This is a genomic window from Actinophytocola sp., assembly GCF_050699935.1.
Taxonomy (GTDB): Bacteria; Actinomycetota; Actinomycetes; order Mycobacteriales; family Pseudonocardiaceae; genus Actinophytocola.
Genome location: NZ_JBOHGB010000002.1, coordinates 114,737 through 163,164 on the forward strand (window position 1 = coordinate 114,737; position 48,428 = coordinate 163,164).

The 48,428-nt window shown below is 68.6% G+C and carries 45 protein-coding genes and 4 pseudogenes (1 of these 49 cut by a window edge); 33 read left to right on the forward strand and 16 right to left on the reverse strand.

All coding sequences use genetic code 11. The features are described 5' to 3' along the window. A protein-coding gene (locus tag ACRDTB_RS01600; RefSeq protein WP_431428022.1) for an ABC transporter substrate-binding protein crosses the window boundary here: on the reverse strand, positions 1–102 show its 5' end (the start). Its footprint begins 1,440 nt before the window's first position; the window shows 102 of its 1,542 coding nt (coding positions 1–102); it begins with the start codon at positions 100–102; its stop codon lies beyond the left edge, outside the window. Between the two features lie 179 nt (positions 103–281). On the opposite strand from ACRDTB_RS01600, the gene ACRDTB_RS01605 reads away from it, so the two are divergent. The 23 genes from ACRDTB_RS01605 (at position 282) to ACRDTB_RS01715 (ending at position 27,844) form a co-directional block, all read left to right on the forward strand. Further along, positions 282–1,055 (forward strand): IclR family transcriptional regulator, encoded by a 774-nt coding sequence (locus ACRDTB_RS01605; protein ID WP_431428023.1) that lies wholly within the window; start codon positions 282–284, stop codon positions 1,053–1,055. A 21-nt stretch (positions 1,056–1,076) separates the two neighbouring features. Beyond that, complete coding sequence (locus ACRDTB_RS01610; RefSeq protein ID WP_431428024.1) at positions 1,077–1,859, forward strand: hypothetical protein; 783 nt, start codon at positions 1,077–1,079, stop codon at positions 1,857–1,859. Between the two features lie 13 nt (positions 1,860–1,872). Continuing rightward, positions 1,873–3,771 carry a TRAP transporter large permease subunit gene (locus ACRDTB_RS01615; RefSeq protein ID WP_431428025.1) on the forward strand — a complete coding sequence of 633 codons (1,899 nt, stop codon included), beginning with the start codon at positions 1,873–1,875 and terminating at the stop codon, positions 3,769–3,771. A gap of 26 nt (positions 3,772–3,797) precedes the next feature. Then, entirely contained in the window at positions 3,798–4,850 is a 1,053-nt protein-coding gene (locus tag ACRDTB_RS01620) for a TRAP transporter substrate-binding protein (RefSeq protein ID WP_431428026.1), read from the forward strand. Between the two features lie 17 nt (positions 4,851–4,867). Beyond that, positions 4,868–6,268, forward strand: a complete 1,401-nt coding sequence (locus ACRDTB_RS01625) for a dihydroorotase (RefSeq protein ID WP_431428027.1) — start codon at positions 4,868–4,870, stop codon at positions 6,266–6,268. Continuing rightward, on the forward strand, positions 6,265–6,942 hold the full coding sequence (locus ACRDTB_RS01630; RefSeq protein WP_431428028.1) for an isochorismatase family protein: 678 nt from the start codon (positions 6,265–6,267) through the stop codon (positions 6,940–6,942). The genes ACRDTB_RS01625 and ACRDTB_RS01630 overlap by 4 nt, the downstream gene beginning before the upstream one ends. Positions 6,943–8,070: 1,128 nt before the next feature. Next, positions 8,071–8,346, forward strand: a complete 276-nt coding sequence (locus ACRDTB_RS01635) for a hypothetical protein (RefSeq protein ID WP_431428029.1) — start codon at positions 8,071–8,073, stop codon at positions 8,344–8,346. 315 nt (positions 8,347–8,661) lie between these two features. Next, positions 8,662–9,669: a TAXI family TRAP transporter solute-binding subunit gene (locus ACRDTB_RS01640; protein WP_431428030.1), complete on the forward strand. Its 1,008-nt coding sequence runs from the start codon at positions 8,662–8,664 to the stop codon at positions 9,667–9,669. Between the two features lie 37 nt (positions 9,670–9,706). Then, positions 9,707–11,683 (forward strand): TRAP transporter permease, encoded by a 1,977-nt coding sequence (locus ACRDTB_RS01645; protein ID WP_431428031.1) that lies wholly within the window; start codon positions 9,707–9,709, stop codon positions 11,681–11,683. After that, positions 11,684–13,039 carry an acyclic terpene utilization AtuA family protein gene (locus ACRDTB_RS01650; protein WP_431428032.1) on the forward strand — a complete coding sequence of 452 codons (1,356 nt, stop codon included), beginning with the start codon at positions 11,684–11,686 and terminating at the stop codon, positions 13,037–13,039. It begins immediately after the preceding gene. A gap of 13 nt (positions 13,040–13,052) precedes the next feature. Beyond that, complete coding sequence (locus ACRDTB_RS01655) at positions 13,053–14,729, forward strand: hydantoinase B/oxoprolinase family protein (RefSeq protein ID WP_431428033.1); 1,677 nt, start codon at positions 13,053–13,055, stop codon at positions 14,727–14,729. Further along, complete coding sequence (locus ACRDTB_RS01660) at positions 14,726–16,825, forward strand: hydantoinase/oxoprolinase family protein (protein ID WP_431428034.1); 2,100 nt, start codon at positions 14,726–14,728, stop codon at positions 16,823–16,825. The genes ACRDTB_RS01655 and ACRDTB_RS01660 overlap by 4 nt, the downstream gene beginning before the upstream one ends. 5 nt (positions 16,826–16,830) lie before the next feature. Next, entirely contained in the window at positions 16,831–17,265 is a 435-nt protein-coding gene (gene glmS / locus ACRDTB_RS01665) for a methylaspartate mutase subunit S (protein ID WP_431428035.1), read from the forward strand. Continuing rightward, positions 17,262–18,707, forward strand: coding sequence for a methylaspartate mutase subunit E (locus tag ACRDTB_RS01670; protein WP_431428036.1), 1,446 nt, complete (start codon positions 17,262–17,264; stop codon positions 18,705–18,707). The genes glmS and ACRDTB_RS01670 overlap by 4 nt, the downstream gene beginning before the upstream one ends. An 11-nt stretch (positions 18,708–18,718) precedes the next feature. Next, the gene (locus tag ACRDTB_RS01675; protein ID WP_431428037.1) at positions 18,719–19,051 is read left to right on the forward strand and encodes a DUF4387 domain-containing protein; all 333 of its coding nucleotides are present in this window, start codon (positions 18,719–18,721) and stop codon (positions 19,049–19,051) included. Then, positions 19,038–20,432, forward strand: coding sequence for a glutamate mutase L (locus tag ACRDTB_RS01680; protein WP_431428038.1), 1,395 nt, complete (start codon positions 19,038–19,040; stop codon positions 20,430–20,432). The genes ACRDTB_RS01675 and ACRDTB_RS01680 overlap by 14 nt, the downstream gene beginning before the upstream one ends. 56 nt (positions 20,433–20,488) lie before the next feature. Beyond that, the gene (locus tag ACRDTB_RS01685; protein WP_431428039.1) at positions 20,489–20,971 is read left to right on the forward strand and encodes a MaoC/PaaZ C-terminal domain-containing protein; all 483 of its coding nucleotides are present in this window, start codon (positions 20,489–20,491) and stop codon (positions 20,969–20,971) included. Then, on the forward strand, positions 20,961–22,103 hold the full coding sequence (locus ACRDTB_RS01690) for an acyl-CoA dehydrogenase family protein (protein WP_431428040.1): 1,143 nt from the start codon (positions 20,961–20,963) through the stop codon (positions 22,101–22,103). Before ACRDTB_RS01685 ends, ACRDTB_RS01690 begins: the two co-directional genes overlap by 11 nt. After that, complete coding sequence (locus tag ACRDTB_RS01695) at positions 22,103–23,101, forward strand: acyl-CoA dehydrogenase family protein (RefSeq protein ID WP_431428041.1); 999 nt, start codon at positions 22,103–22,105, stop codon at positions 23,099–23,101. Before ACRDTB_RS01690 ends, ACRDTB_RS01695 begins: the two co-directional genes overlap by 1 nt. Continuing rightward, on the forward strand, positions 23,098–25,212 hold the full coding sequence (locus ACRDTB_RS01700; RefSeq protein WP_431428042.1) for an acetate--CoA ligase family protein: 2,115 nt from the start codon (positions 23,098–23,100) through the stop codon (positions 25,210–25,212). Before ACRDTB_RS01695 ends, ACRDTB_RS01700 begins: the two co-directional genes overlap by 4 nt. 26 nt (positions 25,213–25,238) lie before the next feature. Further along, a complete protein-coding gene (locus ACRDTB_RS01705) occupies positions 25,239–25,841 on the forward strand; it encodes a TetR/AcrR family transcriptional regulator (RefSeq protein ID WP_431428043.1) in 603 nt (200 codons plus the stop codon). After that, positions 25,838–26,575, forward strand: a complete 738-nt coding sequence (gene fabG / locus ACRDTB_RS01710) for a 3-oxoacyl-ACP reductase FabG (protein ID WP_431428044.1) — start codon at positions 25,838–25,840, stop codon at positions 26,573–26,575. The genes ACRDTB_RS01705 and fabG overlap by 4 nt, the downstream gene beginning before the upstream one ends. 57 nt (positions 26,576–26,632) lie before the next feature. Then, on the forward strand, positions 26,633–27,844 hold the full coding sequence (locus ACRDTB_RS01715) for an acetyl-CoA C-acetyltransferase (protein WP_431428045.1): 1,212 nt from the start codon (positions 26,633–26,635) through the stop codon (positions 27,842–27,844). Between the two features lie 182 nt (positions 27,845–28,026). Here the strand turns inward: ACRDTB_RS01715 and ACRDTB_RS01720 are convergent, their stop codons facing one another. The 7 genes and pseudogenes from ACRDTB_RS01720 to ACRDTB_RS01750 all read right to left on the reverse strand — a co-directional run bounded on the left by ACRDTB_RS01720 (position 28,027) and on the right by ACRDTB_RS01750 (position 36,035). After that, a complete protein-coding gene (locus tag ACRDTB_RS01720; protein WP_431428046.1) occupies positions 28,027–29,094 on the reverse strand; it encodes a saccharopine dehydrogenase family protein in 1,068 nt (355 codons plus the stop codon). Next, a complete protein-coding gene (locus ACRDTB_RS01725) occupies positions 29,091–29,549 on the reverse strand; it encodes an SRPBCC domain-containing protein (protein ID WP_431428047.1) in 459 nt (152 codons plus the stop codon). The genes ACRDTB_RS01720 and ACRDTB_RS01725 overlap by 4 nt, the downstream gene beginning before the upstream one ends. A 92-nt stretch (positions 29,550–29,641) precedes the next feature. Next, positions 29,642–30,592, reverse strand: a complete 951-nt coding sequence (locus tag ACRDTB_RS01730; RefSeq protein WP_431428048.1) for an FAD binding domain-containing protein — start codon at positions 30,590–30,592, stop codon at positions 29,642–29,644. Next, on the reverse strand, positions 30,589–33,306 hold the full coding sequence (locus ACRDTB_RS01735) for a molybdopterin-dependent oxidoreductase (RefSeq protein WP_431428049.1): 2,718 nt from the start codon (positions 33,304–33,306) through the stop codon (positions 30,589–30,591). The genes ACRDTB_RS01730 and ACRDTB_RS01735 overlap by 4 nt, the downstream gene beginning before the upstream one ends. 268 nt (positions 33,307–33,574) lie before the next feature. Further along, positions 33,575–34,060 (reverse strand): annotated as a pseudogene (locus tag ACRDTB_RS01740) (carotenoid oxygenase family protein); the annotation flags it as partial. 15 nt (positions 34,061–34,075) lie between these two features. Next, a complete protein-coding gene (locus ACRDTB_RS01745) occupies positions 34,076–34,681 on the reverse strand; it encodes a hypothetical protein (RefSeq protein WP_431428050.1) in 606 nt (201 codons plus the stop codon). Positions 34,682–35,903: 1,222 nt separating this feature from the next. Beyond that, the gene (locus tag ACRDTB_RS01750) at positions 35,904–36,035 is read right to left on the reverse strand and encodes a hypothetical protein (protein ID WP_431428051.1); all 132 of its coding nucleotides are present in this window, start codon (positions 36,033–36,035) and stop codon (positions 35,904–35,906) included. 333 nt (positions 36,036–36,368) lie between these two features. Between ACRDTB_RS01750 and ACRDTB_RS01755 the strand changes: the two genes are divergently transcribed. Together ACRDTB_RS01755 and ACRDTB_RS01760 are read left to right on the forward strand one after the other, a co-directional pair. Beyond that, positions 36,369–36,680, forward strand: a complete 312-nt coding sequence (locus ACRDTB_RS01755; protein WP_431428052.1) for a hypothetical protein — start codon at positions 36,369–36,371, stop codon at positions 36,678–36,680. A gap of 139 nt (positions 36,681–36,819) precedes the next feature. Then, positions 36,820–36,963, forward strand: a complete 144-nt coding sequence (locus ACRDTB_RS01760) for a hypothetical protein (protein ID WP_431428053.1) — start codon at positions 36,820–36,822, stop codon at positions 36,961–36,963. 282 nt (positions 36,964–37,245) lie between these two features. On the opposite strand, the gene ACRDTB_RS01765 is transcribed toward ACRDTB_RS01760, so the two are convergent. Further along, complete coding sequence (locus ACRDTB_RS01765; protein WP_431428054.1) at positions 37,246–37,812, reverse strand: TetR/AcrR family transcriptional regulator; 567 nt, start codon at positions 37,810–37,812, stop codon at positions 37,246–37,248. 83 nt (positions 37,813–37,895) lie between these two features. Between ACRDTB_RS01765 and ACRDTB_RS01770 the strand changes: the two genes are divergently transcribed. Both ACRDTB_RS01770 and ACRDTB_RS01775 read left to right on the forward strand, forming a co-directional pair. Beyond that, the gene (locus ACRDTB_RS01770) at positions 37,896–38,999 is read left to right on the forward strand and encodes a cytochrome P450 (protein WP_431428055.1); all 1,104 of its coding nucleotides are present in this window, start codon (positions 37,896–37,898) and stop codon (positions 38,997–38,999) included. A 327-nt stretch (positions 39,000–39,326) separates the two neighbouring features. Next, the gene (locus tag ACRDTB_RS01775) at positions 39,327–39,728 is read left to right on the forward strand and encodes a hypothetical protein (RefSeq protein ID WP_431428056.1); all 402 of its coding nucleotides are present in this window, start codon (positions 39,327–39,329) and stop codon (positions 39,726–39,728) included. A gap of 10 nt (positions 39,729–39,738) precedes the next feature. Here ACRDTB_RS01775 and ACRDTB_RS01780 read toward each other — a convergent pair whose 3' ends face one another. Then, positions 39,739–40,092: a hypothetical protein gene (locus ACRDTB_RS01780; RefSeq protein ID WP_431428057.1), complete on the reverse strand. Its 354-nt coding sequence runs from the start codon at positions 40,090–40,092 to the stop codon at positions 39,739–39,741. A 171-nt stretch (positions 40,093–40,263) separates the two neighbouring features. On the opposite strand from ACRDTB_RS01780, the gene ACRDTB_RS01785 reads away from it, so the two are divergent. Further along, positions 40,264–41,043, forward strand: coding sequence for a hypothetical protein (locus ACRDTB_RS01785; protein WP_431428058.1), 780 nt, complete (start codon positions 40,264–40,266; stop codon positions 41,041–41,043). Positions 41,044–41,103: 60 nt separating this feature from the next. Then, positions 41,104–41,559 (forward strand): hypothetical protein, encoded by a 456-nt coding sequence (locus tag ACRDTB_RS01790; RefSeq protein ID WP_431428059.1) that lies wholly within the window; start codon positions 41,104–41,106, stop codon positions 41,557–41,559. Between the two features lie 147 nt (positions 41,560–41,706). Here the strand turns inward: ACRDTB_RS01790 and ACRDTB_RS01795 are convergent. Further along, positions 41,707–42,030, reverse strand: a pseudogene (locus ACRDTB_RS01795) (C40 family peptidase); the annotation flags it as partial. Positions 42,031–42,188: 158 nt separating this feature from the next. Between ACRDTB_RS01795 and ACRDTB_RS01800 the strand changes: the two are divergent. Together ACRDTB_RS01800 and ACRDTB_RS01805 are read left to right on the forward strand one after the other, a co-directional pair. Beyond that, the gene (locus ACRDTB_RS01800) at positions 42,189–42,878 is read left to right on the forward strand and encodes a sensor histidine kinase (protein ID WP_431428070.1); all 690 of its coding nucleotides are present in this window, start codon (positions 42,189–42,191) and stop codon (positions 42,876–42,878) included. A 13-nt stretch (positions 42,879–42,891) separates the two neighbouring features. Then, entirely contained in the window at positions 42,892–43,521 is a 630-nt protein-coding gene (locus ACRDTB_RS01805; protein ID WP_431428071.1) for a response regulator, read from the forward strand. A gap of 469 nt (positions 43,522–43,990) precedes the next feature. Here ACRDTB_RS01805 and ACRDTB_RS01810 read toward each other — a convergent pair. From ACRDTB_RS01810 to ACRDTB_RS01820, 3 genes and pseudogenes are all read right to left on the reverse strand, one after another. Next, positions 43,991–44,248, reverse strand: a pseudogene (locus tag ACRDTB_RS01810) (hypothetical protein); the annotation flags it as partial. 23 nt (positions 44,249–44,271) lie between these two features. Then, positions 44,272–44,479, reverse strand: a pseudogene (locus ACRDTB_RS01815) (heavy-metal-associated domain-containing protein). A 28-nt stretch (positions 44,480–44,507) separates the two neighbouring features. Continuing rightward, on the reverse strand, positions 44,508–44,789 hold the full coding sequence (locus ACRDTB_RS01820; protein WP_431428060.1) for a metal-sensitive transcriptional regulator: 282 nt from the start codon (positions 44,787–44,789) through the stop codon (positions 44,508–44,510). Positions 44,790–44,986: 197 nt separating this feature from the next. On the opposite strand from ACRDTB_RS01820, the gene ACRDTB_RS01825 reads away from it, so the two are divergent. Next, the gene (locus tag ACRDTB_RS01825; protein ID WP_431428061.1) at positions 44,987–46,198 is read left to right on the forward strand and encodes a L,D-transpeptidase; all 1,212 of its coding nucleotides are present in this window, start codon (positions 44,987–44,989) and stop codon (positions 46,196–46,198) included. A gap of 215 nt (positions 46,199–46,413) precedes the next feature. On the opposite strand, the gene ACRDTB_RS01830 is transcribed toward ACRDTB_RS01825, so the two are convergent. After that, a complete protein-coding gene (locus tag ACRDTB_RS01830; RefSeq protein WP_431428062.1) occupies positions 46,414–47,049 on the reverse strand; it encodes a hypothetical protein in 636 nt (211 codons plus the stop codon). Positions 47,050–47,223: 174 nt separating this feature from the next. After that, positions 47,224–47,853 carry a TetR/AcrR family transcriptional regulator gene (locus ACRDTB_RS01835; protein WP_431428063.1) on the reverse strand — a complete coding sequence of 210 codons (630 nt, stop codon included), beginning with the start codon at positions 47,851–47,853 and terminating at the stop codon, positions 47,224–47,226. 14 nt (positions 47,854–47,867) lie between these two features. On the opposite strand from ACRDTB_RS01835, the gene ACRDTB_RS01840 reads away from it, so the two are divergent. Further along, positions 47,868–48,299, forward strand: a complete 432-nt coding sequence (locus ACRDTB_RS01840; protein WP_431428064.1) for a nuclear transport factor 2 family protein — start codon at positions 47,868–47,870, stop codon at positions 48,297–48,299. Positions 48,300–48,428 lie beyond the last annotated feature (129 nt).

Consider the following 48,428-nt stretch of genomic DNA (forward strand, 5'->3'; position numbering starts at 1 on the left):
GGCGAAGCGGCTGGTCGCGGTCCAGCACGCTCGGCAGCACGGAGCATCCGATTCGCAGCACCGCCATCCGAATCTCCCTACTTGACCTTCACTATCTGACACAAGTTGTCATACCTGAACTACAGGCACCATAAGTCGCCATCCGGGGGCAGTCAACGTCCGACCTGCGCAGTCCAGAGTGGAGTAGACAGCTCAGCCGGGATACCGACAGTGAGCCTGTTGACGATTGTTTAACGCTCCCCTACGGTTCGTTCATGAATAGTGACGAACACCGTCACATAGTGGCAGGAAAGCCAGGCGCGCAAACCGCCCGCCGAGCACTTGACCTGTTGGTCTCCCTGGTCGATGCGGCAGAACCGCAAAGCCTCGACGAGCTCGCTCAGCACACCGGCATCCAGTACTCCGCCGCCTACCGGCTGCTGAAGATGCTGGAGGAACAGGAGTTCGTGCTTCGTGACTCGGACAAGCGCTACAGCGCGGGCAGCGCATTGATCACGCTGGCGGCCAAGATCCTGCGCCAGCTCGACGTGCGCAACGCGGCGACCGACACGCTCGCGACGATCGCCGAGCAGACCAATGAGACCGTCACCCTGCACGTCCGGCGCCACCAGCGCCGGATCTGCGTTGACGGGGTGGAGAGCCGCCAGGCCGTGCGCCGCGTGGTCCAACTCGGGGAGAACCTGGCGCTCTACGCCGGACCAACCGGAAAGGTGATCCTCGCGTTCGTGTCCGAGGCCGAGCGCCGGGCGATCCTGCACCAGGCCGGCGAGGTGGGCGAGGACCTCGAGTTCATCGGCACCCAGCTCGACGAGGTCCGCCAGAAGGGCTACCTCGCGACCCTCAGCGACCGGACCGCCGGCGTCGGGGGATTGTCGGTGCCGATCTTCCATCCGACCGGGGTCGTGGGCGCGATCACGGTGTCGGGCCCGGAGTCCCGCTGGCACCGCAAGCACATGGAGGCCTACGGGTCAACGCTGGTCGAGCACGCGGCGGCCGTGTCCACGGCCCTGGCCGGGCAGATGCCCGCGTTTGGCGCCGCCCAGCTGGCGACCTGACAGACCGATCGGAGCAGGCGAATGTGGAAACGCGGCGAGGTCGACTTCGTCCAAACGCGACAGCTCGCGTGGGAGCGGGTCCCGGACGGACTGTTCTGTGCCGGAGAGACCCGCAAGGTGCTCAGCGCCGATCCTGAGCACGGCGCGTGCACCTGGCTGGTACAGCTGCGCAACCGCCACGAGGGCACGCTGCCCGCGGGCGCCGACGTGTACGTGCTGGAGGGCGCGGGCACGCTCAACGGGATCACACTCGAGCCGGACGGTTACGTGTTCCTGCCGCGGGGAGCTCGGTTCTCGCTCGCGCCGGACATCGGGCCGCTGATCCTCTACATCGCCTTCTTCGGTGAGCCGGAGGTCTCGGCGGAGGCCGGGACGGACAACGCGGTCGCCGTCGGCACCGCGGACGGCACGTGGGTCTCGCCCACCTGGACCGAGGGCGACACGCTGCAGTTCGGCGCGTTCGTGAAGGTGCTGCGCAGCGACTCGCTAGGCGAGGCCTACGTGACGTTCATGCGGCCCGGCTGGTCGAGCCCGCTGGAGGAGAGGCACCCCAACTACGAGGAGTCCTTCCGCATCTACGGCGACCTGATGCAGGGTGCGCGCGGCCTGATGCACGCGGGCGCGTACTCCTTCCGCGGCCCGGGAATCTGGCACGCGCCGCTCTACACCCGCACCGGGACCATGTCGTTCATCCGGACCAGTGGGCCGACCGTCACCGACTACCACGAGCCCACCGGAGACCGCAGCTGTGCCGCGCTGGTGGCCCGCACCTACCGCCAGTTCCCCGCCCCGAGCGTGTCCTGAGAGTGGGTGCGGCGTGAAATCGACAGTCAAGGCACCGGACCACCAGCCGTCCGAGCGCGACGCGTCACCCGCCGAGAGCGCCGACGGGCCGCACAGCCCGCTGCGCTGGCTCGACCAGGTGGCCGAGGCGATCCTCGGCGTGGCGATCCTCGCCGAGCTGGTGCTGCTGTTCGGCAACACGATCGCCCGCTGGATCGGTGGCCGGGAGTATGCGTGGACCTACGAGGTCGCGCAGCTGGCGCTCACCATCATGATGTTCGTCGGCGGGCCGGTCGCCTACCGGCACGGGCTGCATATCGCGGTACGGGTGCTGCTCGACCGGCTGCCCGAGCGCGTGCGCCTGGTCTGCGAGAGTGTGTCGAACTGGCTGCTGGTCGCGATCGGCGTCGTCGGCACGGTCATCTCGATTCCGGTGCTCGTCGACGAGTGGACGGTGCAGACCCAGTTGCTCGGCTGGCCGCAGGCGGTGTTCATCGTGCCGGCCACGGTCGGCATGGCGATGATTGCGGTGTTCGGCCTCGAGCGCGCGTGGCAGGGCCTCGCCTCACTACGGGTCGGTGTGCCGGTGGCCGTCGTGGTCGTGCTGGTCGCCAACACGCGCGAGCTGTGGGTCTACAACATCACGCTGACGGCGCTGCTGGTGGCCTCGCTCGTCGTGTTCGTCGCCCTGCTGCTCATCGGCACGCCGATCGCGTTCGTGCTGGCGGCCGTGCCGATCACCTACCTGTTCCTCACCGGGGCAGCGCCGACGTCCACCGTCATCCTGCGCATGGAGGACAGCACCCAGGACATCGTGCTGCTCGCGATCCCGTTCTTCATCCTCGCCGGGTCCCTCATGTCGACCGGCGGCCTCGCCAGCCGCCTGTCCCGGCTCGTCCACTCGCTCGTCGGGCACTTCCGGGGCGGCCTGTACTACGTGGTCGTCATATTCATGTTCCTGTTCTCCGGGCTGTCCGGCTCGAAGGCCGCGGACATGGCCGCGGTCGGCCGGACGCTCAGCGACCCGCTCGACCGCGCGGGTTACGACCGGCGGGAGGCGACCGCGTGCCTCGCGGCGTCCGGCGCCATGTACGAAACGATCCCGCCGAGTATCGCGCTGCTGGTGCTGGGCTCGGTGACGGGGCTGTCGATCTCCTCGCTCTTCCTCGCCGGCATCGTCCCGGCCGCCGTACTCGCCATCGTCATGATGACCGTGATCTTCCTGCGGGTGCGCCACTCCGGCATGCCGAAGCTGGCCCGGCCGTCCTGGCGAGAGCGCGGTGGCGCGGTGTGGACGGGCATCCCCGCGCTGCTGCTGCCGGTGATCCTCATCGGCGGCATCCTCGGCGGGATCGGCTCCCCCACCGAGGTGTCGTCGTTCGGCGTGATCTACGGGCTGCTCGCCGGCCTGGTCCTGGAACGGAAGGCGACGCTGCGTGGGTTTTGGTCCTCGGTCAAGGAAACCGCCGCACTGACAGGCATGATCCTGTTCGTCGTCAGCGCGGCCAGCTCGTTCGCCTGGATCCTGACGATCTCCGGCGTGCCCCAGGCACTCGGCTCCGTCGTATCCAGCCTTGACGGCCACCCGACGATCTTCGTCCTGTTGTCCGTGGTGCTGCTGGTGATCATGGGGGCCGTCCTCGAAGGACTGCCCGCGATCATCATCTTCGCTCCCCTGCTGATCCCGGTCGCCACCGCCATGGGGATCGACCCGCTGCACTACGGGATCGTCCTCGTGCTCGCGATGGGACTCGGGTTCTTCATGCCCGGCGTCGGCGTCGGCTCCTACATCGCCTGCGGCATCATGCGCACCGATATCGAGTCGGTGTCCAAGCCGCTGCTTCGTTACGAGGTGGCCCTGTTCGTCGGCCTCCTTCTCCTCGCTCTCGTCCCGGTGATCACGCTCGCCCTGCCGCGGCTGGTGCTGGGCTGAACCGCCCACATTTCGGAGGTATGGACATGACAACACAACTCGCGCGGCGCCGGATCGCCGGCCTACTCGCCTGTGTCTCGATCACCGCGATGGTGGCGACCGCGTGTAGCGGGGCGACGCCTACCCGCGACTCGAGCGGCTCAGGAGGCGACGGTCAGGCGGTAACGCTGCGCCTCGCGAGCGCGTTGCCGGACACGGACTCCACGACGGTCGCGTTGAAGGAGGCCGCGAAGACCATCCACGACGAGACCCAGGGCCGGGTCACGCTGCAGATCTTCCCCAACGGCCAGCTCGGCACCGTGAGCGGCACGTTCGACCAGCTCCGCAGTGGCAGCGTCGACATGATCATCCAGAACCCGTCGAACACCGCGGCACTGCTGCCCGAGGTCGGCGTGTTCGCCGCGCCGTACCTGTTCAGCTCCAACGAAGGCGCGTACCAGGCCTGGCAGAGCGACGCGGGCCAGCAGATCGTCGCGGACTTCAAGAACAAGCTCGGCCTGGTGGCGTTCCCGCCGTGGAACTTCGGCACGTGGCAGATCTACACGGCGAGGAAGGCGGTCAACTCCTGCGCCGACATGAAGGGCCTGAAGATGCGGGTGCCGCCGTCGCCGATCCTCAGCAAGTTCTTGTCCGGGTGCGGCGCCAACCCGGTGCAGATGGACGTCTCGCAGGCGTTCCTCGGGCTGCAGACCGGTTCGGTCAGTGGGCTGCCGCTGCCGCTGAACACCATCACCGGGTTCAACTTCCAGCAGCTCGTGACTGATGCGTCGATGGTGAACTTCCTGCATGACGTGATCAACCCGATCATCAGCCAGAAGTCTTGGGACAAGGTGTCCGAGGAGGACCAGAAGGTGTTCACCGACGCGATGGAGCAGGCGCGCAACGCCAACAACGATCTGCTGGCCGAGGCGGAGACCACGGCGCGGCAGAAGCTCCTCGACGCCGGGGTCGAGATCCAGGAGCACCCGGACATCACGCAGTTCAAGCAGGCGGCGGAGCGCACCATCGAGAGCTTCGTCGACCAGTGGGGCGGCCAGGAGCGCATCGACGCGCTCCGCGAGGCCGGCAACGCGTCCTGAGCAGGAGGAGACCACGAATGGCCGAGGTCGATCTGAGAATCGCCGGGGGCAAGGTTTTCCTGCCCAGCAGCGGGTTGTCTGATGTGGACATACTGGTGCGGGGCGAGGTGATCACCGGTCTGGTGGGCCGGGACTTCGCCACACCCGGGGCCGAGGTGCTGGACGCGGGCGGCGCGTGGGTGCTGCCCGGCGCCATCGACGCGCACGTCCACCTGGGTAAGGACATCACGGTGCCGCAGGACACCGAGGACGCGAGCCTCGAGTCGCACGCCGCCGCGCTCGGCGGGGTCACCTCGCAGCTCGGCTACCTGATGATGCCGGTGCCCTACACCGAGGTGTTCGAGCAGGCCAGGTCGGTGATGACCAACTCGATCATCGACTACGGCTTTCACTTCTGCCTGGTCACACCGGAACAGGTGGCCCAGATTCCGGTCTACATCAAGGAGTTCGGCGTCTCGTCGTTCAAGTTCTTCATGAACTTCCGCGGCAACGAAGGCGCCTATCTCAGCCTGCCCGGCAACGACGACGGGTTCCTCTACGACCTGCTGCGGACGGTCGCCGAGAACGGCGCGATGGCCAACCCGCACGCGGAGAACATCGAGATCGTGTGGCGGCTGCGCGAGCAGGGCTTCGCTCCCGACCTGCCGCCGCTGCGCCTGTGGTACGAGACGCGGCCGCCGTTCGTCGAGGCCGAGGCCGAGCAGCGGGTCGCCTACCTGTCCCGTGTCCTCGGCGCGTCGATGTACGCCGTTCACGTGACGTGCGGCGAGGCGCTCGACGTCCTGCTGCGCGAGAAGCAGCGCTACGACAACATCTTCGTCGAGACCTGCCCGCACTACCTGACCCACGACGTCGACTCACCGGTCGGACTGTTCGGCAAGGTCAACCCGCCGCTTCGCGAGCGCACGGACTCCGACGCGCTGTGGGCGGCGCTGCGCGACGGGTGGATCGACGTCGTCGGTTCGGACCACGTACCGAGGCACTTCTCCAAGAAGGCGCCGGACATCTGGAAGGCCACCGCCGGGTTCCCGGGCCTGCAGACGCTGCTGCCGGTGACCATCGACGGGGCCACCCGGCGCAACATCCCACTCGCGTCCGTCGTGCGGGCCACCGCGGAGCGGCCGGCGCAACTGTTCGGCATGTACCCGCGCAAGGGCGTGATCGCGGTGGGCTCCGACGCCGACCTCGCGATCGTCGACCCGACCGCCGCAATGACTGTCGCGCGCGAGGACCAGGCGAGCGGGGGCGGCTACTCGATCTGGGAGGGCCACGAGCTGAGCTGCTCGGTGCGGCACACGGTCAATCGCGGCACGGTGCTGGTCCGGGACGGCAAGCTCACCGGCTCCGGCGCCGGGCAGTACCTGTCCCGCCCGGTCAGCGGCGCGGCCGCGCTCGAGTCGGCGAGGGTGGACCGATGAACGCACCCTGGACACCCGCGGTCGACGCGGAGGTCGAGCGCCGGTACGCCGCCGCCGGGTTCGGCAGGCCGATCGGGCTGGGCGAGCGGCCAGCCCTGCTAGTGATCGATGTCCAGTACCGCACCGTCGGGAACACACCGAAGCCGTTCGACGAGGCGCTCGGGGACTACACCACGGCATGCGGCAAGGTCGGCTGGGACGCGGTCGCAAACATCACGCCGGTCGTAGCGCTCTTCCGCGAGCGCGGCTGGCCGGTGATCTACCCGCACGTGGCGCCGAAAGGCGCCCACGACGCGGGCAGGCTGGGTGCGAAGGTGCCGGCGATCATGGACATCCCCGCGAAGGGCTACGAATTCGTAGCGGACATCGCGCCCACCGAGTCCGACCTGCTGATCCCGAAGAAGCACCCGAGCGCCTTCTTCGCCACTCCCCTGGTCAGCCACCTCGTCGACCTGGGCGTCGACACCCTGGTGATCACCGGTTGCACGACGAGCGGGTGCATCCGGTCCTCGACCGTGGACGCGTTCGCGTACAACTTCCGGGTCCTGGTGCCGCACGACGCCTGCTACGACCGCGCCGAGGTGATCCACCAAGTCAACCTGTTCGACATCGGCCAGAAGTACGCCGACGTGATGAGCACCGCGGAGGCCATCGAGACGCTGCGCTCCACCTAAGCATGTGAGTCCGAGTCGACATCAAGCGCGACCGGGTGTCGACCCGCACGGCCACAAAAGCCAAGCGAACCATGTAATGCGGGCCAGCGCCGAGGCCACGACACAGACCCGGCAGCGAATCCTGCGTGCCGCGTTCGATCTGTCCATGGAGAAGATGCCAGACAACCTCGATGGCGCCGTGCCTTCGCTCTCCCTGACGATCTTCCCAACTCGGGCCACGCCCGCCTAGATCCCGGTCTCCAGGGACTCCTCCACACAACGGGGCTTGGCACCGTTCGACCCCGTCGATAGGGGTCAGTTCTCAGGCGTCGCCAACAACGTCAAAACTCCCAGGTGGTAGCCCTGGCCGTCCAACCTTGACACGGTAGTGGTCAGTGGGCCCCGAACTGAGACTGGACGTGCACGGCCATCACGTCCAGTCCGTAGCACTCGGTGCGGCTGTCGGTGCGGTTCAGCGAGTGAATGCGGCTGATCGGGGACCGGTCACCCACCACACGGCCCCACCGTCGACCCGCGCACAACATGCCCACGAGCACCCAACGACCGGCCTGGGGACATCGCCGCATCCCGACCGTGCAGACTAACGACTTCGACCTGGGTCCTCGCCGCCGGAGTGGCGAGGAACTCGCTGATCGGGCCGATGTCGTTGGAACATCACCGCGGCGGAGTACGTGGCGCAATCGGTGCGGCGATGGCGCGGGTCGCGCTTCGCCGAACTCCGGGACGACCATGCAATCCCGACAGCGGCGCGGCGGGCTCGGGAACCGCAGATACACCACCTCACCCACCATTGCGGGCACGGCGTTGCCCCTCACTCCACGGTCACCGTGACGTGGTACCGCACGGAGCCGTCATCCGACCTCGGGCTCGAACGATTCGACCATGCAGACGAGTCTCCGAACCGACCGGCACCGGTGAGGTGAGGTGCAGTCGTTCCAAGCCGTAGTTGACGCCGAATCTCGCGTCGGCTACCACCATGAGCTGTGTCGGACAGACGGACGTGCACGAGATACCGCTCCGCGTGGCCGGCGCAGGAACACCGGCGCTTCGTGCCGTTCACGACGTAGTGGTCACCGTCGAGGCGGGCGGACGTGCGGAGATCGGTCGCCGCGGAGCCGGCCCTCGGAGATGGACACGGCCATCGGCGCTTCGCCGGCGACGATTGGCCGCAGGAACCGCTCCTGCTGTTCCCGGGTGCCGAGCAGCCCGACCACCCGTGCCGGGCCGGTGTTGGCCTCGAAGACCTGGAATGCCGCGATCTGGGTGTGCGGGGGCGCTTCGGTCGTCCGGAGGGCAGTGGCGCAGGCCGTGGTCTGGCTGTGCTCGGACGCCGCAACCTACGTGAACGGCACCTGCCTCGTCATCGACGGAACATGGACAGCGGCAGGCGGCCCGCGCCTCTGACGAACCCTCGTTACTTACTGCGAGCCAGCGGCAAATCGAGCCGGCGGTCGCCCGCGCCGGAGACTCCGTGAGCTACTGCGGCATTCGCGCCGGCCCCATAGGACTAGCCCAAACATCTTAGCCGGTCGGCTCAACGGTCGGGACGTGGCCAGCATCACAGCTTCCCGAGCAGTCTCCACATAGGACCCACGACGGTCCAATTGCTACTTGACGGCGTCGAGGACAGCGGTCACTATACTGACCGGACAGTTCAGTTTGGGCCCACTCGCTCCGTTCCACCTCAGTGCCTCCCCGGCGTATATCAAGGGTGATGTCATGATCAAAACTGCGAACCGTCGCCGCAGGCTGGCTCTCGCTGCTGGTGCGATGTGCCTGGCCCTGGTGGCCTCGTGCGGCTCCCCCAGCGACTCCGGGGCCAGCTCGACCGACTGGGTGATGGGCACCGCGCCGCCCGGCGGGACCTACTACGAACTCGGGTCGGCAACCGCTGAGGTGGTGGCCGACTACGTGAAGGATCTCAACATCAACGTTCGCGTCTCGGCCGGGTCGAACGCCGAGAACGCAGAGCTCCTGCTGGCAGGCGATATCGAACTCGGCTGGATGAGCGCTCCCACCTTCCGTGAATTGCAGGCCTCTGGCAAGGACACCGGCAAACTACAGGTGGTGTTCAACGCGTATCCGAGCGTCATGCACTGGCTGGTCCGAGCGGACTCCGGAATCAGCAGCCCCGCCGACTGGCGCGGAAAGCCGGTGGCCGTGGGCAATCCGGAAACGGGCATGGAGGTCACCAACAAGGAGCTGCTCGATGCTGGCTGGGGCATCTCCTTCGACGACATCGAGGCGAAGAACCTGCACGTTGAACCGGGCCTGCAGGCCATCAAGGACGGGAACGTGCAGGCGATCGGCATCCCCACCGGGGTTCCGCTCGCGACCTTGCTGGAGACCAGCAGGCTGGTGGACCTGGAGTTGCTCTCGTTGAGCGAGGACGATATCGCCAAGATCCGCGAGACTTATCCCGAGTGGGCCGAGTACACGATCCCCGCGTCGGCGTACCCGGAGATCAAGATGGAGAGCCGAACGGTCGCCAAGGGTTCTTACCTGGTCACCCACGACGGCGTCGACCAGGAAATGATCTACCAGTACACGAAGGCGCTCTACGAGCACCTGGAAGAACTGGCCGAGTTGCACAGCACCGGCAAGCAGTTCAGCGCTGAGTACGCGGTGAGCGCGCTCGACTACCTCGATGAGGTCGGCGTCGAATTCGCGCCGGGAGCCGCCCGCTACTTCAAGGAAATCGGGGCCATGCCACGCGGCGCGGAATAGATCCGGTCGCCGGCACGTGGGGAGGAGGGTTCCTTTCTTGAAGCGCGCGACGCTGAGCGACGACGACACCAGCGCGTTCGTCGACGACGGTTTGGGAAAGACCGAGGGCTGGCAGCGACACCTCGTTCGTGGCGTGGCCATCGCGATGTCGTTGTTCCAGCTGGTGACCGTCGATTACCGGTTCATGACCCAGCATGGCAAGTACATCGTGCACGTCGCGTTCGTCATGGTCCTGCTGCTGCTCAGCAGGGGCATCTGGTGGAAGCAGCACGGGAAGCGCGCCGGGAGCAAGCTGGACCTCGCGCTGGCCGTGGTGGTCACCGGGATCAGCGTCTACGCGTTCGTCAACTTCTACTCGGTGTTCGCCAGCGCGGGCGCGGAGCAGCCGACGTACCTGCTGGTCATGTCCGCGGTGATGCTCGTCCTGGCGCTGGCGCTGAGTGTTCGGGTGGTCGGTTGGGCGATGGCGATCGTGGTGATCGTCGCGATCCTCTACGCCCGGTTCTCCGACTACGCGCCCGGCTTCCTGCAGCAGCGCGGCATCTCGTGGGATCGGCTGCTGGAACGGTTGTTCCTCACCTCGGAAGGCTTCTACGGAAGCATCACGGGAGTCTCCGCGACCTTCGTCTTCATGTTCGTGCTGTTCGGAGCGTTCCTGATCGAGTCGGGTGCGACCGGGTACTACTCGCGACTGGCGATGGCGTTCTTCGGCGCGCTGCGTGGCGGCGCGGCGAAGGTCGCCATCGCATCCAGCGCCTTGTTCGCGATGATCTCCGGAAGTGCGATCGCCAACGCCGCGTCGACCGGGCAGTTCACCATCCCGATGATGCGCAAGGCCGGCTACCGCCGGGAGTTCTCCGCCGGCGTGGAGAGCGTCTCCTCGATGGGCGGGGAGGTCACACCACCGGTCATGGCCGGCAGCGTGTTCATCATGGTGGCGCTGACGGGTATCGGGTACAGCGACATCGCGCTGGCCGCGGTCCTGGTGTCGATCGCGTTGTACGCCACCATGTTCCTCTCGGTCGATGTCGAGGCCAAGCGGCGCAAGCTGGTCGGAATGCCACGCGAGGAGCTTCCCAGACGGAGGGAGTCCTTCGGGGACGGTTGGTACTACTTCGTGCCGCTGGTGCTGCTGCTCGTCCTGGTCCTCTCCGACTACCCACCGGAGCGTGCCGCCCTGTTCGGCGTGCTGTCCGTCCCGATCTCCGTCGCGCTGACCAAGAACCGGATGAGCGTGCGGTCCATGCTCCGCGCACTGGAGAAGGGCGCCTACATGGGCGCGGCGATCGGCAGCATGGTCATCCTGGCCTCGGTGGTCACGGCGGTGATCAACTACACCGGCATCGGGCTGATCTTCGCCAACAACCTGCTGGACCTGGCCGGCGACTCGTTGACCCTGCTGCTGATCCTGTCGTTCCTGGCCTGCGTCCTGCTCGGGCTGGGGCTGCCGGCCACGACGTGCTACGTCATCGGCGCGGTCATGGTCGCTCCGGCGATGATCCAAATGGGATCGTCGGTCCTGGCGGCGCACCTGTTCGTGTTGTACGGGGCGATGTTCTCGCAGATCTCGCCACCGGTGGCGACCACCGTCGTGGTCACCTCGGAGATCGCGGGAGCCGGGCTCTGGCGATCGTGCTGGGAGGCCATCCGGCTGGCGATCAGCAAGATCGTGCTGCCGTTCATGCTGGTGTACCACCCGGCGCTGACACTGTACGGCGACTTCACGTTCGACGAGGTCGCTCTCGCCGTGGCCCGGTCGGGCATCGTCGTGATCGCCGCGGTGTTCGCGCTGCAGGGGTTCGGCAACGAGACCAGGCTCGAGTGGGTGAACCGGATCCTGATCGGCGCCGGTGCGGTGGCGCTCATGGGCCCGGGGGACGACATCCGGGACCTCGCCGGCCTGATCCTCGTCGCGGTGCCGACGGTGATCGAGGTCGTCGCGAGCCGCCGGCAGGCGCGCACCCGCCGGCTCAGCCCGGCAACCGCCGCGACCACCACGACCGAAGGAAGCTGAGTGGAGATCAAGTGCCTGTCGGCCTCGGGTCAGCTCGGATATGGGATACCCGAGAAGGCCCTGCGTGCCGGCGTGCGCCGGAGTCCGGACGTGCTCGCGGCCGACATGGGGTCGATCGATCCCGGCCCGTTCTATCTTGGCTCCGGCCAGATGGGTGTCGGCGGCGCGGCGCTGCGCCGTGACGTGGGGCTGGTCCTGTCGGCGGCACGAGAACTGAACGTGCCGCTGCTGATCGGCTCGGCGGGCACTGCCGGTGCGAGCGCGCACCTCGACGCGGTACTCGAGGTGGTGCGCGAGGTCGCCAAGGCCGAGAGGCACTCGTTCCGGATGGCCACGATCCGCTCGGATGTCGACCGGGAACTGGCCGCGCAACGGCTGTCCGAGGGCCGGGTGCGCCCGTGCGGGCAGGCCGGCGAGCTGACCACCTCGAACCTCGAGCAGTGCACGAACTTGGTGGCGCAAATGGGAGTCGAGCCGTTCCAGCGGGCGCTGGACGAGGGCGCCGAGGTCGTGATCGCCGGACGTGCCTGTGACACCAGCATGTTCGCCGCGCTGCCCCGCATGCGCGGCGCCGATCCCGGGTTGGCCATGCATCTGGCCAAGCTGATCGAGTGCACCTCGCTGTGCGCGGAACCGGGCGGGCGGGACGCCGCGCTCGGCACGATCCGGGACGTCGAGTTCCTGGTCGAGTCGATGAATCCGGACCGGCGGTGCACACCGGTTTCGGTTGCCGCGCACAGCATGTACGAGCAGTCGAACCCGTTCACCATGGGCGAGCCGGGTGGCGTGATCGACGTGTCCGATTCAGAGTACGAGCAGGTCGAGCCGGGAGTGGTCAAGGTGACCGGCTCACGATGGGTGCCATCGAACGAGTACGAGGTGAAGCTGGAGGGCGCTCGGCGGGCAGGCTTCCGGTGCATCACGATCGGCGGGATCCGGGATCCGCGGATGATCGCGCAGGCCGAGGCGGTGGCCGAGCGGGTACGCCGCATCGTCGGCGACGTGTTCCGGGAGCAGATTCCCGAGTCCAGCTACCAGGTTCGGTTCCGCCGGTACGGGCAGGGCGCGACGATGTTCCACGAGGTGGACGCGCTGGACGAGACGCCGGTCGAGATGCTGGTGGTCATCGACGTCATCGGCGACACCAGGGAGATCGCCTATTCGGTCGGTGCCGTGGCCAAGCAGTACTACCTGCACGAGGCCTACCCCGGAATGCTGTGCACCAGCGGAAACATCGCGCTGCCGTTCGGCCCGGACGTGATCCCGGTCGGGGATGCGTACGAGTTCTGCGTCTACCACCTGATGGGTCTCGACGGGCCCGGCGAGGTCTTTCCCATCGCGTACGAGACCGTCTGAAATGGAGGAGCCAATGGGAAGTGCCGGTCCTGCGGGAGGCGCCAGTGAGCCGGACCCGGTGCAGCTGGAGATCTCCTGGGCCCGCCTCATGTCCATTGTGGACGAGTCGGCGATCGTCCTGCGGCGGACCTCGTTCTCCACGGTGGTGCGTGAATCCAACGACTTCGCCTGCGCGTTGGTGGCTCCGGACGGGACCACGCTGGCCGAGAACAGCACCGGAGTGCCGTCGTTCGCCGGGGTCATGGGCCGGGTGATGCGCACCGCGCTCACCCGCATCCCACTGGAGAACTGGCGGGACGGCGACCTGATCATCCACAACGACCCGTGGACCAACACCGGGCACACCCCGGACACCACGCTGATCTCCCCCATCTTCATGGACGGGCGGCTGATGGCATTCGCCCTCAACGCAGCACACAAGTCCGACATCGGCGGGCGGGGCGCGACCGTGGAGGCGAAGGACACCTACGAAGAGGGCCTGCGGTTCGACTTCTGCCAGCTGGCCAAGGAAGGCGAGGACATCGCCTCCGTTTACGACATCATCCGGGCCAACGTGCGGATGCCGGACACCTTCCTCGGCGACCTGCAGGCGCAGATCTCCGCCGCCAAGGTGTGCGGGCAGCGGCTGGTGGACTTCCTGCGCTACCAGTCCCTCGGTGACCTCGGGGTGCTTGGCCGGGCCATCCAGGAACGGTCCGAGGCAGTGATGCGCAACAAGATCGCGGCGCTGCCGGACGGCGAATACACCCACGCCGTGGTGGCCGACGGGTTCGACGAGCCGCTCACGATCCAGGCCACGGTCCGGGTCACCGGGTCGGACATCGAGATCGACTTCGACGGGACCTCGCCGCAGGTCAAGGCCGGTGTCAACACCGTGTTCAACTACGCCTACGCGTTCGCCTGCTACACCGTAAAGTGCGTGCTGGACCCGGTGACGCCGAAGAACGAGGGCTCCTACGCGCCGATCACCGTCAGGATCCCCGAGGGATGCATCCTCAACGCGAAGTTCCCCGCGCCGGTCATGGTGCGGTCGATGTCCGGGCACTTCGTCGCCGCGGCCGCGCTCGGCGCGCTGGCCCAGGTGGTACCGGACGACGTGATCGCCGACTCGGGGTCCTGCCCCGGCCTGCGGGCGACCATCTCCGGGATCGACCGCAACGGCAAGCGGTTCGGGCAACTGCTGTTCCCCAATGGTGGCATGGGCGCCGGCGCGAGGGCCGACGGCCACTCCTGCACCGGGTTCCCCACCAACGCGGGCGGTGAGGCCGTCGAGGTCACCGAGAGCATCGCGCCGGTGCTCTTCTGGGAGCGACAGTACCTCCCTGACAGCGGCGGGCCCGGGGCCCAACGGGGTGGACTCGGCCAACGAGTGGTGATCGAGTACCTCGGCGCGGAGCTGGCCACCCTGCTCACCCGATTCGACCGAGTCGACCACCCGGCACAGGGCCTGCTCGGCGGCCTGCCCGGCCGCCCGGCCGCGCTGCACCTCAACGACGTGCCGATTCCGAGCAAGGGACGGATGGAGGTCAGGCAGGGCGACGTGCTCCGGCTCGACTACGCCGGCGGCGGCGGGTACGGCGACCCGACCACCCGCGACCCAGCACTGATCGAGCAGGACGTGGCCGAGGGCCTGGTCAGCGCCACCGCCGCGGCCCAGTACTACGGATACCGGGGAGGCGAGACCGCATGAGTACCCCCGACCTGCGGATCGGCATCGACATCGGTGGCACGTTCACCGACTTCACGCTGATCGACTCCAGCTCCGGGCGGATCGAGATCGGCAAGACACTATCCACCCCCGGCTCGCTGATCGACGGGGTCACCAGCGGGCTGGCCGCCCTGCGCGCAGAGACCGGCATCGAGATGTCCGACGTGTCGTTCCTCGTGCACGGGACCACCGCGGTGACCAACGCGCTGATCGAGCGGAAGGGGTGCCGGATCGGGCTGCTGTGCACCCAGGGCGCCCGGGACGTGATCGCGATCGGCCGGGAGTTCCGGTACGACATCTACGATCTCGCCTTCGAGCGCCCGGAGCCGCTGGTGGCCAGGACGAACAGGCTGGAGATCCCTGAGCGGATCGACGCAACCGGACAAGTCCGGAAAGAACTGGACCGCGACGCCGTGCTGCGGGCGGTCACCGAGCTGCGCGCCCGCGGCGTGCGGGCGATCGCCATCGCGTTCCTGCACTCGCACGTCAACCCGACGCACGAGCAGGAGACCGCGCGGCTCGTCCGCGCCGCGTGGCCCGAGGTGGCGCTGACCGTGTCCAGCGACATCGTGCCGGAGATCCGGGAGTACGAACGGACCAGCACCGCGGTGGCCAACGCCTACGTGCAGCCGCTGGTGGCCGAGTATCTGAAGGACCTCGAGGACCGGCTGCGGCAGGACGGGCTGGCCGGGCAGCTGTACGTAATGCTGTCCAGCGGCGGGCTGAGCAACGTCGCCGACGCGACCGCCGCCCCGGTGAAGATGGTCGAGTCCGGTCCGGCCGGCGGGGCTTTGGCCGCCCAGTACTTCAGCCGGCTCGTGGGCGAGAAGGACTACGTGTCCTTCGACATGGGCGGGACCACCGCGAAGATGTGCGCCATCCGGGACGGCGCGCTGCCCGTGGTGCACGAGTTCGAGTCGGCCAGGGTCAAGCGGTTCAAGGCCGGCTCGGGCATCCCGCTCAAGGTCCCGGTGATCGACATGATCGAGATCGGTGCCGGCGGCGGCTCGGTGGCCTGGGTCGACGAGATGGACCTGCTCAAGGTCGGCCCGCAGAGCGCGGGGGCCTCCCCCGGGCCGGTGTCCTATGGGCGAGGTGGTGAGCTGCCGACGATCACCGACGCGGACGCCGTGCTCGGGCTGCTGAACCCGGACTACTTCCTCGGCGGGACGATGCGACTGGACGTCGACGCCGCGCGCCGGGCGATCGAGGAGAAGGTGGCCGACCGGATCGGCCAGTCGGTGACCGAGGCGGCGGCGGGGATCATCGAGGTGGTCACCGAGAACATGGCCAGCGCCATGCGGCTGCACCTGGCGGAGAAGGGCCACGACCTGCGCGGCGCCGCGCTGTTCGCGTTCGGTGGCGCGGGGCCGGTGCACGCCTACCGGTTGGCCCAGGTGCTCGGGATGGACCGGGTGATCTACCCGTTCCGCGCCGGCGTGCTGTCCTCGCTCGGCTTCCTGGTCGCGCCCAAGCGGTTCGACTTCACGCACAGTGCCTACTTCCGGCTCGATTCGATCGACTGGGCGGCCGCGCAGGGCATCGTCGAGGACCTGGTGGGCAAGGGCACGAACGCGCTGCGCCGGTTGGACGTGCCGGCCGCGGACATGGAGCTGCTGCTGAGCGTGGACATGCGGTTCGTCGGCCAGGGGCACGAGATCGAGGTACCGGTCGCCGCCGAGCACGTCGAGCGGCGAGACGTGGACGCGATCATGGCCGCATTCGTCGCGGAGTACCAGGACCGGTTCGGCCGAGTGCCGGCCACCGCTCCCCTGGTGGAGATCCTGACCTGGCGGCTGGTGGCCACCGGGCCGGTGCCGACCGTGGAGCTGGGTCGACAGGACTCGGCGGCGACCGGTGAAACGTTGAAGAGCACCCGGCCGGTGTACTTCGCCGAGGTCGGGGACTACCTGAACACCCCGGTGTACGACCGGCTGGCGCTGCGCCCCGGCACGCTGCTCACCGGGCCGGCGGTGGTCGAGGAGAAGGAGTCCACCGCGGTCATCGGACCGGGCGCCACGATCACCACCGACGAGCACCGCACGCTGTCGGCCAAGCTGCCTGACTCGGGAAGGTAAGCGACATGGCGGCCTCAGCTCCAACCGTCCTGACCGGGACGATCGGCGACGACGTCCACGTCATCGGCATCCGGATCATCGAGTACGCACTGCGCAAGGCGGGCTACGACGTGGTGCCGCTGGGCGTGCTGGTCTCCCAGGAGCAGTTCGTCGCGGCGGCGCTGGAGACCGACGCGGCCGCCATGTTCGTGTCCTCGTTGAACGGACACGCGGAGATCTCCCTGCGGGGCTTCCGGGAGGCATGCGTCGAGGCCGGGCTCGCCGACATCCTCATCTATGTCGGCGGCCAGCTCACCATCCGGCGACCGCCGTGGGACGAGGTAAGGCGGCTGTTCGAGGACGAGCTCGGGGTGGACCGGGTGTACCCGCCGGACATGGACCCGGGCGACGCGGTCCGGGAGCTGTCCGCCGATCTGGCCAGGGTTCGGGGGCGATCATGACCGTGACCGACACCCGGATCGCGGACGACGAGTTCGCGGCGCGGCGGCGCGAGGTGCTGGCCGGCTGGCCGACCGGTGCCGAGGTGGACCTCGATGACGCGGTGGCCTTCCACGCGACGATACCGGCGAGCCGCAACGTCCCCCGCATGCGCGCGGACGCGCTGGCCACCGGCAAGGTGCTGCTGCAACCGCTCGCCGGCGTGCCGAGGCTGGACGACCACATCGAGCTGCTCAACTACCTGACCGACGTCGGGACCGCCGACATATTGCCGACCCAGATCGACAGCCAGACCCGCAACCTCAGGTTCGAGGTCGTCGACGAGTTCCTGAGCAATGTCACCGACTCCGACCGGGACAAGCTGAACGGCTTCCCGGTCGTCAACCACGGCGTCCCCGGCGTGCGCAAGCTGATCGGAGCGACGACCGCGCCGATCGAGATGCGGATCGGAACCGTGGACCCGCGCCTGGCCGCCGAGGTCGCCTTCGCCGGCGGCATGACCAGCATGACCGCCGGCCCGGTCTACTACACGATCCACTACTCGGGCGACGTCGCCTTCGAGGCGGCGATCTCGAACTGGCAGTACGTCTTCCGGCTGGCGGGTGCGTACGTCGAGCGCGGCGTCCCGATCGGCATGCAGATCCACGGAGCCGGCAACTCCACACCGTTCCCGATGTCCATCCTGGGCGCGTGCGCCGCGCTGGAATGCCTGATGGCCGCCACCCAGGGGGTGCGCAGCTTCTCGGTCGACGTGCGGCTCATGGGGAACCTGCTGCAGGACGTCGCCGCCTCGACCGTGGTGCCCGAGGTGTGCCGGCGCTACCTCGATCGCTTCGGTTTCGACGACTGCACGGTGACCGTGGACCGCAAGACCTGGGCCGGGCGGTATCCGGACGACGTGGCCCGGGCGTACGGCCTGATCAGCTACAACACCGTCACCGGGATGCTGGGCGGGGTCAACGAGTTCATCAACAACTCGGTCGAGGAAGGAGTTGGCATTCCGACCAAGGAAGCCAACGCAAGCACGCTGCGGGCGATCCGCCAGATCACCGGAATGATGTCCTGCCAACGGGTTCCGCTGACCTCCGACGAGTACGCGGCGGAGCTGCGGAGCACCGAGCTGGACATGACGTCACTGATCGACGCGAGCCTCGACCTCGGCGACGGCGATCCCGCGCTGGCCGCGGTGCGCGGGTTCGCCGCCGGCGTCCTCGACGTCCCGTTCGCCGCCAGCCGCCGGTGCCGGGGCGAGGTCATGGTGGCCAGAGACGCGCAGGGCGCGGTGCGGTTCGTCGACCCGGGTCGGCTGCCGATCACAGCGGAGTCACGCGCGTTCCACGAGGAGCGGCTGGCCCAACGGGTCGGTCGGGGCGAGGGCTCCACCATCGACTACCGCGACATCGTCAATGACGTCTTCTCGATCAGCCGCGGCTACCTGGTGTAGGAGGAAAGCACATGGTCGACAGGTTGCAGGACGTCGCCTCAGTGATCCGGAGCAAGAACGCCGGTCCCTACGAGGTGACGCTGGACGTCCTCTTCCGGTCCGAGGCCGACCTCGACCGGGTGCTCGCGGCCGACGCCATCACCGTCGACGCGATCGCCCGGCTGTACCACCGCGACCCGGGCGAGGTCGCCGTGCACGTGTACCGCAAGGGGCTCGGGATCAAGGTGACGATGCCGCGCCGGGCCTCCGCCGGGTCCTTTTGGGACACAGACCTGTACGGCGCCCAGCAACACGTCCCGCTGATGACGCTGGCGATCGGGGGTGCCACCGGTGGGACCGGCTAGCGTTCGGCCCGCCGTGCTCGTGGACTTCGGCAGCACCTTCACGAAGGTACGCGTGGTCGACCTGCGCGACGGCTCCCTGCTGGCCAGTGGGCAGGCCGCCACGACCACCGACACCGCGCTGGAAGACGGGTACGCCGCGGCCCGCCGATCGCTGGACCCGCCGTGGGACACCGCCCGGCCCGAGTTGGTGAAGGCGACCAGCAGCGCCGGCGGTGGCCTGCGGATGATCGCCATCGGGCTCACCCCGTCGCTCACCGTCGAAGCCGCTCGGCGTGCAGCACTCGGCGCCGGCGCACGGCTGATCGCCACCTACTCCTACGAGCTGACCACCGCCGACGTGGCGGAGATCTGCGCACTCGAGCCGGGCATCGTGCTGCTGGCCGGTGGCGCGGATGGCGGGAACCGGACGGCCGTCGTGCACAACGCCGGCCTGCTGGCCGGGTCGGCGTACACCGGCACGGTCATCCTGGCCGGCAACCGCAACGCCGCCGACGAGGCGGCCGCGCTGCTGGCCGCGGCCGGCAAGGGGTGTGCCGTCACGGCGAACGTCATGCCACGAGTCGGCGAACTGGTCGTGGCCGGCTGCCGGGACGCGATACGGCGGGAGTTCGTCCGGCGGATCACCGCATCACACCTGTTCCGGGATGCCGCGTTCCCGGTGCGCATGCCCACTCCGATGGCCGTGCTCAAGGGCTTGGCCGTGGTGTCCGACGGGATCGCCGGAGTCGAGCCGGGGCTGGGCACCGTGCTGGCCGTGGACATCGGTGGGGCGACCACCGATGTCCACTCGGTCGGCGCCGCGACGCGGCGGGCGGGCGTGGTCTACACCGGACTCGAGGAGCCGCACGGCAAGCGGACCGTCGAAGGCGACCTCGGCCTTCGGAGCAACGCAACCGGGATCGTCGCACGGGTGGCCGAGGACCCCGGGCTGGCCACCCGCTGCGGGATCGACGACCTCGACCGGCTGACCGCGGCGAGCAGGCAGCTGGCGGCGCACCGGTCGACGGTCCCGGCCACGGCGGACCAGTACACGGTGGATGCCCAACTGGCCACGGCCGCCACCGCGCTCGCCGTCGGGAGGCACGTCGGCCACCTCACCGTCCAGCACGGCGTGACCGGCCCGGTGCGGATCCAGGAGGGGAAGGACATGCGCGAGTCCGCCGGGTTGATCGGCACGGGCGGAGTGTTCCGCCACGCCGCCGACCCGGAGTCCATTCTGAAGGGTGGGGTGGCCGACGAGCGGTGGCCGTCCTCGCTGCGGCCGGTCTCGCCGAAGTTCTACGTCGACCGGGAGTACTGCCTGTTCGCTGCCGGACTCCTCGCCGACGATCACCCGCACGCGGCGTTCGCGCTCGCCTCGCGTGGCCTGGAGGCGCTGTGATTCCTGGGATTCGGGGGGCTGGTGAGCGATCGGCCCATGACATTGGTGAGGTGAGAATGACCGAGTTGTGCTTGGAGGACCTCGAAGTCGACGCCGAGTACGTTAGCCCGGCGAGGACGATAACCGAGGCCGACGTGGTCAACTTCGCGGGCGTGAGCGGTGACTTCAACCGGATCCACACCGACGCCGAATACTGCAAGACGACGCCGTACGGGCAACGGGTGGTGCACGGCCTGCTCGGCATGTCCGTTCTCACCGGGCTGCTCTACCGAACCGGCCTGTTCGACGGAACCACGCTGGCGATGGTCGGAATATCGGAGTGGCACTTCCGGGCGCCGATCTTCATCGGCGACACCGTCCACATGCGACTTCGAGTGACGGGGGTCCGTCGGGTGAGCGCCGGCGACCGGGGCATCGTCGAGCGCTGGTTCCAGCTGGTGAACCAGCACGACACGGTGACCCAGGAGGGTGCCATGAACGCCATGGTGCGCGCCCGCGAGTTCGTGCCGGCGAAGAACGGGTCGTCCGATGGCGAGTAGGCCGGTCAGCGATGCGGCTCTTTCGAGCCTGCGCCGGGAGGTCCGGGAGTTCCTCGACAAGGAGATCGCCGATGGCACGTTCGTGCCGTCGAGCGATCCTCAGGTCGGCGGCTTCTCCCGGGAGTTCAGCCGGAAGGTCGGCGGCCGGGGGTGGATCGGCATGACCTGGCCGGCCCGGTACGGCGGCGGCGAGAGGTCCAGCCTGGAGCGGTACGTCGTCTGCGAGGAGCTGCTGGCAAGTGGGGCCCCGGTCGGCGCGCACTGGTCGGCCGACCGGCAGATCGGTCCGGGTCTGCTGAAGTACGGCTCGGAGGAGCAACGGCGTTTCTTCCTGCCGCTGGTGACCGAGGGCCGATGCTTCTTCGCCCTCGGGTTCAGCGAGCCGGAGGCCGGGTCGGACCTGGCGAGCATCAGGACCCGGGCCCGGCGGACGGACAAAGGGTGGGTGTTGAACGGCAGGAAGATCTGGACCAGCCACGGGCACGAGGCGGACTACATCGTGGTGCTCTGCCGGACCTCCGACCCGGATCCCGACTCGCGCCACGCCGGGTTGAGCCAGTTCTTCGTCAAGCTGGACGCCCCCGGCGTCACCGCCCGTCCGATTAGGACGATGGACGGGAAGGAGACGTTCAGCGAGGTGGTCTTCGAGAACGTCCGGCTCGCCGAGAACGCCCTGTTCGGCACGCCCGGCGACGGGTGGGCACAGATGACCACCGAGCTGGCGCATGAGCGCAGCGGGCCGGAACGGTTCCTGAGCGCCTTCCAGCTCCTGCTCCAGCTGGTGCGGATGACCAGCGTGGCACCCTCGGAGCTGCGCTCCGTCGCGATAGGACGGATGGTCGCGCACCTGTTCACGCTGCGTCAGATGTCCTACCAGGTGGCCGCCGGGATGGCCACCGGCTCGCGGCCGGACGTCAGCTCGGTGCTGGTGAAGGACCTCGGGACCGTCCTGGAAGGTGAGATGACCAACCTCTGCCGGCTGGTGGCTCCGCGGGAGCTCGGCGGAGCGATCGGTGAGAGGTTCGAGGAGCTGCTCGAGCAGGCCACGCTCGCCGCGCCGTCGTTCACGCTTCGGGGTGGGACGACGGAGATCCTGCGCGGCATCATCGCGAGAAACCTGGGGGTCCGCTGATGATCAGCACGGTGGAGAGCACGGTCGCCGAGATCTATGCCGACCACCGCGACCCGACCGGCGCCGTCTGGAGCCCGGCGCTCTGGTCGGCACTGGAGACCGGCGGGTTCACGCTCCTGGGGGTGCCCGAGTCACGCGGCGGCAGCGGGGGCGACCTCGGTGACGCCGCCACGGTGATCCGCCAGGCGGGCCGCTTCGCCGCGCCGATACCCGTCGTCGAGTCGACCCTGCTGGCCGCCTGGCTGCTGGCCCGCGCCTGCCTGGAGGTCCCGCACGGCCCGATGTCGGTCGCGTTCGCAGACGCGGCGTTGCCGTCCGGGGCGTTCACGCTCCGGGACGTGCCGTGGGGCGGCATCGCCGAGCGGGTCGTGATCGTATCCGGCACCTCGGTGTTCTGCGTGTCGGACCGGCCGGAGCGGGTGATCGAGCGGACCCGGATGTCGCCCGAGCCGATCGCCGAACTGTCCTACGCGGCCGACGCCCTCGGTGCGCCGCTGCCGCTACCCGACGGGACCGCCGCGGAACTGCGGCTGCGCGGCGCGCTCGGCGCGGCGCTGCTGATCAGTGGTGCGCTGGAGCGCCTGCTGGAGCTGGCCGTCGACCACGCGAGAAGCCGTGAGCAGTTCGGCCGGCCGATCGCCCGGTTCCAGGCCGTCCAGCACAACCTGGCCCGGCTGGCCGAGGAGGTCGAGGCGGCCCGGGTGGCGTGCGCGGCCGCGGTGGCCGCGGTCAGCGCCGGGCCGGGCGAGTTCCAGGTACGGGTCGCGAAGATCCGGGCCGGCGAGGCGGCCGGCACCGCGGCTGCCCTCGCGCACCAGGTCCACGGCGCGCTCGGATTCACCGACGAATTCCCGCTGGCCGCGCTGACCCGCCGGCTGTACGCCTGGCGCGACCGGTACGGCAGCGAGAGCTTCCACGCCGACGCCCTCGGCGAGTCGATCGTGGCCGCCGGCGCGGACGCACTGTGGCCCGCCATGACGCCGCCGGCGGTGTCATGACGCTGGACCCGTTCCTGCACCCGCGGTCGATCGCGATCGTGGGTGCGTCCGGCCGAGTGAACAACCGGTTCGCGCGACCGCTGAAGTTCCTGCTCCGGTACGGCTACACAGGCGCGGTCTACCCGGTGAACCCGGGATACGCCGAGTTGCACGGGATCCCGTGCTACCCAGACCTCGCTGCGCTGCCCGAGGTGCCCGACCTCGCCTGCGTCCTGGTGTCCGCCGACCGGGTGGGCGCGGCAGTCCGGCAGTGTGCCGAGGCCGGCGTGCGAGCGGTGATCGTCTATGCGGCGGGCTTCGCCGAGCTGGGCGAGTCCGGCGCGCGGCTGCAACGGGAGCTGGTCTCGCTGGTCCGCGATTCCGGCATGCGGCTGCTCGGGCCGAACTCCCTGGGCCTGATGTATGCGCCGAACCGGATCGTGGCGACGTTCAGCGGAGCTCTCGAGCAGCGTGGGCCCGAGCCAGGGCCGATCGCCTACGTGGGTCAGAGCGGGGCGATCGGCGGTTCGCTGCTCCAGCTCGCCCGGGAGTCCGGACTGGGGGTGGGGGCCTGGTTCAGCACCGGGAACGAGGCCGACCTGACCTCGGTGCAGGTCGCTGCGGACCTGATCGAACGGCCCGAGGTGCGGGTGCTGGCCCTCTACGTCGAGGGGCTCGAGGACGGAGCCGGGTACACGAGCTTGCTCGCCCGGGCCGCCGAGCTGGGCCGGCACGTGGTGGTGCTCTGCGCGGGGACCACCGCCGCCGGGCGGACCGCGTCCCAGTCACACACCGCGGCGATGAGCCCACCGAACTTGGCGTTCGAGTTGGCCAGCCGCGAGGGTGGGGCGGTCCGGGTCGACGACCTCGGCGAGCTGGTCGCCGTGGCCGGGTTGCTGGCGAGGGGCCGGCGGATCACCGGCCCACGGGTGTCGATCATCACGAGCTCGGGCGGCGCGGGCATCCTGGCCACCGACGCGTGTGTCCGGGCGGGACTGGTCGTGGAACCGTTCGACGCCGAGAGCCGGCGCGCTGTGGCGGCGATGATCCCCGGCTACGGTTCGGCGGCGAACCCGGTCGACGTGACCGCCGGGCTGTTCTCCGTGGAGGGTGGCTCGTCCGACTCCCGGCCGTTCGAGGACGTGTGCGCCGTGGTCGCGCGCGCCGACGCCACGGACGTCACGCTCGTCGTGCTGACCAACATCGTCGGCGCGACGGCGGAGCGCGCGGCGAAGGAACTGGTCGCCGCTCAGGAGGCCACGGGCGCACCACTGGTCGTGTGCTGGCTGGTGGCCCGCGACTCGATCCGCGAAGCACGGGAGATCCTGCACGCCGGCGGGGTACCGGTGCTGGACTCCATCGCCCTGTCCGCCCGGGTGATCGCCAGGGCGCTGGGCGCGGGTCACCGCCGTCCCGCCGTCACCGGCTCCGCCCCAGCCGACGCCGGACCGGTGCGGGCCGCGCTCGCCGGCCGTCCCTCGACCGAGGCCGAGGCGGTCGCCCTGCTCGACGCGGCCGGGATTCCGCGACCGCGCGGCGTCCTGGTCGGGTCCGAGGAGGAGCTGGCCCGTGCGGTGACCGAGCTGGCCGGCCCCCTGGTTCTCAAGATCCAGTCCCCGGATATCCCGCACAAGTCCGACGTGGGCGGTGTACGCCTCGGTGTGTCCGCACAGGACGCGGCACCGGCCTACCGAGATCTCCTCACGTCGGTCCGCCGGGCCCGACCGGACGCCGTGTCGCGCGGCGTCCTGGTTCAGGAGATGGCTGGGGACGGCATCGAGTTGATCGTCGGCGTGACTCGGACGGCGCACGGGTTTCCTCCCGTGCTCACCGTCGGTTTCGGTGGTGTCACCACCGAGCTGTACCGGGACACCGCGTCCACGTTGTTCCCGGTCGACGCCGCGACCGTGCGCGGGCTGGTCGGCCGGCTACGCGCGGCGCCACTGCTTTTCGACTATCGAGGAAAGGAACCCGCCGACGTCGACGCGTTCGTTGACGTGGTTCTCAAGGTGTGCTACCTGATGGACGCCGCGGATGGCGACCTCCGGGAGATCGAGGTCAACCCGGTGATCGTGTACGAAATGGGGGCGGGCGCGACAGCCTTGGACCTCCTGATGACCTTTGACGACTGAGCTCGACCACCCTGGAGGTATTGGCCATGGCCGCCGGCCGGCGCGAGAAGCCCGCACGAATACTCAACTCCGCGGCGCAACTATTCGACCTCCACGGGTTCCACGAGACGTCGATGGACATGATCGCGGCCCACGCCGAGGTCGCCAAACCGACGCTGTACTACTACTTCTCCGGCAAGGACCAGATCCTCTGGGCCATCCACGACGACCTGATCGGTGACCTCATCTCGGCGCATGAACAACGGCTGTCTTCCGACGCCGGCCCGAAGGATCTGCTGGCCGGAATAATTTCCGACCTGCTCAACTTCTGCGTCACCAAACCCGGGCACGTTCGGGTCTATCTCGACCACTACCGATCGCTTCCACAGCCGTTCCGCTCCGAGGCGAAGAAGCGCCGTCAGACCTTCGAACGAAATATGGAAGACCTCCTCATGGCGGGTATCGACCGAGGAATATTCCGCAAGGTGGACGTGCGCGTCGCGTCGTTGGCGATATTCGGCGCTTGCCGGACCTTCAACTGGGCCCACGACTGGGGCCGGGACGAGTCCGAGGTGCCCGCCCAGTCGATCGCCAACGTCATCAACGACCTCTTCCTGCAAGGTCTCGAACGGGACGGGGGTGGGTCGTGACCCCGCTTCTCGCCGGCAGCACGGCCGTGGTGACCGGCGGTGCCAGGGGCATCGGGTTCGCCATCGCCGAGCTATACGTGGCGCACGAGGCCAGGGTGGTGGTCGCGGATCTCGACGCCACGGCGGCGTCGACTGCCGCCGGCCGGCTGGGCGCCCAGTCGGCGATCGGGGTCGCCTGCGACGTGACCAGCCTCGACCAGGTTCGGGAGGTGGTCGACTCCGCCGTCGCGACCTTCGGCCGGTTGGACGTCTTCGTCAACAATGCCGGCGTCACGAGGGACTCGACGCTGGCCAAGATGACCGAGGAGCAGTTCGACGCGGTGATCTCCACGCATGTCAAGGGATGCTGGAACGGCACGAAGGCCGCCGCGGCGGCCATGCGGGACGCCGGCGGCGCCATCGTCAACATGTCCTCACTGTCGGGCAAGGTCGGCATGTTCGGCCAGACGAACTACTCCGCGGCGAAGGCCGGCATCGTCGGGCTGACGAAGGCCGCCGCGAAGGAGCTTGCCCGGCACGGGGTGCGGGTCAACGCCATCCAACCCGGACTGATCAGGACTGCGATGACCGAGTCCATGCCCGAGCACGCCTGGGAGCAGAAGATGGCCGAGATCCCGATGCGGCGCGCCGGCGAACCCGCCGAGGTCGCCTCCGTGGCGTTGTTCCTGGCGTCGGCGATGTCGAGCTACGTCACCGGTGCAGTGCTGGAAGTGTCCGGCGGGCGGCTCATGTGACGGCGAAACGACGTTGACCCATCGCCGGCTCGTGTCGGCTTCTCAGGGGAGGTAGGAATGCGGGACGCGGTCATCTGCGAGCCGGTGCGAACCCCGATCGGGCGCTATGGCGGAAGCCTGCGGCAGTTCACCGCCGCCGAGCTGGGCAGGTTGACCCTGCGCGGGTTGCTGGAGCGGACCGGCATCGACCCGGCGGCGATAGACGATGTGATCCTGGGCCACTGCTACCCCAACAGCGAGGCCCCGGCGATCGGGCGCGTGGTGGCGCTCGACGCCGGGCTGCCGGTCACCACCGGCGGCATGCAGGTGGACCGGCGCTGTGGCTCGGGCCTGCAGTCGGTGGTCTCCGCGGTGCTGCAAGTCGCCAACGGCGCGAGTGATCTGGTCGTGGCCGGCGGCACGGAGAGCATGAGCAACGTGGCCTACTACTCGACCGACATGCGGTGGAACAACGGATCGGCGGTGTCCATTCACGACGGTCTGACCCGAGGCCGGGTCACCGCGGGCGGCAAGCACTACCCCGTGCCCGGCGGCATGCTCGAGACCGCCGAGAACCTACGCCGCGAGTACGGAATCACCCGCGCGGAACAGGACGCCCTCGCACTCAGATCGCACGAGCGAGCCGTGGCCGCCCAGCGGTCCGGCGTCTTCGCCGAGGAGATCATTCCGATCCTCGCCCGCACCGGCCGAACCGAGACACTGATCACCGGCGACGAGCATCCCCGGGCGGACACCTCGCTGGAGAAGCTGGCCTCGCTCAAGCCGATCATGCGGCACAACGATCCCGACGCCACGGTCACCGCGGGCAACTCGAGCGGCCAGAACGACGCCGCGGCGATGTGCGTCGTGACCACCCGTACACGGGCCGAGCAGTTGAACCTCAAGCCGTTGGGCCGCCTGCTGTCCTGGAGTATCGCCGGAGTCGAGCCGAAGACCATGGGAATCGGCCCGGTCCCGGCCACGGCCGCCGCACTGGACCGGGCCGGGCTGCGGCTCAAGGACATGGACCTCATCGAGCTGAACGAGGCGTTCGCCGCCCAGGTGCTGGCCTGCACCCGCGAGTGGAAACTCGCAGACAACGACTTCGACCGGCTGAACGTGCACGGGTCCGGCATCTCGCTCGGACACCCGGTAGGCGCGACCGGCACCCGGATCCTGGCCACCCTCCTGCGCGAGCTCGACCGCCGAGACGCCCGCTACGGCCTGGAAACCATGTGCATCGGCGGCGGCCAGGGCCTGGCCGCCGTATTCGAACGAATCCAGCACTGACCATCCCTCCGAAAGGCGACTGTGCGCTGTGCGCGGGAACGGTTGACCGCGACCGCGCTTTGCGTAGATCCTCTTGGTCTTCGGGCAGGCCGTCGTGCACCAGCGCAGGTCACTCAGAGACACGCCGCCGCTCGCGGCGGCGTCCTCCCACAGATCCCTGGTGCCGTGGCTGCATCGGGGAGTCAGGAGTGCAGCGCGATGTCGGTGATGGTCGTGCCGGGGATGTCGGCGGTCAATGTGGTGCCGTAGGCGGTGACCGGGGTGTGGAATCCCTTGGACACGTGACCTGACGCAACCCGGGATAGCATGGCTCGGGCGGCGAGAGCGGTGAACTCGTAGGCTTCCGGTCCGGTCAGCAGAGCGGTCGCGGTGTCTCCGGAGTCGTTGCTACTGCGGGCCCACACCTGGACCGACCCGACGGCGAGTTGGGCGTCGGTGGGGCCGGCGGGTAGCCTGCGGATCAATGCGGCGATCGCCGTCTGCCAGGCGCGGGAGTCCAGCAGTTGCCGCAGCCGGGGCCCGACCCGCATGAGGAAGCGGATTGGTGCGGGCAGTTGCTGGTAGGTGGTTACCGTGTGCACGTTCGTGCTGCGGGGCGCGGTAAACAGGTCGGCACGCCACGGGTTCATCACGCTGGTCCGCCGGCGGCCGTCGCCGTAGTCGATCCGCAGCGATGCGTGTGCCGGGCGGGCGGGGACCAAGGCACCATCGCGGTAGGTGACGCCGCTGTGGTGCAGGGTGGGCAGCAACACGCCCGCGGTACCCCGGGAGACCCCGCCCACGGTGCGGAACGCAAGGTCGAGCCGCGAGGCATCCTCGATCCTGCCGCAGACGTGTGCCGCGACGGTGTCCGTGGCGACGACGCCGAACCCGACACCCGGCATGATCATGATCCCGGCACGCTGTGCGGCATCGTCATGGGCGGCGGCGATCTGGAACGCGGGAACCTCACCGGCGAAGTCGAGATAGTGCGTTTCCGTGGCCAGGCAGGCGGACAGCAACGGTGGCGCACTGAACTCGAACGGTCCGGCGGCGTTGAGCACGACGTCGACATCACGCAGTGCCGTTCGGAGGGTGACGGGATCATCCAGGGCGAACTCCCGGGTGGGCAACCCCAACTCAAGGGCAAGGGCCGTCAGGCGCACGGAGCGGCGCCCGGCGAGAATGGGTGCCAGGCCGGCCTCGCGGCAGCGCCGTGCGGTCAGCGCGCCGATGTAGCCCGCGGCGCCGTAGATGAGCGTGGTGGTCATGGCACGGTTCCAGTCGCAGAGTCGTCGGGTGGGAGCATGTCCGGAGGCCGCAGGGTAGGAGTGCGGGCAGTTGCCTGGTGTCCGAGCTCGGTGATCCAGTGGTGATGCGCGCGCAGCAGAGCACGCCGCATCACGGGCGCGACCATGCTCACGGCGACTCCTTTTTGGACCTCCTCGGTGATCACGCGGGTGCCCCCGTCCGGTTGCGCCTGCAGGATCCATCGGTGATAGCCGCTCGATCCCAGCGAATGCCCGTCCCATGCCAGGTGCCGCTCGGGTTCGAAAGCCGTTACGGTGCTGCGAACCGGAAGTCTGAACGTGCGCCAGCGGAATTGGGCGCCAAGCACAAGCCGAGCGTGGCCGGTGATGGTGACCGCGCGGGCATTGCCGTACCAGTGTGGCCATGCGGTCGCCTCGACGAGTACCGCCCACACCTGCGTGGGGCTGGCCTCCACGACCCCTCGTTGTAGGTGTGGACAGGGCACTCAGCCGGGTCGAATCCGGCCGGCCACGGCGGCGTGACCAGTGGCAACGCACTCCTCCTGTTTCATCTCGGCGTGTCTGTGGTTTCTCGCAGGGCGCGCTGAAGTGTGTCGAGAACGGTCGCGTGAGTGAGGTTGACCTTGTACCTGGTCATGGGTAACGGGTTCGCTTCGGTCGTGGCGAGTTCGGCTGCCTGGTGGAAGGTTCGGTCGGTGCCCGGCAGTCCGACGAGTGCCTCCTCAACGGCTGGCAGGCGCAGCGGAACTGGCGCCACTCCGCCGATCGCGACCCGGGCGAAGGTGATCGTCTCGTCGGCGACGAGCCGTACCACCGCCTCGACCAGCGGCCACTCGGCTCGGGCGCGGCCGATGGCCCGCCGATAGGCGGCGCGTTCCCCTGTCACCGGTGGTGGCACCGTGATCCCGGTGAGCAGCTGGCCCGGCTCGAGCAGGTGGTCGCGAGTCGGGTCCGCGCCGTCGCCATAGAGCTCGCTGATAGTGCGGCTGGGTTGCGCGTGGATGTCGACCGTCGCGTCGTAGGCCAGCAGCGCCATGCCGAGTGTCGATGGGTGCGGAGCGACGCACGGGCCGCGGTCGAAACACACACCGTAGAGATGATCGCCGTCCCGGGCGGGGCAGGAGTCGCCGCCCTTCTTGAAACAGGTGGTCGCCGGGTGCCGGTAGTACCAGCACCTGTTGCGTTGCAACAGGTTTCCGCCCAGGGTGCCGACCGCCCGGATCTGCGGCGTCGCCAGCGCGGCCGCCGCAGCGGCGAGGCCTGGGTAGGCACCGTGGACGGCCTGGTCACGCGCCACGGTCGCGATCCTGATCCGCGCACCGATATGCGCGGCGCCCGCGTTCCACTCGATCCGGTCGAGATCCTCGAGGTCGCGAAGGTCCACGATGGACCCCCGGGCAATGCCGCTGCGGCGGCGCTCGGACAGGTCGGTACCGCCGGCGCGGAACTCGCCCACGGAACCGGACGCCTCGTCCGGCGTCTGCGGAATGATGATCACGACTGCAGACCCTCCAGCAGGCGGTCGGGGCGAATCGGCAGCTCGTACGGCCGCCAGCCGGTGGCGTTGAACACGGCATTGCCGATCGAAGCGGCGACCGGCAGAGTCGAGATCTCGCCGAGACCCACGCCGCCACCGGGAACGTGCTCGAAGCCCTCCTCCAGGAAATGCAGCTCGATCTCGGGAGTGTCGCCGATGCCGGGGATGCGGTAGTCCTCCAGGCCCGCCGAGAGAACCACGCCGGTATGCGGGTCGTTCCGGCGCTGCTCATACAGCGCGTACCCGACGCCCTGCACGATGCTGCCCGCGGCCTGGCTACGAGCGAGTTCGGGTGCCGCGAGACGGCCAACGGCGAGCCCACCGAACACCCGCAGGACGCGGACCCGGCCGAGCAGCGTGTCGACCTCGACCTCGCTGACATGGACAGCCCCGGTGTATCCCCGACCGGTGCGCAGACCGGCGAGCAGCCTCAGAGCCCAGTCAAGCCCGGCACCAGCCGGCCCCGCTCCCGCGTACGGGCGCGGAGCGTGGCGGCGCGTGTCGGTGTCGTCCGGTCGGCTGGCGACCACCTGGCAGTCCGGGACGGCGGTGATGACCTCTGCCCACGACAGCAGACCGCCCGCGTGGCGGAGGCCGGCCGGCTCGGCGACCGGCGCGCGCACCCCAAACCGGGTGACAGCCTCCCTGACCAACCGCTCACGCAGCTTGTGGGCGGCGGCCAGCGCCGCCGGTACCACTGTCGCTGTCGTGCGGCTGCCGCCCGACATCGGGCCCCGCTCCAGGCTGGAGTCTCCGACCCGCACCCGTACGCTCATCGGGTCGAGGTCGAATGCCCCGGCGACCGCCCGGGCCAGCACGGTCCGGCTGCCGGTGCCCATGTCCTGGGTGGCTGTCGCGACGGTGAGTCGGCCGTCTCGGACGCCGACCGCCACGCGGCACTTCGACTGGTACCAGTAGAACCAGTTGCCCGCGGCCACCCCGACCCCGCGCCGGAACCGTCCGGACTGGCCGCCGGTGGGACGACCGCGCCACGCCTCGAGCCCTTCGGCCCACCGATAGAGCTTGCCGCGCAACGGATCGGGATCCCAGCGCCGGCGCAGGACGATCGGGTCCTCGCCCAGCCGAGCCGCCGCCTCGTCGACGGCCTGCTCCAACGCCCAGCAGGCCACGGCCCCACCCGGCCCGCGGAACGGCAGGCCCGGTGGCATGTGGTTGACGACGTCGAAGTCGACCAATTCCTTCGCCTTGGTCGGATAGATCAGTCGGCACAGGCCGGCGATTGCCGAGCCGACCGCCACACCGGCATCGCCGTACGCCGTGACCGATAGCGCGCTGAGCTCGCCGGATCGCGCCGGCAGCAGGGTCAACTGGATCTCGGCCGCCGGCCGGTGCCCGCCGACCGTCATCTCCTCCAGCCGATCGAGCACGACCCGAACCGGCGCTGCGGCCTGCCGGGACAGCTCGACCGCCGCCACGGTCTCCGGGGTGAGCTCGAGTTTGGCCCCGAACGCTCCCCCCACGTGCTCAGCAACGACCGTCACCCGCTCGCGTGGCAAACCGAACCGCTTCGTGAGCTTCTCGGCGATCCTTTCGCAGGCCTGAGTGGACACCCACACCGTGAGCGAGCCAGCCGCCCAGTGCGCGACACACGCGTGCGGCTCCAACGCGGTATGCACCTGCGCCGCCGTGCGCCAGACCCCCTCGACAAGCAGCGGATCACCGGCGGAACGTGCCGCGGCGATCAACCGTCGCGCCTTCCTCGGCCGGGCGGAGAACGACGCAGTCGGCCCCCGCGCGTTGCCATGCCACGGGGTGGGGAACAGCGGGCCCTCGGCCGAGCTGGGCGGCTGCCTGCGCCGACCCGACCAGACCTCGACGGCTCCCGGAGTCCGCGCCGACACCGCGCCGATGACCGCGGGCAGCACGTCGTACTCCACCTCGACCGCCTCCAGCGCCCGCTCCGCGGTCACCCGGTCCTCGGCGGCGATCGCCGCAACCTCCTGACCGACGTAACGGACCCGACGATCAACGCCCACCAACTCGACGGCGGCATGGACTCCGGCCACCTGCTTGGCCGCGCGCAGATCCAGTCGGACCACCCGCGCGTGCGCGTGGGGCGACCGCAGGACGCGGCCTTCCAGTTGGCCCTCGCGTCTGACGTCGACGGTGTACACGGCACGGCCGGACACCTTTGCCTCGGCGTCCACACGGGCCGGAGTCGCTGCGATTCGACCAGCGCAGGCGGCCTGGATCGCGGCGATGATGTTCGGGTAGGCGCCACAGCGACACAGATGGCCGGCCAGTGCCTCAACCACCTCGCCGCGGGTCGGCTCCTGCTGTCCCCGCTCACGCGACCACCGCTGGTAGAACGCGATCCCCTCGGTGACGAAGCCAGGCGTGCACATACCACACTGGAGCGCATCGAAGTCCATGAAGGCCCGCTGCACCGGATGCAGCCCGGGTCCGCAACCCTCAGACCAGCCCTCGACCGTGCGCACCGCCCGACCGTCCAACGAGGTCGCCGGAAGCAGGCAGCTCACCACCGGCTCATCGTCGAGCAGGACCGTGCAGGCGCCACACACCCCAGCGCCACACACCAGCTTCGTCCCGGTGAGCCCGAGCCGGTCGCGAAGCACCTCAACCGCGGTCTCATCCGGTCCGGGCTCGAACTCTCGCGGCTGGGCGTTCACCGTCACCCGCACTGACTCACTCATGCCGCGCACCATAACTGACCCAGGGTCATTACGCTACCGGACAGCTATCTCGTCAGGTGTGACCGCACCATCGCGGCGAGCTCGACGGCAAAGTCCACCACGAACGGCTCCATCCCGGCTCATCGAGCACGACACGCACCGGCGGAGCCGCGTCGGCCAGACGCCACACCCGATCACCAACGCATCCAGCCGCAACGAACCGAGCGCCACCACCAGGCCCAGCGCCGAAACTCGCTGCTCCAGCGACAAAGCGGTACCGCCATGCGAGTCAAGGAGAAAGTGCTTGAACTCCATCAGGATGGCGTACCTGCCGCTGATGGCGAAGCTGTGCATGTACGACGGTTTCTTCGCGGTGGGCTTGCCGAGCAGTTGCCGCGTGCTGCTTCCGTTGGGCAGTTCGTAGACGCCGTAGGCGGACGTGACCCCCGAAGTTGAGAAGGTAGTTGTACGACGCCTGCTGGTCCCGGTCATAGTGCGGGTGAGCGGTGGTCACATCGCCTTTGAGCTGGTCGTCGTAGTCGACCACGCCGATCGTGTCCAAGGTCGCCTTGTCGAAGGCGACGGGCATGGGGACCTCGGTCTGCGCCACGAAGTCGTCGGCGATCTCACCGACTGTCACGTAGGCGTTGGCGCCAAAGCGTGGGCCGCCGGTGAATGTCTGGGTGATGCGTTTGAACAGCGACCGGCACGGATCGGTGGCGAACTCCGAGTACAGCATCCGGCCGTCTTCGGCCGCGCGGTAAGCCGGAGTATCGAGGAACTTGTTGGCCTACCCGACCGGGCCGTCGGCGAGGTCGAATTTGTGCAGCATCGCCAAGCCGTCGAACCAGTGGTTGAGTGTCTTGTCGTCGAGGCGAAAGCGGGCCGGCCGTTCCGAACGAGCGTTCCCGACAACCACAGGGGTATGACCCCTTCGACGTCGAGTGAGGGGATCGTGAGCTCGGTGTCTTGGTCGGCGAAACCCGTCGCGTAGCTCGTCGACGTGGTGTGCAGTGATGTGGCCATCATCGGTCGTCTCCGGACACGAACGCTTGCGGCCGGGCGGATTGATCTCGTCTTCGCGGGCGACCTTGTCGGTGAGGATAGAGACCAACAGTGGCTCGGTGACGGCGTCGAGACCGCGGACGCGACCGAGCAGCCGGCCGTAGCGGTCGATCACGATCCGCACGACCAGGCTGACATCAGCCAACAGCGGTGCCCGCTGCGGCATCCCGGCAACCAGCCACCGCAGGCCAGCCTGCCCGCGAGGGGCGGCCAGCGCCGGATACGCCGCATAACCCTGATCCGGACCCTGCTTGGCCCACTGCTCCTGGGAATCCGGATCGGCGCCGCGGTTCTGCGGCAGGACCGGGTTGGGCGCCTCGGCCGGCAGCATCCGGCCACTCGACGCAGACACGCTACCCACGGCGCTCGCCGGGTCCAGCGGAGCCGCCCAGTCGGCGCGGTCTGCAAAATGGCCACCCTGGTCGTCACTTGAGTCATCCCCCCGCCTCTTAGCGATGTACTGGCGCCGGCCATCAGCTTCCGATTCACCGGTGTGAGGGACCCACCCGCTGCGCCCCGCCGGCGATGGGCCTGATGGCCGGGCCAGGGCGTCGTCCGCCGGAGGGCGACCACCATCGTGCCCGTGACCGCGCAGCGGGATTGTTCGCTCTTCGCCCGACGCCTGCGGCACGTGGCCGGTGGACCCGCGGTCCGGGCTGCGTGGCTCGGCGGGCAGATTGCCGAACATCTCGGGCCGGGCACCCTCGCGCCGTGGGTAACCCTGCGGAAAGCCCGCGCCATCGCCCCGGCTGGGCGGCCAATCATCGAACACCTCGGCGCCTTGCGCCTGGTAGCCGGACCAAGGCGGAACCAACTCCTCTTGGCCCGCCCACGGCGGCGCCGGCTGGAGCTGGCCCCAGGTGCCCTGCGCCGGCTCGCCCGGAATTCCTGCGTGGTCTAGCGAACGGATGGCGATCGTCAGCCGGCGCGCCATGTCGGGCTGGGATTCACAGAGCTCAGCAAGGGCGACGACCAGCCTCGAGCGGATGTCGCGGCGGCGGCGCCTCCGCCATCGGAGAAGGCGACGGATGCGAACATCAGCGGAGGCGAGGTCATACAACTCAGCCAGCCGAGCATCGAGCCCGGGGCTGACCCCGGCACGCCGACGACGTCGCCTTGCTCGGCGGTTGGCCCGTTCAAGCAGGAGATCCGCCATGACCCCGAGTACGAACACTCGACGATCTTCCTTCCGGTGGTTGCCCTCCCAGAGCTTCTAGTAGACCACTTCGAGTGCGATGCGTTCGGGCGGTCCCGTCAAATGCTCCCGCACGACCGAACACCACAACCTCCCGCACCGGAGGCGTACCGCGCGATCTACTTGATTCCCAGCATCCGAATACCGGCAGATCGGTGACATTTATCGACGCACCTGCCGGCGCTCCTGGCGCGCTGCCCTGAGATGGTCGAGCGAAGATCGTACGCCCTGAAATTCGCCCGCCGCGTGATCGGCTGGCCCGATTTTGCGCAACGGTTTGCAAACCAATTCCCACCGAACTTCGGTCCGACCACACGGGACGAAATTTGGTGAGAAATGAAATCGATACGGAAGACTACTACGACGCCCGGTAGCTGGTGGAGTAGCGGTATTCGACGGGCGTGGTATTCCCCGGGGCGGCGGATGCCCAGCGATGCCGTTCGGCGTATTGCATGCTCCAGGTGTAGAAGGCGTTGAGCTTGCCGAGCATGGCGGGCAGGTTCGGTGGGACGAGCGCGCCGAAAGCGGCGTTCGGCGAGCACAGCGAGAACGTCTCTCAGTCGATGGTTCCGGACGGTGCCGGAGATCAGCTTGGATGTTCACGTTCGACCGGCGTGGATGCTCCAAGCATCCTCCGTGCGGAAGCTCAACTAAGTCGCCCGTCAAGCCTGTGGCCGAACACGATAGCATCCTCCTGTCAACGGTCCGCATTGCTGTCGTCAACGAGAGACTCGGTCACTGGTCGAGCGCGCCGCGCCGGGGTCGGAGCGGGCATGGGCCTAGAGGCCACAGCCAGCCCTCGCCTGCGGCGAGGAAGGAAGACATGTTCAACGGGTGGCGTGAGCGGCGCGCTATTGCCAAACTACAGAAGGTTGCGGCCGGGCGCGAGGCAGGGCGGATAGCTGCGAGAACGCCGACAGATTTACTGGACCCTCTGGTTCGAGAATTGGTCGAGATTGGGTATGAGACCGATTATCGCGATAGTGAGCGCGTGCGGGAAATAGGAAAACTTCTGCATGCCCGCGGAGGCCTGCCGGAAATGCAGGACGCCTACTATGAATTGATTAACTGGCATAACATAAATGCGAGGGGTTTGTCGTCGGCTTGGGACCGTGTCGGGGACTGGCAGGCGTGACATTTCCGACAGGTGATAGCAGAAGCGTCAATTTCTTGCCGCCCAGGAAATCTCTCCCCAAGGCCGCGTCATCCCCGCCGCGTGGGTCACTGTCCGGAAATCAACAGCCCCACGGTGGCCGATCAGCACGCGCCGAGAAGTGGCGCTCTCCGTCGCCGAACTCGCCATCGGCGTCGGCCTCGTCTTCGGCATCGCGACGCAGCTCGCGGCCGTCGGTGGCCTGCTCCTCATCGCCCCGATCTGGGTCATGCCCTGGCCCGCGGGTGGCTATCTCTGGGAGTAACCCGCCGAAGACCTCTTCCCCCTCGCGCTGGTCATCGTCGTTCCCGCCGGTCGGACCGGAGGTCTCGACCGCCGCCTCGCGCCACGCTTCGGTCACCACTGGCCGTTCTGACCCGTCGCTTCCCGCTGCACCGGATGCCGGCGTCGTCGCTACGCAGTGCCGCCCTCACGGCGACCGTCATCCCGCATACCTCGTTCTCGGTCGGGCCGGCAGCCATGAGCCCGGGCATGCGGTGCCTGTGGTCGAGAACAGGACAGTCTCATCAGGACTCCGCAGTGCTCTTCAGTGCTGGGCCGCCGCGGCGATGACGCCGTGGACGGCCTGGGCGATGCGGTCGGCGGCCTGGTCCGGGTCGGGCTGGCCGGCGTCGAGCCAGGCGATGACTGCTTCGGTTGTAAGGGTGGGTAGCAGCCGGGCCGCCCAGCGGGTCCAGGGTCCGTCGGGCAGGGTCGCGGTGAGGTTGCGGTGGCTGACCTCGGTGGAGGTGGCGGCGAGCGCGTCGGTGACGTCGCGGAACTCGGGTTCGCGGGCGGCGTGGCGGAACAGCAGGCGGAAGCCGTCTGGATCAGCGGCTGCGGCTTGGACGAGTGCGCTGAGGGTGTGTTCGTCGTAGTCGTCTCTGCCGACGACGTCGGTCAGCCGCGCGCAAGCACGGTCCAGGACCGCGCGGTAGAGGTCGGTTTTCGAGTCGAAGTGCCGGTAGAGGATCACCCGGGTGATGCCGGCCTCGGTGGCCACGTCGTCCAGGCCGGTCGCGGCGAAGCCAGCACTTGCGAAGGCTCGGGTCGCGGCTTCGAGGATCTGCTCACGACGCTGCGGGCGGGGCATGCGGCGTACCGGTTCCGCCAACTCGACCTCCTTGTTTACTGTCGAGTATACATATAGTGTTGTTTACGTCTGGATATACAAACTTGTGGCTACAAGGAGGTGAGATGTCCGCTCCGATCCGGCGGTTCCGTACCGCGACTGGCGACGAGGGCTGGCTGGTCACCGCGCACGCGGAGGTCCGCAGGCTGCTGGCCGACGAGCGGCTCGGCCGTGCCCATCCCGATCCCGCCAGCGCTGCCCGTACCGGAGACTCCGCTCTGTTCGGCGGCCCGCTGGGCGACTTCGACACCGAGCACGCCGACCACGTGCGGATGCGGTCGCTGCTCCAGCCCTATTTCACGCCCAAGCGGATGCGCGCGCTCGAGTCGCGGGTCGACACGCTCACCACCGGGCTGCTCGACGACCTCGCCGCGCACGGTTCGCCGACTGATCTCGTCGAGGCGGTCGCTGTCCCGCTCCCGATCCTGGTGATCTGCGAGCTGCTCGGCGTGCCGGTCGAGGACCGCGGCGAGTTCCGTGCCCGGACCGAGCAGGCCGCCGACACCCGAAACCGGGCGCGCTCCGAGCGTGGCCTGGCGAGCCTGTTCGACTACGGGCGACGCCTCGTCGCCAGCAAGCGGGCCGAACCCGACGACGGGGTCATCGCCCAGCTGTCCACGACGGACGGCGTGACGGACGACGAGGCGGCCATGCTGGCCATGGCGTTGCTGTTCGCTGGGCATGAGACGACCGTCGTGCAGATCGGACTTGGCACGATGCTCCTGCTGTCCGACCGGGACCAGTGGCGGGCCTTGATCGATGACCCGCACCTCGTCGATGGCGCCGTCGAGGAAACGCTGCGCGTCCGGCACACCGGCGGTCTCGGCGGCGTCCCCCGCTACGCCCGGGTCGACCTCGAGATCGACGGCGCCGACATCCGCGTCGGTGACCTCGTGCTCCTCGACATCAACGCGGCCAACCACGACCCCACGGCCTTCGCCAAGGCGGAACACCTCGACGTGACCCGCTATGCTGCCGCGCACCTGACTTTTGGCCATGGCGCCCGCTACTGCATCGGCGCACCGCTCGCCCGCGTCGAACTGCGCTCGGTGCTCACCGGACTGCTGTCGCGGTTCCCGGGCATGCGCCTGGCGGCACCCCGGTCCGAGCTGACGCTGCGGACCGGCACGCTCACCGGCGGGCTGACCGCACTGCCGGTGGCATGGTGAGCGCCATGGCCGTACATCACCCGTTGTGGTGAGGTCGACGCACCAGGCGTGGACGAACGGCAGACCGTGCAGGTCAAGGGCGAGATCCTCCACATAGGTCAGCCCGAGCGAATCGGACAGTGGGGTGGCTGTGGCGAAGCACCGTCCCGGCGTGGCGGGGCGAATCGACGGCGGCAACGGGCACGGAGCGAATGCCGTACCCGGGTCCACGACAAGCACGGCCAAACTGGAATACGCCCACCCTTCCCGGCCGGGAAGAAACAGCGTCGAATACCTGCCCGCTAACACACGGAGTTCGCGTTGGGTGCCACCAGGGCGCGATTTTCGATGGGTTTCTATTTGCGGGCACCGGACCCGGTCACACTCTCGAAGGCCGCTGCTGTCCGGCTGTCCGACGACATCGCCGCGTTCCGCGAGGACGGTGGCATCCCCGCACACGTCCACACTCTGATCGTCGTCTGGCCGCAGCAGCGGGTGTTGGAGATTCAGGTCGAGGGCCTCTCCCCGCGCACCGACCCGGACCGCAGCACGATCCGCGGCACGACCTACGCGCTGTTCGAACTCGCCAGCCACTACGACATCGTCGCGCTCGACACCGACACCGCGCCGTTGTTCACCCAACGCATCCTGCTCCTCGACACCAACGCCAACCGTTCCACGCTCTGGTCGGCTCGGGCGTCGGCGACGCGGAACCCGACACAAGCGGGGCAGAAACCAGCCGAACGGTAGGCGAGTGCCGTCACATCCCCGTGACGGCCTGCCCATCCACCTCAGCAACGGTCGAGATGGCCCTGTCGGGATGCCACACCAGCCACGTCCGTTCGACACAGTCCGTGAGATCGACTCCGTGATGCCGTGCCAGGAGCAGCACGTGGCAGAGCACGTCGGCCAGCTCGGCGCCGAACCTGTCGGCCAGTTCCTGTGGACTGTTGCCCTTGGCCCGTGCCTGGCCGGTCAGCATCAAGAACGCCTGGGTCAACTCGCCGACTTCCTCCTGGAGTTTCAGCATGAACCACGCGGCGTCCCTGGTGAACCTATGCGCGCCGGCGTAACCGTGCGACACCACCTCGACGTCATCGCTGAGCCGGTCCAAGTCCATAAGACGGCTCGCTGACCGCGAGGTGTCGGCGCGGGCTGGACGAGCAGGTCGACCGCCTCGGCGCGATCCTCGAAGCGACACCGGAGCTGACCATCGGCGAGGTGACCGTCGACGGCCACGCCTGAACTGGCCCCGCGCTGCAGCGCCGGGGACTACGGTCGCCGCATGGGTTTGTTCAGCCGGAAGTGCCCGGTCGGCGAGAAGGCCGGGCACTGGACCGAGGAGTCCATGAGGTGGTTCCGCGAGCAGTTCGGCGACGACCCGCTCGGGTCGGACCCCGTCCTGCCCACCGCGGAGCTCTTCCCGAGTGAGCTCACCGGGGAAGAGGCCGACGTTCGGGAGCTGCTCGACCGGCTCTGCGCGCACCTCGCGGTGGACCCGAAGTGGGTCACCCTGGAGATCACCCCGTTCGGTGAGAGCGGGCTGGTCAGGCAGGCTAGCTACATCTGGCCGGTCGAACCGGGCTACCGCCCCCTCGCGCCCGACCGGCACGACCGGTGGGAGAATGGTCGCCGGGTCATCGAGATCCACCCCGACATCAGCACCCGGCCGACCGACCTGATGGCGCGGCTGACGCGCGACCTCTGCCACACCCGCCTCCTCGCGGAGGAACGCATCACCACCAAGCGTCGCGACCACCAGCAGCTGGCCGACCTGCTGGCCGTCTACTTCGGACTCGGCATCTTCGCCGCCAACGCCAGCTTCGACCACCACGCCGGCCGGTACGGCGGGATGCGACGAGTCGGTCACCTGCCCGAGCCCATGTTTGGCTATGGCCTGGCGTGCTACGCCTGGCTGCGCGGCGAGTCCTGGCCCGACTGGACCGAGTACCTCGACCACGGCCCGCAGAGCTCGATGAACCACGGGCTGCGCTACCTCGCCCGCGTTGCCGAGCCAGGCGAGCTGCCAGCCGGGCTACATCCTGTGGACGACTCCCCGGACTAGCCTGAGTTTTAACCGTGGGGTCGGGAGTGGACGCCTGGTTGATCATGGGTGGAGCCCTGGTTGATCATTCTTCTTGTCGAGGGAAGAAGATCTCACCAAGGGCTTCAGTTGATCAGTGTGCGGGACACCGGTGTGGCCGGTGCGTGTGGGGACCAGTCGTGGTTCCGGTACGAGTTGCATCGGTGGTTGACCCGTCGAGCGGATGCGTTGTTCGACCTGTCCGACGCGGTGCTGTGCGCGGAGGGCCCGGTCTGTCGCGGAGTTATCGCTGGTCGCGAAGCATCGGCGAGGACGTGGCAGCGGGTATGCCGCGTTGGCGCGTGGTCGGATGGAATCCAGCGGTTGCGGACCGCGCTGAGCGCGGTGGTCCGGCTGGCTCCCGGCGTGGACGCCCCGAGCGTGACCGCGCAGCAGTTGCGTGGGGTGGTGGACCGGCTGATCGCTGCCAGGCACTGGCAGCCCGCCGAACGGGTCTTAAACCTGGCCAGCACAACCCGCGCAAGCGGCCGAATGTGACGTTTCGTAACCAACATGGGCGGCCTGCGCCGCGTTCCCGGAGGCGCGCAGGTCGGCCAGGTCAAGCCTCGCCACAATGAGCCGAGAACTTTGTCCTAAACGAAGATCAGACGAAATCAGCGGGAAAACGAAAACCGTGATGGGAACCTACACAACGGAATCAGCCGGTCGGGTCGCGCCCGCAAATCCATCGTTTCGCCACCGGCGGAGTGCGATGGTGACGGTCTGGCCGAAGTCCGGTGCGTGGATGATCAATTCTCCGCCGATGTAGAGGCCGACGTGGTGGATCTTGGTGGTGGGATCGCCGTAGAACACGAGGTCACCGGGCAGCAGTGGCTCGCCGTCGGGGACGTGTGGTCCGGCGTGGTACTGGGTGTGTGCGGTGCGGGGGATGTCGATGCCGGCGGCGGCGTAGGACGCCTTGGTCAGCCCGGAGCAGTCGAAGCCTTCGTGCCCGCCGTCGGGTCCGTTGACTGGCGGAGGGGCTTATTCCTGGGGTGCCCTATTCCTCTGCTCGAAGCCGGGCAACGTGACCATTCGTCCGCGGTCGGCCCGGTCAGGCGTCACGGCGGCGCAGCGCCACGTGGGCGCTGCTCGCCGAGCGGGAGCAGCTGCGTGAGCGGCTGCGGATCGCCCGCGACATGCACGACTCCCTGGGACGCCGGCTCAGCTTGGTGTCCGTGCGAGCCGCCGCGCTGCAGGTGTCCGAGCTGCCAGCGGCACAGCGGCAGGCCGTCGGCGAACTCGCGGACTGTGCACGAGACGCGGTCACCGAGCTCTACCAGCTGATCGGCTCACTGCGCGGCGCCACGAACGACAACCCGGACGAAAGCCCAGGCATCGACCACGTCGGCGCGGTCGTCGAAGACTTCCGAACGGCTGGCGTTGAGGTCACGGTCGACGAGCAGGGTGACCGGTCTCGGTTGCCGACCGCCGCCGACCGCGCCGCGTACCGGGTCGTCGAGGAAGGGCTCACCAACGCGGCCAAGCACGGCGCGGGCCGATCCGTGGCGGTCCGGATGACCTGGGAGACGGACGCGCTGGTACTGACCGTGTCGAACCCGGTCACGGCCGACGGCGCGAGCCCAGGCGGCTTCGGGCTCGCCGGGCTGCGCGAACGGGTGCAAGCGGCGGGTGGGTTCCTCGACCACCGCCTGCACCCGGACGGCGAGTTTCGGCTCGTCGCGATGCTGCCCGTCGCCGAGCCCGACACGTCACCGCAGCCCCGCCCGAGCAGGTTCCGGACCGCCGTCGGCCTCGCCACGGCCGGGGTGCTGTTCGTGCTGCTGCCCGCGAGCCTGCTGACCGGGGTGAGCTGAGCTGATCCGCGTCCTGGTCGCCGACGACGAGCCGCTCATCACGGCCGGCATTCGCACCGTGCTCGAGTCGGCGAGCGACATCGAAGTGGTGGCGACCGCGGCGGATGGCAGCGCTGCGGTGCGCGAGGCGGTGCGATTCCACCCGGACGTCGCGCTCGTCGACATCACGATGCCGGTGCTCGACGGCCTCGACACGCTCGACGAGCTGCGTCGGCAGGCACCAGCGGTGCGGGCCGTGATGCTCACGTCGTTCGGCACCGAGCCCAACCTGCTGCGGGCACTGCAGAACGGAGCGGTCGGCTTCGTGCTCAAGCACTGCACGCCCGACGAGCTAATCCACGCGGTCCACGCCGCGCACGACGGCGACGCCTACCTCTCACCCGAAATCACCCGGCTGGTGCTCGGCATGGTCACACCCACCACAGGTCGGCGGCAGGACGCGACCGAACGGCTAGCGGTGCTCAGCGCCCGTGAATCGGAGATCGCTGGCCTCGTCGCGGAAGGCCTCTCGAACGCCGACATCGGACGGCGCGTGCACATGAGTGAAGCCACGATCAAGACCTACGTCAGCCGCGTGCTCTCGAAACTGGGCTGCGCCAACCGCGTCGAGGTGGCACTGCTGGTTCGCGACAGCCGCACGTGAGACTCTCGACTGATTAGGAAGCGGCCGACCCCACGTAGATCAACACACCAAGATCACGAAGATGGAGGCTGGTTGCGGCGGCGTTGCTTGGCACCTGCGTTGGCGAGGAAGGTGCGGGCCTCGGGACCGAACAGGGCGGGCGTGCAGGCGGTCGAGCCACTCAGCAGGTGACCGGACTGCCTGCTGCAGAGATCGCCATGTCTTTGCGCCCGTGCGTACGTGTTGTGGGGCGGCGAGCCCAGCCTCCACCACCAGGTCCCGGAGCGAGATGCTGAACCGCACGTCCTCGTCGTCGAGAACGACGTGGACGCTGACCCCTCGTTCGAAGGTGTCATGCAACCACTTGTAGGCGAGGTTCGCTAACTGGTAGGAGGGCGGCATGACCGCGCGACGCCGCCCGACAAGCGAGCCCGAGCCGGTGAATCGACGAGTTGACCCTCGACACCCCGGCTGAGGCCGCCGAGGTCCGGGGGGTCACGGTCGTGCTAGTGGGCGTGAGGGTGTAGCCGCCCCTGGACGACGCGAGCCCGGCCGGCTCATCGGGTCGTGCGGTCCCCGCGACGATGGCGCTGTGAGTGTCCCCATGCTCGGCGCCCTCAGCGCCGTGCGCCTCAGCCGGGTCGGCCGAGCTGTTCAGGGGACCGACAGCGGTGCCGATCGCCCAGGCGCCGACGGCGACCAGAGCGAGCACTACACCGTAGGCGGAGAACTTCCCCGCAGTGTTCATGTCTGATCCTTCGGTTGTGCCGCTTACGCGGTCAGCTGGTATCCGGCCTCTTCGACGGCGGCACGCACGTCGTCGACGGCGAGCTCCGTGTCACTGGTCACGGTGACCTTCCCGGTCGGTAAGTCCACCGACACGTCGGTCACACCCCCGATCGCGCTGACCTCCTCGGTCACCGAGCTCGCGCAGTGCAAGCAGGGTCATACCGGTCGCCGTGTAGATCGTCTCGGCCATCGTGGCTTCCTTTCCGTGTTGGGACTCATCAGGACCGGACCAGGCGGGCGATCGCGTCGCTCGCCTCCCGCACCTTCGCGTCCGCGGTGTCGCCGCCCTCGGCGAGCGCCTCGGTCACGCAGTGCTTGAGGTGCTCGTCGAGCAGGCCCAGGGACACGGACTGCAGTGCCTTGGTCGCGGCCGAGATCTGGGTGAGCACATCAATGCAGTACTCGTCGTTCTCGACCATCCGGTGCAGGCCGCGGATCTGGCCCTCGATGCGCCGCAGCCGCCTGAGGTAGTCGTCCTTGTCGCTGGTGTAACCCCGCATGTCGTTCTCCTCACTCGCGCCCACCAGTGGCAGAGGCACCGCCGCGGACCTGTCATATACCCTAGGGGGGTAGGGATAGCAAGGTCTTGTAGTCCCGCGCCAGTGGCGAGACGAGTGAACCTGCCTCCGCGAAATGCGTCTCTACTAATGTGCGTAGTGATGTGGGTTGAGCTGAACCGGAGCGCGAGGTGAAGGGTGTGGGCGAGCGGACACGGTGGATGCGGTTGGGTGCCTGGGGTCTTGCCGCGCTAGTGGTGCTCACCGCGTGCTCGTCGACCGATCCCGGGCAGCCGTCGGCCAAGAAGGAAGGGTCGCGGGTCGAGCCACGCCTCGAGTTCCTGCCGAAGGACGCGGCGACGGAGGTGTCGCCGGTCGAGCCGGTCACGGTGCGGGCCAGCAACGGCACGATCGACAAGGTGTCGTTGACCAACCCGGAAGGCAAACAGGTCAGCGGCAAACTGTCCGGGGACAAGAAGTCGTGGGCGTCGTCCGAGCCGCTCGGCTACGACCGCCGCTACACGCTCGACGCGTCGATTCGCGGCAAGGACGGGAGGACCGTCCGGGAGGAGTCGTCGTTCACGACGGTGCGCCCGGCGGGGACCGTGTACCCGTCGTTCCTGCCGCCGCCGAAGATCACCACGGTCGGCGTTGGGCAGCCGATCGCGGTCATCTTCGACCAGGCGCCCGCAGACCAGGCCGCGGCGGAGCGGGCGTTGAAGGTCACCGCCACGCCGGCGACCGAGGGCTCCTGGTACTGGTGGGACGACCGGACCGTGCACTACCGGCCGAAGGACTACTGGAAGCCGGGTACCAAGGTCACCGTCGACGCGAAGATCTACGGCGTGAACCTGGGGAACGGGATGTACGGCGACACCGACCGGACCCTGAAGCTCACGATCGGCCCGGAGAAGATCGCGACCATCGACGACAAGACGCACAAGATGGTCGTCACGGTCAACGGCAAGGCGGTCAAGACGTTCCCGGTCAGCATGGGCCGCGACGGCTCGACCACGGGCAAGGACGGCGAGAAGATCTCGTTCGTCACGCCGAGCGGAACCTATGTGGCGCAGGAGAAGTACGCGGTCAAGCGGATGAACTCGGAAAGCTACGGCCTGCCCTCGGACGCCTCCCTGGGCTATGACGAGAAGATCCCGCTCGCGGTACGCGTGTCCAACAGCGGCATCTTCGTCCACGCCGCACCGTGGTCGGTGGCCGACCAGGGCCGCCGCAACGTCTCGCACGGCTGCGTCAACCTCAGCCCCGAGGCCGGCCGGTGGTTCTACGACAACTTCAGCTACGGCGACATCGTCACGATCCACAACACGGCCACGAAGCTCGAGCCCACCGACGGGTTCGGTGACTGGAACATCCCGTGGGAGGAATGGGTGAAGGGCAGCGCGCTGAACTGAGCCTTCCGGCCCTGGCTCTGTCCGTGTTAACCGACCGCGGTTATTGGTCCGAGGTGACCGCACCTGGCCGGCGGGGTGTGTCGATGTCGGTGTGATTTGACCGCGGGTGTCGGCGTACACCTGAACGTGCTCAGCCACGTACGAGTGAAGGTGCTCAGACCCCCATCCTGGCCGAGGTGTGCGGGATGAGCAGCGATCGGTCGCGCTGAGGCGGCCTAGTCCATTGGCTGGGTGAGGCGCCGGTGGATGTCCAGGGTGAGTTCCAGCGCGGTTAGGGCGCTGGCGGGTTCGATGAGGTTGTCTGCCCGGCCGGTGATGCAGGCCAGTACGTGGGCGATCATCGCCGTGTAGGGGCTGATGGCGGGAAGTTCGATGAGCCGGTCCCCGTCGGGGGTGTACTCGGTGAGGCTGCTGGGGCCTTGGCTGGTGGCCCCGGCGCGCATGAGGTATTCGAGGACCGCGTCGGTGAAGGTGGCGCGCCATCCGCCGCGCACCCCGTAGGGCTGGGGCATCAGCGACGAGCTGGCGCACCGGGCGATGGTTTGCGGGTAGCCGAGGATGACCTCGGCCGCCGAGCCGCGGCCACCGGGGCCGCCAGTACCGGCGGCGTGCACGGTGTCGGGCTGGCCGAGCAGGCTGGTGACCAGGTCGAAGTCGGCGTGCATCATGTCCAGCGCCAAGGTGTCCAGGCCGAGGTCGTAGCCCTCCCATAGCAGCGCGGTGCGGCCCTCGACCTCCAGCACCGTCAGCGGCCCGTACCGCTGATCGGCCACCGCCTGGCGCGCGGCGGAGGTGGACGGGCAGGTGTGTGTGCGCAGCGCTCGGTAGAGGGCGTCGCTGTCCTGTCTCATCGTTCATGAGGCATGGCCCGCATGCTGAACTGCGGTGCCTCGGATAGATGAGACAGTCGGTCCGCTGCTTGTCTCGCTGATCATGAGGTAACCAGCCAAGTCACTGTCCCGTCTCAGGAGACATTTGCCGTATTCCGATGCTCTCCTGATCGTCGGCGGCTTGGTTGATCGTGGTTAGGGACGCAGGCCGTCGAGGAGTCGGGTGACGGTGCGGTGGCGGAGTTCGGGCGTCCATCCGGCGACCAGTGCGCCCTGGCTGGCGGCGGTGAGCAGTGCGATCACTTCATCAAGTTGAACGTCGCTGTGGATGGTGTGGGCTTGCTGGGCTCGCGCGAGCAAGGTGTCGAGAGCTTCGCCGAACCCGGTGAGTTGGCGGTCGACGCCGATATCGGTCCCGGCCGCGGCGAGTAGGTGGACCACGGTTCGAGTGCTGGCCGCGTGTTCGACGACGTCGGCGAAGAACGTGAACAGGGCGGTCGGGCGGCCCTCCGCAGCGAGCGCGTCGGCCTCTGCGGCAAGTCGGCTCTGCAGGTCCTTCATGATCGCCGCAAGCAGGTCGTCCTTGGTGGGGAAGTGCCGGAAGACGGTGCCGATGGCCACGCCTGCTCGCCGCGCGACCTCCTCTGTTGATGCGGATGTGCCGTGCTCCTCAAAGACCTCGGTCGCAGCGGCCAGGATGCGGGCTCGGTTCCGACGAGCGTCAGCGCGCAGCGGTGACTCAGACACGGCGGACTCCAGCAGTTGACAACATGAGTGCTGACTCATCATTCTAGGTCGCGACAACGATCGTGAGTGACAACTCATGTTAGGGGTGTTCGATGAGGGAAATGGATCGAGGGGCGCTGGCCGGGCCGAAGGAGGCGTTCGAGCGGTTCCGGGACATGATGCTGGCAGGCAGCTCGACGGGGCTGGAGTCCCTGCTTGCCGACGACTGTGTGGTCGAAGCACCGTTCGCCCCGTCCGGTGCGCCGCGCCGGATCGCGGGACGGGACGCCTTCGCAGCGTCGGCCGCGCCGCGGCGGGAGGCGCTTGCCAAACGCATCCGGTTCACGGATGTGCGCGACGTGGTCATCCATGAGACAACCGACCCGGAGGTCGCCGTCATCGAATATGAGGTGGAGGGAGTCCGCGTGGCCGACGACTTTCGTGCCGCAGCACCGTTTGTGGTCGTGGTGCGGGTGCAGGACGGGCGCGTCGTGCTGTGGCGCGAGTACCAGGACCCCGCAGCGATGGCTCTAGCGACGGAATGACCTCACCGCTCAACGATGCTGTCCGTCCGCGTGACCAGATCGGCTTGCCGTCGAACGACCGCTATTGCTGCTAATCGCGCGTTTTCTGATGAATGACAACACGTAGCGAGACAACGCCCCGTCTGTGGT

Coding starts and splice junctions, on each gene's coding strand:
- ACRDTB_RS01610 (WP_431428024.1), top strand. CDS start 1,077: ATGTGGAAACGCGGCGAGGTCGACTTCGTCCAAACGCGACAGCTCGCG.
- ACRDTB_RS01620 (WP_431428026.1), top strand. CDS start 3,798: ATGACAACACAACTCGCGCGGCGCCGGATCGCCGGCCTACTCGCCTGT.
- ACRDTB_RS01625 (WP_431428027.1), top strand. CDS start 4,868: ATGGCCGAGGTCGATCTGAGAATCGCCGGGGGCAAGGTTTTCCTGCCC.
- ACRDTB_RS01630 (WP_431428028.1), top strand. CDS start 6,265: ATGAACGCACCCTGGACACCCGCGGTCGACGCGGAGGTCGAGCGCCGG.
- ACRDTB_RS01635 (WP_431428029.1), top strand. CDS start 8,071: ATGGACACGGCCATCGGCGCTTCGCCGGCGACGATTGGCCGCAGGAAC.
- ACRDTB_RS01640 (WP_431428030.1), top strand. CDS start 8,662: ATGATCAAAACTGCGAACCGTCGCCGCAGGCTGGCTCTCGCTGCTGGT.
- ACRDTB_RS01655 (WP_431428033.1), top strand. CDS start 13,053: ATGGGAAGTGCCGGTCCTGCGGGAGGCGCCAGTGAGCCGGACCCGGTG.
- ACRDTB_RS01660 (WP_431428034.1), top strand. CDS start 14,726: ATGAGTACCCCCGACCTGCGGATCGGCATCGACATCGGTGGCACGTTC.
- glmS (WP_431428035.1), top strand. CDS start 16,831: ATGGCGGCCTCAGCTCCAACCGTCCTGACCGGGACGATCGGCGACGAC.
- ACRDTB_RS01670 (WP_431428036.1), top strand. CDS start 17,262: ATGACCGTGACCGACACCCGGATCGCGGACGACGAGTTCGCGGCGCGG.
- ACRDTB_RS01675 (WP_431428037.1), top strand. CDS start 18,719: ATGGTCGACAGGTTGCAGGACGTCGCCTCAGTGATCCGGAGCAAGAAC.
- ACRDTB_RS01685 (WP_431428039.1), top strand. CDS start 20,489: ATGACCGAGTTGTGCTTGGAGGACCTCGAAGTCGACGCCGAGTACGTT.
- ACRDTB_RS01690 (WP_431428040.1), top strand. CDS start 20,961: ATGGCGAGTAGGCCGGTCAGCGATGCGGCTCTTTCGAGCCTGCGCCGG.
- ACRDTB_RS01695 (WP_431428041.1), top strand. CDS start 22,103: ATGATCAGCACGGTGGAGAGCACGGTCGCCGAGATCTATGCCGACCAC.
- ACRDTB_RS01700 (WP_431428042.1), top strand. CDS start 23,098: ATGACGCTGGACCCGTTCCTGCACCCGCGGTCGATCGCGATCGTGGGT.
- ACRDTB_RS01705 (WP_431428043.1), top strand. CDS start 25,239: ATGGCCGCCGGCCGGCGCGAGAAGCCCGCACGAATACTCAACTCCGCG.
- ACRDTB_RS01715 (WP_431428045.1), top strand. CDS start 26,633: ATGCGGGACGCGGTCATCTGCGAGCCGGTGCGAACCCCGATCGGGCGC.
- ACRDTB_RS01720 (WP_431428046.1), bottom strand. CDS start 29,094: ATGACCACCACGCTCATCTACGGCGCCGCGGGCTACATCGGCGCGCTG.
- ACRDTB_RS01735 (WP_431428049.1), bottom strand. CDS start 33,306: ATGAGTGAGTCAGTGCGGGTGACGGTGAACGCCCAGCCGCGAGAGTTC.
- ACRDTB_RS01745 (WP_431428050.1), bottom strand. CDS start 34,681: ATGCTGCCGGCCGAGGCGCCCAACCCGGTCCTGCCGCAGAACCGCGGC.
- ACRDTB_RS01750 (WP_431428051.1), bottom strand. CDS start 36,035: ATGCTCGGCAAGCTCAACGCCTTCTACACCTGGAGCATGCAATACGCC.
- ACRDTB_RS01755 (WP_431428052.1), top strand. CDS start 36,369: ATGTTCAACGGGTGGCGTGAGCGGCGCGCTATTGCCAAACTACAGAAG.
- ACRDTB_RS01770 (WP_431428055.1), top strand. CDS start 37,896: ATGTCCGCTCCGATCCGGCGGTTCCGTACCGCGACTGGCGACGAGGGC.
- ACRDTB_RS01775 (WP_431428056.1), top strand. CDS start 39,327: ATGGGTTTCTATTTGCGGGCACCGGACCCGGTCACACTCTCGAAGGCC.
- ACRDTB_RS01785 (WP_431428058.1), top strand. CDS start 40,264: ATGGGTTTGTTCAGCCGGAAGTGCCCGGTCGGCGAGAAGGCCGGGCAC.
- ACRDTB_RS01820 (WP_431428060.1), bottom strand. CDS start 44,789: ATGCGGGGTTACACCAGCGACAAGGACGACTACCTCAGGCGGCTGCGG.
- ACRDTB_RS01830 (WP_431428062.1), bottom strand. CDS start 47,049: ATGAGACAGGACAGCGACGCCCTCTACCGAGCGCTGCGCACACACACC.
- ACRDTB_RS01835 (WP_431428063.1), bottom strand. CDS start 47,853: ATGAGTTGTCACTCACGATCGTTGTCGCGACCTAGAATGATGAGTCAG.
- ACRDTB_RS01840 (WP_431428064.1), top strand. CDS start 47,868: ATGAGGGAAATGGATCGAGGGGCGCTGGCCGGGCCGAAGGAGGCGTTC.